The 57,671-nt window shown below is 52.4% G+C and carries 22 protein-coding genes, 1 tRNA gene and 1 pseudogene (2 of these 24 running past the window's edge); 13 read left to right on the top strand and 11 right to left on the bottom strand.

Annotation, left to right across the window (positions count from 1 at the left end; genetic code table 11):
• Both AC51G0_RS26755 and AC51G0_RS26760 read left to right on the top strand, forming a co-directional pair.
• Window positions 1-834 carry the 3' portion of an aspartoacylase gene (locus tag AC51G0_RS26755; protein WP_496302606.1) on the top strand. The gene continues 63 nt to the left of window position 1, outside the view, so only the last 834 of its 897 coding nucleotides appear in the window; its start codon lies beyond the left edge, outside the window; it ends in the stop codon at window positions 832-834.
• A gap of 116 nt (window positions 835-950) precedes the next feature.
• Entirely contained in the window at window positions 951-1,805 is an 855-nt protein-coding gene (locus AC51G0_RS26760) for a DMT family transporter (protein WP_496302607.1), read from the top strand.
• Between the two features lie 69 nt (window positions 1,806-1,874).
• Here the strand turns inward: AC51G0_RS26760 and AC51G0_RS26765 are convergent, their stop codons facing one another.
• Window positions 1,875-3,026 (bottom strand): iron-containing alcohol dehydrogenase, encoded by a 1,152-nt coding sequence (locus tag AC51G0_RS26765; RefSeq protein ID WP_496304217.1) that lies wholly within the window; start codon window positions 3,024-3,026, stop codon window positions 1,875-1,877.
• 235 nt (window positions 3,027-3,261) lie between these two features.
• Between AC51G0_RS26765 and AC51G0_RS26770 the strand changes: the two genes are divergently transcribed.
• Window positions 3,262-4,161: an AraC family transcriptional regulator gene (locus tag AC51G0_RS26770; protein ID WP_496302608.1), complete on the top strand. Its 900-nt coding sequence runs from the start codon at window positions 3,262-3,264 to the stop codon at window positions 4,159-4,161.
• Window positions 4,162-4,566: 405 nt separating this feature from the next.
• A complete protein-coding gene (locus AC51G0_RS26775; RefSeq protein ID WP_496302609.1) occupies window positions 4,567-5,241 on the top strand; it encodes a hypothetical protein in 675 nt (224 codons plus the stop codon).
• Window positions 5,242-5,289: 48 nt separating this feature from the next.
• Here AC51G0_RS26775 and AC51G0_RS26780 read toward each other — a convergent pair whose 3' ends face one another.
• Together AC51G0_RS26780 and AC51G0_RS26785 are read right to left on the bottom strand one after the other, a co-directional pair.
• Window positions 5,290-6,873, bottom strand: coding sequence for a 2Fe-2S iron-sulfur cluster-binding protein (locus tag AC51G0_RS26780; protein WP_496302610.1), 1,584 nt, complete (start codon window positions 6,871-6,873; stop codon window positions 5,290-5,292).
• 82 nt (window positions 6,874-6,955) lie between these two features.
• Window positions 6,956-7,501 carry a carboxymuconolactone decarboxylase family protein gene (locus AC51G0_RS26785; RefSeq protein ID WP_496302611.1) on the bottom strand — a complete coding sequence of 182 codons (546 nt, stop codon included), beginning with the start codon at window positions 7,499-7,501 and terminating at the stop codon, window positions 6,956-6,958.
• Window positions 7,502-7,628: 127 nt separating this feature from the next.
• Between AC51G0_RS26785 and AC51G0_RS26790 the strand changes: the two genes are divergently transcribed.
• From AC51G0_RS26790 to AC51G0_RS26805, 4 genes are all read left to right on the top strand, one after another.
• Complete coding sequence (locus tag AC51G0_RS26790) at window positions 7,629-8,531, top strand: LysR family transcriptional regulator (protein ID WP_496302612.1); 903 nt, start codon at window positions 7,629-7,631, stop codon at window positions 8,529-8,531.
• A gap of 100 nt (window positions 8,532-8,631) precedes the next feature.
• Window positions 8,632-9,414: a ribonuclease H family protein gene (locus AC51G0_RS26795; RefSeq protein WP_496302613.1), complete on the top strand. Its 783-nt coding sequence runs from the start codon at window positions 8,632-8,634 to the stop codon at window positions 9,412-9,414.
• A 268-nt stretch (window positions 9,415-9,682) separates the two neighbouring features.
• Window positions 9,683-10,930 carry an esterase/lipase family protein gene (locus AC51G0_RS26800; RefSeq protein WP_496302614.1) on the top strand — a complete coding sequence of 416 codons (1,248 nt, stop codon included), beginning with the start codon at window positions 9,683-9,685 and terminating at the stop codon, window positions 10,928-10,930.
• Between the two features lie 105 nt (window positions 10,931-11,035).
• On the top strand, window positions 11,036-11,407 hold the full coding sequence (locus tag AC51G0_RS26805) for a hypothetical protein (protein WP_496302615.1): 372 nt from the start codon (window positions 11,036-11,038) through the stop codon (window positions 11,405-11,407).
• 147 nt (window positions 11,408-11,554) lie between these two features.
• Here the strand turns inward: AC51G0_RS26805 and AC51G0_RS26810 are convergent, their stop codons facing one another.
• A complete protein-coding gene (locus AC51G0_RS26810) occupies window positions 11,555-13,186 on the bottom strand; it encodes a CHRD domain-containing protein (protein ID WP_496302616.1) in 1,632 nt (543 codons plus the stop codon).
• 962 nt (window positions 13,187-14,148) lie between these two features.
• Between AC51G0_RS26810 and AC51G0_RS26815 the strand changes: the two are divergent.
• Window positions 14,149-14,409 (top strand): annotated as a pseudogene (locus AC51G0_RS26815) (methyl-accepting chemotaxis protein); the annotation flags it as partial.
• A 36-nt stretch (window positions 14,410-14,445) separates the two neighbouring features.
• Window positions 14,446-14,823, top strand: a complete 378-nt coding sequence (locus AC51G0_RS26820) for a CZB domain-containing protein (RefSeq protein WP_496304218.1) — start codon at window positions 14,446-14,448, stop codon at window positions 14,821-14,823.
• Between the two features lie 117 nt (window positions 14,824-14,940).
• Here AC51G0_RS26820 and AC51G0_RS26825 read toward each other — a convergent pair whose 3' ends face one another.
• Window positions 14,941-15,861, bottom strand: coding sequence for a DMT family transporter (locus tag AC51G0_RS26825; RefSeq protein WP_496302617.1), 921 nt, complete (start codon window positions 15,859-15,861; stop codon window positions 14,941-14,943).
• Between the two features lie 128 nt (window positions 15,862-15,989).
• Here AC51G0_RS26825 and AC51G0_RS26830 point away from each other — a divergent pair, with 128 nt between their 5' ends.
• Both AC51G0_RS26830 and AC51G0_RS26835 read left to right on the top strand, forming a co-directional pair.
• Complete coding sequence (locus tag AC51G0_RS26830) at window positions 15,990-16,889, top strand: LysR substrate-binding domain-containing protein (RefSeq protein WP_496302618.1); 900 nt, start codon at window positions 15,990-15,992, stop codon at window positions 16,887-16,889.
• Window positions 16,890-17,558: 669 nt separating this feature from the next.
• Window positions 17,559-17,649: transfer RNA gene (locus AC51G0_RS26835), tRNA-Ser, on the top strand.
• 181 nt (window positions 17,650-17,830) lie between these two features.
• Here AC51G0_RS26835 and AC51G0_RS26840 read toward each other — a convergent pair.
• The 6 genes from AC51G0_RS26840 to AC51G0_RS26865 are packed head-to-tail and all read right to left on the bottom strand — an operon-like array spanning window position 17,831 to window position 25,945.
• Window positions 17,831-19,945, bottom strand: a complete 2,115-nt coding sequence (locus AC51G0_RS26840) for a type I secretion system permease/ATPase (protein ID WP_496304219.1) — start codon at window positions 19,943-19,945, stop codon at window positions 17,831-17,833.
• A gap of 2 nt (window positions 19,946-19,947) precedes the next feature.
• On the bottom strand, window positions 19,948-21,876 hold the full coding sequence (locus AC51G0_RS26845) for a bifunctional diguanylate cyclase/phosphodiesterase (RefSeq protein WP_496302619.1): 1,929 nt from the start codon (window positions 21,874-21,876) through the stop codon (window positions 19,948-19,950).
• Window positions 21,877-21,881: 5 nt separating this feature from the next.
• On the bottom strand, window positions 21,882-22,532 hold the full coding sequence (locus tag AC51G0_RS26850; RefSeq protein WP_496304220.1) for a transglutaminase-like cysteine peptidase: 651 nt from the start codon (window positions 22,530-22,532) through the stop codon (window positions 21,882-21,884).
• A 34-nt stretch (window positions 22,533-22,566) separates the two neighbouring features.
• Window positions 22,567-23,175: an OmpA family protein gene (locus tag AC51G0_RS26855; protein ID WP_496302620.1), complete on the bottom strand. Its 609-nt coding sequence runs from the start codon at window positions 23,173-23,175 to the stop codon at window positions 22,567-22,569.
• 14 nt (window positions 23,176-23,189) lie between these two features.
• Window positions 23,190-24,512 carry a TolC family outer membrane protein gene (locus AC51G0_RS26860; protein ID WP_496302621.1) on the bottom strand — a complete coding sequence of 441 codons (1,323 nt, stop codon included), beginning with the start codon at window positions 24,510-24,512 and terminating at the stop codon, window positions 23,190-23,192.
• 17 nt (window positions 24,513-24,529) lie between these two features.
• Window positions 24,530-25,945, bottom strand: coding sequence for an HlyD family type I secretion periplasmic adaptor subunit (locus AC51G0_RS26865; RefSeq protein WP_496302622.1), 1,416 nt, complete (start codon window positions 25,943-25,945; stop codon window positions 24,530-24,532).
• Window positions 25,946-26,632: 687 nt separating this feature from the next.
• Between AC51G0_RS26865 and AC51G0_RS26870 the strand changes: the two genes are divergently transcribed.
• Window positions 26,633-57,671, top strand: partial view of an Ig-like domain-containing protein gene (locus AC51G0_RS26870; protein ID WP_496302623.1) — the 5' portion only. Its footprint extends 4,334 nt past the window's final position; 31,039 of the gene's 35,373 nt are visible here — the first part of the coding sequence; its start codon is at window positions 26,633-26,635; its stop codon lies beyond the right edge, outside the window.

A 57,671-nucleotide genomic window follows, 5' to 3' on the forward strand; every position in this document is an offset into this window, starting at 1 on the left:
TTCAGTGGGATCTACCTGCTTCGTAAATGGCAACAGAATCCACAGCTGATTTCCCGGGATACCTTTTCGACCCAAACTGTTTTTGCCAACCCGAAAGCCTTTGAGGAAAACAAGCGCTACCTTGACTGTGATTTAAACCGTCAGTTTAGCCTCGGTGAACTGAATAACCCTGAACTGGCGAACTACGAGCAGAGTAGGGCGAAAGCGATTAATCTCCAGATTGGCCCGAAAGGTAATGCCAAGACGGACTTCATTATCGATCTGCATAATACCACCAGTAATATGGGGCCATCGCTGATAATGCTCCAGTCTGACGCGTTTAACCGCAAAATGGGGGCGTATGTAAAGTCTAAAATGCCCGATGCAGTGATCGTGTTGGAAGATCAGGCTTCTGTCGAGGAGCATTACTTTCTGAGTTCGATTACCAAGCAAGGGGTGATTGTTGAGGTTGGCCCGCAGTCACAGTCGGTGATCCGCCAGGATGTACTGGACTGGATGGAAGAGATGACTCAGCATATCTTGGACTATGTCGAGTTGCATAACACCGATTCTCTTCCAGAGCTTCCTACAAGTTATGAAGCTTTTAAATATGAAGAAACCCTGAAGCTACCAGAAGATGAGAATGGTGAGCGTATTGGGATGGTGCATCGAAACGTCCAGGATGCAGATTTCAAACCTCTGCGATCGGGTGATCCGGTTTTCACCTTGTTTGATGGCAAAGAAATTTGCTGGATAGGGGATTATGAAGCCTATCCACACTTCATCAATGAAGCGGCGTATTACGATAATAACCTTGCGATGTCGCTGGCAAAGAAAGTGGTTGTCGAGGTATAACGCGGTAGGTTGATATTCCAGCCATAATATAGGGCAGTTACCCAGTACGGGAGCTGCTCTTTTTTGTGTCGATCGTTATAGCAAAACACTCACAATGAGGTGAATGGATTAGGTCTATGCAGCAAAGTCGAAAAATACCTGCCAAAGTCATTATCGTCACAGTGCTTGCCATGCTGGCGTTTGCCGGGAACTCCTTGCTCAATCGGGTTGCCCTTCTAAGTACTGATATTGATGCAGCAAGTTTTACCTCTGTTCGTTTGATTTCTGGGGCCGTTATATTGTGGTTGATCACACACCTAAAACCCAGCCAGGAACGATCAGAAGGAAGTTGGCTGTCTGCGCTTGCCCTGTTTGTGTATGCTGCGGGGTTTTCCTTTGCCTATATAAGCCTGCCTGCTGCCACTGGGGCGCTGCTACTTTTTGCTGCCGTCCAAACAACTATGCTGGGTTATGGGCTCTGGCAGGGTGAGCGCCTGTCTGCTATTCAATGGTTGGGCTTTATTCTCGCAATATGCGGGCTTGTTGGTTTATTGTTACCAGGCTTGTCGGCACCCCCATTGATTGGTTCAATATTAATGTTGTCGGCAGGTATTGCATGGGGGATCTACTCGTTGCGAGGTAAAGGTGTTGTGGATCCAGTTCTGGCAACGACGGGTAATTTTCTTCGCGCTGTACCATTTACCTTGGTATTGAGTATTGTGATGTTCGGCAGTCTGACCCTTGATGCTACTGGTATGGGGTATGCGATCCTCTCGGGTGCCTTAGCCTCGGGAATTGGCTATGTGATGTGGTATAGCGTACTTCCCGCTCTGCAGGCGACGACGGCTGCTACCGTACAGTTAAGCGTTCCTGTGATTGCTGCAATTGGCGGGGTGCTTTTTCTTGGAGAGGCGATTTCGCTGCGCCTCGTCTTGGCTTCAGCTGCGATTCTTGGTGGCATTGCACTGGTGCTACGTCAAAAAGGGCAGTGAGATCGTAATGATAAAAAGCAGCTCATAACAAGCTGCTTTTTAATAGGTAATATTGATTGGCTTACTCGATTAAAGCGCTGTTTCCAAAATCGCTCGGCTGTCAGCAATAGTAATAGTGCCGTGCTCGCCCAGTGTTTTCATACCGTGTTTTTCCAGGCTGGTGATTAGGGTATCAATCGATGACGCATCAAGATTGATATCAGTCAGGCTGGTTGGTACTTCCATTTGCTTGAAGAAAGCAATGGTTTGGGTAATAGCCGCATCGATACGTTCTTCAACGGAGCCTTCGGTTATACCAAAAATACGCTCGCCGTATTGAAGCAGTTTGGCTTCTTTGTCTGTACGTCGTTCCTGCATAACAGCCGGTAGAACGATACTCAAGGTACGGGCATGGTCGATACCGAAGTTACCGGTCAGCTCATGGCCAATCATGTGGGAGGCCCAGTCTTGTGGGACTCCAACACCAATAAGACCATTGAGCGCTTGCGTGGCCGACCACATGATGTTGGAACGTACATCGATATCATCTGGTGTTGCCAGCGCTTTAGGGCCTTCTTCAACCAGAGTCAGCAGCAGCCCTTCAGCGAAGCGGTCTTGTACCTTGGCGTTTGTCGGGTAAGTTAGGTATTGCTCCATAACGTGAACGAAAGCATCAACGACACCATTTGCTACCTGGCGCGGTGATAGGCTTAGGGTTGTTTTTGGATCGAGTACTGCAAACGAAGGACGAACCAGAGGTGACATGAAAGCCAACTTGTCTTTGCCGCGAGAGACAACAGCGCCCATATTGTTTTCAGAACCCGTTGCCGGTAACGTCAATACACATGCAAGTGGCAGGGCTGCTGATACTGTCTCATTGTTGGCGAGAATGTTCCATGGGTCTTCACCTTGGTAGCTTGCAGCTGCTGCGATGAATTTCGTACCGTCGATAACTGAACCGCCGCCAACAGCTAGTAGGTAGTCAAAGCCTTCTGATTTGATCTTCTCTACTGCTTTCATCAGTGTGTCGTACTGTGGGTTTGGTTCAACGCCTGCGAACTCGCCCCACTGGTGATCAGCTAGCGCAGTCGCTACCTGCTCGTAGACACCATTGCTTTTAATCGATCCGCCACCATAGATAACCAGAACCTTTTTTTCTTTCGGAATATCGTTGGCGATGGCTGCGATCTGGCCTTCACCAAAATGAATACAGGTAGGATTTTGATAAGTGAACTTATTCATCATTGTGCTCCGGTGAGAGTATTGCGTAGCAATCCGGCTGGGAGACTTCTGATCCCAGTCAGTCTAAATTGAAATTAGGCGCCGTACTGCTGATGTTTGATACCGGCTAGTCTATGTGACATCAGACCTCTGGTTAATACACGATCCTATTTAAAGCTTGCCTAATTCTACTTTTAAAGTTGAAATGCTTGTATTCACGACCTCGATGGGGATGATGTTACTATCGGGAGGAAGCATGAAAGATACAGTGAATTTGGCCACTTCGGTATGTGAGAAGTACGGCCTGGATAAACAATCGGGGCTGGTGGAGACTCATATTCCTGGGGTGAGGCTGTTTAGGATCACTAAATATCATAGAGTTACCCCTCAGATGTATCAGCAGGGTGTGGTTGTGATTTTTCAGGGAAATAAAGTGGGGCATCTGAATGACTATCGCTTCGAATACGATACCAACCATTGTCTGATTGTGGCAACACCATATCCGATTGCCTGTGAGACCTTTGCTTCTGAGGACTCGCCGTTGATCGGCATTGATATTGAGTTTGATCTTACCGTGATCCAGCAGCTTGTTGAGATGTTGGAGCAATATGGTGGAATAGATGTATTTAAGGCGGATCCGAATGGCCGTGGAGTGGCAGCCGCACGGATCACGCCTGCCATAACAAGCTGCATGTCGCGCTTGCTACAGGTACTGCATAACCCTCTTGATTCAACCGTGTTGGGCCCGCAGATATTGCGTGAGTTTTTCTACCTGTTATTACAGGGCCAGCAAGGGTATTTACTTGCCCAATACTGTAAGCAAGACAGTGCATTGTCACGAGTGTCTAAAGTTATCACCCATGTGCAGGCTCATTATGAGCAGAAGCTAGCTATCGATGATCTTGCCGATATGGCAGGAATGAGCGTTTCAGCTTTTCACCGTGCCTTTAAACAAGTCGTGACCGATCCGCCCCTGCAATACATTAAGAAAATCCGCCTGAATAAAGCGAAAACCCTGATGGTGCAAGACGGCATGCCAGCAAATGTTGCTGCCATAAAAGTCGGCTATGAAAGTGCTACGCAATTTAGCCGTGAATTTAAGCGGTATTTTGGGCTGCCGCCGAGCAAAGCCGCTGAAATCGGCTTTTTTCAGTAAAGGCTATTATATTTTATGTTGTATTAGGTTGGTGTGTATTGGTTTGATTTTTTCCTACAATGGTGCAGTGGATGCACCATTGTAGGGTGTATTAATAGTGTCGATAATCATAATTTTTTAAAATTCTGTTGTTAGCTTGAAAGCCAGTAAATATTCTGATTACCCCCTTTATTTCTAATCATAAACACTATAGTCCGCTGTCATTATTTGATGATTTTTGGCGTGATACTTGCCTTGTATTAATAACATACTTTGCACGTAACATCTTTGGCGCCCCTCCTGGCGCCATTTTTTTATTTGTCATAAGAAGGATGAATAGGGTAAAACGATGCATCTTGAGGCCCCTTGGGTATTAAGCTATGAGCCGAGTGGAATTTGCGCCCCTTAGGGGTCGGGCTCTTAACCGTGCAGCCTGCCTCTTTTTCGCTCACGTTTTTTGCTGTATTGATGCTGGCCACCGTCACATTTGATGGTTTTATGGCGACGCCTCTCTGGGCAGATATCGTGCAGTGGGTTTTATACTCCCAGCCGTTGCGATCACTGCTGGTCGCTTTGCAGCCCCTGTTCGGTGATGCCCCTACTGTTATAACCTCCCTCGGAATGGTACTTTTTTCGCTGTTGTTTGTTGGGGTCTACTTACTCTTTTGTGCCTTGATGAAATGGGCGGTGGGGAGTGTCATCATTAATCCCAGCATTGGCGATGTAGCGGGTAATTTTGTACTGACCCTGATCCCCATCGCGCTGGCCTACCACTTGGCACACTATCTGTCGTACCTACTGATTGTCGGGCAGTACATGATCCCATTGATCTCCGACCCTTTTGGCTATGGCTGGGATCTATTCGGCACCAAGCTTTATTTTATCGATATTGGCATCATCAACGCACGCCTAGTGTGGATCATCTCAGTGGTTGCGATTGTTGTTGGCCATATCTTTGCAGTCTTTCTCGCTCATGTGATGGCACAGCGGATGTTCCGCGAGCCTAGTTTGGTGTTGCGTAGCCAGATCCCCCTGTTGGTATTGATGGTGAGTTATACCATGGTCAGCTTATGGATATTGGCCCAGCCTATCGTCGAATGATCATTTTTCCTGTGCAATTTTCTGAACATTTACTTATCCAGATTGGTATTAGATATCCAGTGCTAGCTTCTTCGTTTTCGCGCGAGAGACACATGGGCACATTAATTGTTGCTCGTCACGTTCATGGCTAGAGAGAGCAGAATCACGGTGTTCAACTTCCCCTGCTGTAACTTTTATCGCACAGGATTTACAGTTTCCGGCCTTGCAGCTGTATGGCGCATCAATGCCTTCCTCTATCATTGCATCTAGGATGCTCTGGTCAGGGGCGACTTGGATTATCACCCCGGAACGAGCCAGTTCGACTTGAACCGGTTTTGCATTTTCAGATATCCCAGCTTCAAAGCGTTCAAAACGCACGCGGTCTGCATCAATACCTGTGGTTTTGGCTGCGGTAATTACGTTATCGATAAGGCGTGACGGGCCACAGACGTAGATCACGGCATCTGCCGGAGCTGAATTCAGGAGGCCTTCAACGTTAAGGCGCTTGTCATCAGCTGAGCTGTACACTGTAATACGTTCGCCAAATTCTCGCTGTAGTCGATCGCGGTAGGGCATGTCGTTTAGACTTCGGCCTGCATAATGTAGCTGCAAAGCCGTGCCTCGTGACGCGAGTGTCTGAGCCATTGCTTTGATCGGGGTGATCCCAATGCCGCCAGCGATCAGCACTGCTGGGCGGTTGTCGCTGTGCAGGACAAAATGATTGGCTGGCAGCGGAGTGCGAATGGTTGTACCCAGCTGGTAGCTATTATGCACGGCCTGGGAGCCGCCGCTACCTTCTTCTTCCTTAAGGACGGCAATCTCGTAGGCATCCCGGCGAGCAGGATTGGAGGCTATGGAGTAATAGCGTGTAGTGATCTCGCCATTTTTAAGTTGGACTGGCACTTGCAGGTGAGAGCCGGCTTCAAACGGTGGCAGATCACCGCCATCTGGATCGCGTAGCTCATAAGCTCGTACTCGTGGGGCCAGCTGTCGAATACCACTGATCACCAGTTCGAGTTCGCCCTCACCAAGAACGTCCGGTTGGCTATTATTGCTGATGTTAGAACTTGCCGCTTTTAGCCGCTGGTTTTCTTCGACCAGGGGGACAATTAACGCGTCTACCTCGGCTTCGGTGAAACGTGGAGTAATATGTTGCGGACAGTTCCAGTCGAAGGCTTCGATGTTGATAATAAAGCCACGCTCAATACGAGCACGATAATGATCATCTTCTAGCAGGGCGAGTGTCTCGGGATCATCTTGCCCAATAATACGAACCCGGCCGAGCATTTTTAGGCGGGTACGGTTTGGGTAATCCATAAAAAATAGCGAGACCCGGTCATCGTTCAGGAAGTTGCCTGTACTTACGTACTGTCGGTTGCCGGAATAATCAGCAAAGCCGATGGTGCGAGCATCTAGTACTTTCATAAATCCTGCAGGACCGCCTCGGTGCTGTACGTAAGGCCAGCCAGTTTCACTAACACTGGCCATGTAGAAGCTATCGCGGGCATTAATAAACGCAGCTTCACGTTCGCTGAGCAGGTTGTTGTAATCAGGCCCTTCGTCCATCTGCGTGTAACCTTCACGGCTGCCATTAGCAGCCTGGATTTCACGAACTGTCTGAGTAAATGCGATTTCAGCAAATTTGTGTCCCATGGTTCAGTCCTCGCAGGAGTTGTCATTAATGCTGGAAAAGAGGGCGCCGCGTGAGGTAAGCCTGTTGCGGCGCAATTGTTATTTAGGATGCCTGGCGGAGCTCCACTTTCGGAAAGTCGATATCAATACGGCTTGCCTTGCCTAGGATATTGGTCAGAACATTCATGCCGACATGAGTGATGATTTCAACGATGTCAGACTCGCTGTATCCGGCGTTGCGAACAGCCTGAAGCTCTGCTGAGGTGACTTCACCGTTATGCTCAGCCAGGGCACGAGCAAATTTCACAGCGGCAGCGGCTTTTGCATCCTGACTGGTGCCTGCTCGGTTGGCTTCAATTTCGGCGCTATTGAGACCGGCCTTGAGGCCAATGGCAGAATGGGCCGAGACGCAGTACTGACATTCGTTTTGCTGTGCTACTGCCAGGGCAATCCGCTCGCGAGTTTGTGCATCTAGGCTGCCTTCGCCAGCAATACCATGGAGACCAAGGAATGCACGTAGGGCTGCTGGTGAGTTAGCAAATACTTTGAGAAAGTTGGGCACCATGCCTAGTTGCGCTTGAATGGCATCCAGAAGCTCAAGTTGTTCGTTGTTTGCGTTGTTGCGCTCGATTACGTTAATGCGGCTCATGTCAGTTTCCTCACGTTTGTTTGGGGCTTGATGCGTCTTGCATCGTGTGAGTTAACTATGGGTGATTCCGTTAAATTAAAGAATAATCTAAAATTACAATTCATTATTTCGTTTAGTGGAATTATATATGGATCGCTTTCACCAGATGCAGGTGTTTCAGGCTGTGGCTGAGGAAGAAGGTTTTGCTTCGGCAGCCCGGCGCCTGAAGATGTCCCCGCCCGCTGTTACCCGCGCCGTGGCAGCGCTTGAAGATCGCCTTGGGGTTAAGTTGCTGAGCCGTACAACGCGTTATGTACGTGCCACCGAGGCGGGTCAACGTTATCTGGAAGATGCCCGCCGTTTATTGGCTGAGGTTGAAGCGGCCGATGAAGCAGCAGCCGGTATTAATGCTGAACCTAGAGGGCATCTTGCCGTTACAGCCCCTGTGCTGTTTGGTCGGATGTTTGTGATGCCGGGAATCGTTGAGTATTTGAAATGTTATCCAGAAATGGAAGTGGATGCTTTGTTCCTTGACCGGGTTGTGAGTTTGGTAGAAGAAGGCTTGGATGTGGGCGTGCGTATCGGTGATCTGCCGGATTCAAGCATGCGTGCCCTGAAAGTGGGGGAGGTACGTATGGTACTGGTTGCGTCGCCTGAATATCTAGAGCGTCATGGGGTACCTACCGAACCCCATGAGCTACAACAGTGCTCTGTTATCGCCTCAAGTGCCGGTAACTTTGCGGTGGGGTGGCGTTTTAAATATCCCGTTGGTGAGCAGTCGGTGCGGATAAAACCGCGTTTAACGGTAACAACTAATGATGCTGCTATAGAAGCTTCGCTAGAAGGGCTGGGGATCACCCGGGTGCTTTCGTACCAGGTTGCAGACCAGTTGGCTGATGGCCGTTTACAAGTGCTGCTACCTGAGTTTGAACTGCCTCCTCGGCCAGTACATATTGTCCACAGGGAAGGGCGTTATGCATCCGCTAAGGTGCGGGCTTTTATCGATTTGCTCGCACAGCGGTTGCGGAATGAACCGGCACTTATTTGTTGATTTTGTTACAAAGGCTTGGTCTGGATCGGGTCGTCTAGTATCCTACGTCGCCGCACTAGCGGCCGAATTGTTTCACACTCACCTAGTAAAGGAAAAAGTAATGGCACAGAAATTTTATGTTGTATGGGTTGGGCGTGAAACAGGCGTATTCACAAACTGGGACCAGACTAAACAGTTAGTCGATAAGTACCCAAAGGCAAGGTATAAGTCTTTCAAAACGAGAGAAGAAGCTGAGAAAGCATACAGTTCTGGTTTTAAGTCCACGAAATCAAACAATTCTGGTCAAGCGGCAAAGAAGAGAGTGGGAGCAACGTCTGCGAAGAAATCGGAGGCGCCAGCGGTTATCAAACCAGAGCCGTCAGACTTTGATGTGAATATTTATTGCGATGGAGCCTGTGATCCTAACCCGGGCAAAGCGGGCTCTGGCATTGCTGTATACAGTGATGATCGCCTGACCGAACTTTGGTACGGCTTGTATAATCCCAACGGTACAAATAATACCGCGGAGTTGAATGCCCTTTATCAGGCACTGCTTATCGCCAAGGAGAATCTAGACAAAGGCAAAACGGTCCAGGTATTGAGTGATTCTAAATATTCTATTAACTGCATTTCTGTGTGGGCATTTAACTGGAAGAAAAAAGGTTGGATGCGCAAAGAAAAGGGAGATATCAAAAACCTGGAAGTGATTCAGGCATCGCACGAGCTATACCTCTCCCTTAAAGACACAATGACGTTATCTCATGTCAAAGGTCATGCCGGAATCGAAGGAAATGAGCTAGCCGACCGGATGTCTGTACTGGCTGTTGACCGGCAAGATAGGGATTTTTGTCGCTATACTGAGGCTTTGGATATTGATGCAATACTTGCTTTAAGGGCAGGTTAACCTTTCCATTTCTGATAATGGTGTATGGAGCTGACTTACAACTTAATTAATTGTTAATCGGCGCCAGTGGAAAGTCATCTCGACAGCTTGTTCTGTTCACACAGTCTGTTGTTTGGGATTCTATTTATTGATCTGCTGTCTGTTTTTTCAAATAAGTGATTCACAACCGCGTCGCTGTTATTCATTATGGGTTTAGTTGCTTATTGCTATTCCAGTAAGTAAAAGCGACTTATTTTCTCATTAGAAAGCAGAGGCGGAGCTCATAACCATGGTTATACAGGTATTCAAAAAGCGACTGCAGCACCTGCATGCTTCAGACATTCGAGGTGTTGGTCAATTAGCGACTCAAGCCACTATGAGTGTGACCCGTATTGCCGAGGGTGTGCACCAGTCGGTTTGGAGTACGTTGGGGATGCCTGGCGGTAACGAGCCGGGCCGAACAAGAGGCATTACCGGGCTGGTTTACAAGAGTATCTACACGGTTACGCAGATGGTGGGTAACGGTGTCGATATGGTACTTGAAAAACAGCACCCTTTGCTGGAATCCCTGGATAAAGAAAAGCCTGAAACACCAGAGCGTGTAGCCGTGCTGTCGGCACTGAATGGTGTGATGGGCGATCGCCTGGTGATGAATAATAACCAATTTGCGACTCCGATGACGTTTTACTATCAGCGGGAAGCATTGAATTGGCAGGCTTTCCCTCCAATGCCTGAAGCAACGAGCAAGGTGCTGTTGATGATCCATGGTTTGTGTATGAATGACATGCAATGGAGTACCGAGCATGACGGTAACGAGGTTGATCATGGTCAGGCACTGTCTTCTGCACTCGGTTATACACCCATCTATTTACGTTATAACTCCGGATTGCATATTTCTACCAATGGACGAGAGTTAGCTGACCAACTAGAGCGGTTAGTTGACAGTTGGCCGACTCCGATTGAAGAGCTGACAGTTGTTGCCCATAGCATGGGGGGCTTACTAACACGTAGTGCTGTGATTTATGGCAAGCAGCAGACTTTGCAGTGGCCAGCATTGTTGAAAAATATTGTGTTCCTGGGGACACCGCACCACGGGGCTCCATTAGAGCGTGCTGGCAATAAACTCGATGTGATATTGGGCTGTACCCCTTACACGGCTCCTTTCTCGCTACTTAGCAAGCTTCGTAGCTCGGGTATTACTGATTTGCGTTATGGCCACGTGGTTGATGAAGACTGGCAAGGTACTGACCGCTTCGAAAGTAAAGCCGATGAGCGGCAATTGAGCCCTTTACCTGAAGATATAGCGTGTTACACAGTGGCGGCGACGATGGCCACTAAGCGTAGTCTCTTAGCTGAGCGTTTAATTGGTGATGGTCTGGTTCCCTTGCGCAGTGCTCTTGGGCTGCATGATGAGGATGATCGCGGCTTGGTGTTTGCAGACACATCACAGCAGGTTTTTTATCAAATGAATCATATGGAACTGCTCAGTAGTCCTGAGGTTACTCGCCAGTTGGTGGAGTGGCTGGGGGAAGGTTAATCGCTCTGATAGCATCCGACAGAAATCAGTATGAACGGAATATTGTATGGGTCTACACTCAAGAGAACATCACTGCGATCGAGCTTAACGTCGTGGAGGTAACGCATGAGTGCGGGTTATTGGGCAGGTTGGAAGTGGTATCTGAAAATGACCATATTTGCCTTGCTGTGTTGGGCTTATATACCGTTGGTCTTCGCTGACTCTGCTGATGCACGTTGTGATATTTACCCGTCTGGTTCGGACAAGCCTTCTGCCCAGTATTTTTGCGTTTTTTCTCAGCGTCAGGGTTATATTACTATCGATCGTGCTGACGGTGTCTACTATGACTTCACCCCGATTGGAGATGATCCCGGCAATTATAGAGATAGCCAGGGGCAGCCCGTATATCGACAATCAGGTCTAGGTCAGAAAGGACTTATTTTCCAGCTTAAAGAAGAGTCTGTGTATGTGTATTGGGATACCTCGGGACTAGAGTAAAGCCGCAAGTCCTTTGATAAAAAGCGAGATAATAGCTATTTCGCTTTTTTTGGGGCTAGAAAATACTCACGCTGGCTGTTTTTTAGAAAAATACCGCCGATTTAGATAGAGTGTATCGGCGGCATTTGGCGTTATGATAATTTCCTGTTACTCAATTTGCCCTCGTATTTCTCCTGGTGGGTTGGCTGGGGTGTGAACATTAATATAATGTCCACCGCTCAGCAGTTGGGTGGCAGTGTCATCATCAATTTCGGTGTCATCTGGCGTCATCCAAGCGGCAACATCGTCCATGTCTTGAACTAGGCCAACCACCACATCGCCGTTCTCGCCTGCAGCCCCTTCGTGGACATGGGCAGCTACGGCATCATCAACCCCAGAAGTTACAACTCTAGCCTGGAGTATATTGGTCTTCTCATTGAAGGTGGCGTAACCACTACCGAAGGCTTCTGTCTCTACAGGTGGAACCTCCTGCGTACTATCTAGTGGAAAGGTAAATAAAGTGAAGTCCGAGGTTAGTACTTGCCCTCGAATTTCGCCCGGTGGGTTGGCCGGAGTATGGACATTGACATAGTGACCGCCGCTGAGAAGCAGTTCGACGACATCGCTACCCAAAGTGGTCCCTTCCGGGCTGGTCCATTTTGTTGCGTCTTCTTGGTCTTGCTCAAGAGTGACCACGACATCTCCATTCTGTCCGATAAAACCTTCGTGAAGATGGGCTGCAACGGCGTCATCAGCGCCTGTTGTCAGTACTTTGAGATCCACTTCTTCGGTTGAGCTGTTATAGGTCAAATAGCCATAGCCACTGGCTTGAGTATTGACGGCAGGTACTTCTTGCTCACCATCTAATGAGAAGGTAATTATTGTGAAGTCATTACTCAGGATCTGGCCGCGTATCTCCCCGGGAGGGTTAGCAGGGGTATGGACGTTAACATAGTGTCCACCACTAATCAGGCGTAGAGCGGTTGCTTCATCCAAAATAGTTTCTTCTGGGGTCATCCATACTGAAGGGGAGTCTCCCTGAACCAGAGCAACGACGACATCACCGTTCTCACCAATAAAGCCTTCGTGGATATGTGCAGCTGAAGCATCCTCCGCATTTTCTGTGTTGACGGTCAACTCAACGGCGAAGGTTTCGGTATTGACGGCAGCATAACCGTGGCCTGAGGCGTCAGAGTCAACAGGTGGCACTTCCTGTGAACCATCGAGGCTGAAGGTGACGACTACGATATTGCTGTCGACAATCTGCCCCCTGACTTCGCCCGAAGGATTATCAAGAGTATGTACATTGATATACCACTGGCCAGCGAAGAGTTCATCAGCTTGTTCTTGGGTGATTTCCGTCGCAGCGACCGACATCGTGCCATCACCATTATCGACAAACTCAAAAGCGACAGGGCCATTGGCACCAATACCACCTTGGTGGATGTGCGCAGCCTGTACATCGGGTACCATACTGATATCTAGCTCGGCACTGAGTGTAAATGTAGTTTCATCCTCCATATCTGGAGGTGTATTTCCGTCTTTGTCCTTATCTCTATATTGGCTTTTCTTTTTAGAGTCCAAGTCTAAATCTAGATCCAAATCTAAATCTTGATCATGGTTTTTATCATCACCACTGCCTACCAATAGCGTTACTATGGCTGTCGCCTGTGACTCTGTGACAACTGGCGGGACTTCCTGATTACCAGAGAGGCTAACGTCGAAAGTTAGTTCCTCCTCCTGGCAGCCAAGCAGAGGAAACAAGGCTACTATGGCAATAAAACAGAAGTTTTTACTCATTATTAACTCCTAATGGCGGTATTAATACCAAAAGGAGTGTAGTCAGAGTGGGGGTTCTCAGTATTGATTCTAAGTCTTACTACTGAGCTTAGTATCTTGGTTGTGAGTGGTTAGCCAAAACATGAGAGTAAAGACAAATGTTTATCATTCTGACTGTTGAGTATCTTTTTTCGTACTGGTGATAAAGTAATTGGTAGAGGGTGTTGGCTTCGAATTATTAGCTGAATGTTTGTTCATAACCGATAGTAACATTTCATTTTGAACCTTTATCGAGGTCGAACGTGAGCTTGTCAACGAAGCCTTGTCGGTGGCTGGAAGAATATGTGTCAATTTTTTGTTGGGTAGGGAGTAAGCAGAAGTGTGAGGTACAATAAACACTGTCTTTATGGTATTGCGGATGTGATATACGCCACGTTTCCTATAGAAATGTTATATCATTGTTGGTATAAGTATTCTTTCTCTTTATTCGTACGTTTCTCTCGGGTATGTTCTGCCTTGCACTGGCGTGTCAATTATTTGGCTTCATATACAATTAGAGATAACTTATGTTTGTTTCAAAAAAACGACATCAAGAAGAGCTTCAAACTTTAAAAAACGAACATTTGATGCAAGTTGAAGAACTCAATTTTCAGTTAAAATCCATACAACAAGAACTCATTATTGCGAAAAAAGAGCAAACCGAACAGGCATCACATATAGCATTATCATCAGAGTTATCTGAGCATCAGCACCAAGGCAATGAGTTACTTGATGATATACGGGGAAGCTTAATTGCAAGTGCTGAACAGCTTCAATCTGAAGAACAGGAGTTGTCAGCCTTAACTGAGATATTTAGCCAGACACGAGATGCGGTCGAGCGCCTAAATAGTCGAACAAGTATGATTGTTCAGCAAGCTGAGCATAGCCGGGAACTGGTTACTCAGTTGGATGATTCTACTGCTGGTATTAATAAATTCCTTGAAGTTATCAGGAGCATATCCGATCAGACTAATCTATTGGCGTTGAATGCAGCGATAGAGGCAGCCCGAGCGGGTGAGTCGGGAAGAGGGTTTGCTGTCGTCGCTGATGAAGTGCGAAGCTTAGCGGCGACGAGTACAGAAGCTAGCAGTAATATTGATACTTTGGTAACTCAGGTTAAATCTCTAACGGAAGGCCTTAAGCGAGCGAACGAAGAGAACCTGACAAGTGTTGATGAAGTATCATGCAGTAACCTTCAAATTAGCACGGTGATCGAACAGGTGCTCTCAAGCAGTACCAATATGCGTAAAGTCATTGAGTCGACGTCGGTGCGAGCTTTTCTTGAAACAGTTAAACTAGATCATACTGTTTGGAAGAACAATATCTATGCTCGAATTGCATCGGGTAATTTCGGCAAGGTGAACTGTCATACTGAATGCCGTTTGGGTAAGTGGTATTTCGAAGGCGCAGGTTATGAGCATTACCGGCATCTTGATGTTTTTGCTGCTATCGATCAGCCGCATAAAGAGGTTCATGATATGGGACAGCAAGCCTTGAATGCCAAAGAGGTTGGTGATCTCGACTTATTGCTAACATCAACGGCGAAAATGGAAAGAGCCAGTAAAAAGGTCGTTGAGTTCATTGATGAACTTATTTGCCAGACGACAGCCATTAATTGAGATGATTTCTAGCCTTATTGTTTTCGTTGTGTGTGAGCTTTGTTAGCAGGCCGGAAATATAATAATTTCCTGCTGTCTTTCCATATCGGAAAGACAGCAGGCGCTAAGCTCGTTAATTTAGCCTTGATGATATTTTGTGATTGGCCTTTCTGATGAGTTTGTAAGCTCTTCATCGGGCCAAGGCAGAGAACGTTGCTTATTTTTTTCTATTTTAGCTAGCCAAATTAGTGGAACCACAATCAAAGCTGTTCCTATAAGCATGGCCATATCCGGTACTTCATCGAACCACAGCAAGCCCACTCCAACCGCACCAAGTAGGCCACTGTATTCTGCGCTGGCGATTTTATTACTTTCTGCCGAGCGGTAGGCAACGACGCAGATCCCCGCATAGATGAGAATCAAAGTACTAGATCCTGCTGCTGTAAGTAGAGGTTTCCAGTCCCAGGCTCGGCCTTCCCATAATGCCAACCCGAGTGATGCGGGGATGCCTGCAAGGTTTGTCAGCAATAATGTCTGTGCAACAGTCTGATGCTTGGGAAGTTTTCGGATTAGTAAGTTATTGCCCGCAATGGTAAATGCCACAATGAGTGCCGCTAGCGCTGCCCAGTCGATTTCTGTCGGCCTGATGATGATCAGAACACCCAAAAAACCGAATATTCCGGCAGCGATGGAGTGCCGGGTCAGCTTTTCTTGAAATAGTAACATTGCTAATGGCAGCATCATTAAAGGTGCTGCGTAGAAGATTGCATTCGCTGTTGCCAGTGGCATAGTGCTGATCGCGAATACCATGAATACTGCACCTACCAGCCAAATATGCGCACGCAGGGCATGCCATTTTAGTCCGTCCCTAAAACTTTCCTTACTTGCACCAAGACAAAATGGCATCAGAATAGCGACAGCAGTTAGCTGACGAAAAAAGACAAATTGAAAAACAGCGACATCATTATCCAGTGTTTTGATAAGAGCATCGGAAAAAACGGCAACCAAGTTACCGACAATGAGAAGGCTCATTGCCAACCCAACAGACATTTTAGGCATTATGCTGCTCCTGTCGAAGACTGAAGCTTGTTCAGTAGTGAGAGTGTTAGTGTGATTGACAAAGCATAAAGCATGATTTGAGATGATGTATAATGATATATATTTTCTTAGTATGAGTTTAACTAGTAATGAAGCTACCCCCGCTTCGGGCTGTGCAATGCTTTGAGGCGGTAGCCCGGCTAAATAGCTTTTCAAATGCGGCAGAGACCCTCAATGTGACTCAAAGTGCGGTGAGTCATCAGGTGCGATTGCTTGAAGACTACCTTGGTGAATCGCTGTTTGTCCGCCAGGGACGGTTATTATCGTTGACCCCATTAGGTGAGCAATATTTTGAGGCGGTGAGCCAATCGTTGCAAAATATCTCACATGCTAGCCAGCATATTCGAGAAGGTGAAAGCGGGAAGATCCGTTTGGCTCTATATAGCTCATTAGCCGTGAAATGGTTGATCCCCAGGCTTGAAAGCTTGAGGCAGCTACACCCGGAAATAGCATTGACCTTGAATATGGTCGCTGATGAACCAGAGATGAGTGATCAGGTTGCAGATTGCTTTATTACCGTTGTTCAGCCTAAACATAATTATGTCGGGGATTTTTTGTATACCGAAAAGCTGTATCCGGTCTGTAGCGGTAAGTTATGGCAGCAAATCCAAGATCAGCCCTTGCCAGAAGCATTATGGCAGCACCCGTTGCTGTCGGTTGAAGCAATCTTCAGGGAGAGAGGAAAGGATTGGCAGGTATGGTGCCAACGTGGTGGTTTCGAGTTGCCAGAGACGGCTAATATGAGTTATTTCAGCCATATGTTATTAGCAGTAGAAGCAGCCCGTTATGATCAAGGTATTACCTTCCTCAATAATTACCTGATGACAGAGCAGGATAGGCAGCAGGATTTAGTACGTATTCCGATGCATGACCTACCAACGGGTGATAGTTTTTATTTCGTTTATAAAAAAACACGGGCCAACCAGCCAGAAATTGTAAAGCTGGGACGATGGCTGAAGCAGCAATGTTATGAGCAGGATATTGATTAGCTTAAGTTGAAGTGAACGGCAGATCCTTGAAATGGGATATGGTAATAAAAAGCCTCCGCCTGGAGGCTTTCAATCATTATTTTTTAGATTTTGCATTGTTCAAAATTTCTTTGATACGTTTGTTCGATACACGTTTAGCCATAAATAAACTCCTTTTCAAAGATTACATACACCACAGGACTTAATAAGGGCCTTAAGCTGGGAATTGCTAGTGACACTGTCACTTTTCGAGCTCTAGCTTTTTAAGTGGTTCATTCCCTTGGTTCAATAGAGCTCATGGCCTGAAATTTAATATACTGAATTGACAGTCTTTGTGAACCTTGGAGGAGGGGATTTCAGGTATAATGACATTGTCAAAAAGTGGTACAAATTAGTGATTTGTATGCGCTAATGTGCACATTTGTTGTGGTTGATTTTGTAAAACAAGTGATTGGTGGATTTTTCACTAGCATTGTTTCATATCATTGTTGTTTCATCCTTATTCTTGAAATGTGAAGTTGCCCGTATTTTCAGCTCTGCGTCAAAAGGAGAAAGTCTATTTATTCAAAGCAAACTGTCAGCTCTGATGTTTTTAAACTCTCTGTGATTATTGTCTGTTCAAACAGGTACTTGTTGTGAAAATCACTCTTTACAGGATCTATTTCGAACCGTATTATTCGCCGCACTTACGGAGAGATGGCTGAGTGGTTGAAAGCACCGGTCTTGAAAACCGGCATACGTTTGTAGCGTATCTAGGGTTCAAATCCCTATCTCTCCGCCAATACATGAAAGCCTCGTCGAATGACGAGGCTTTTTTCGTTTATAACGCTCCCGAGAGTCCTTCGGCCTCTTGGTCTCGGAGCTAGGCGCCCCCGTTCGAGTCCCGTTGGAATGCCAGTCTAGCCGTTCCGTTAATATAAGAAAGCCTGTCAGCTGACAGGCTCTCTTACTGACGTTAGCCGTTAACTTGCTTTACTGACTTGTCCCTCACGTAACTGCTGCAGGACCTTGGCTTTTGGGCCATCGGCAATGATGCTGCCTTGCTCTAACACAATCAAACGGTCGACAATATCCAGCATGCTACTCTTATGAGTGATCAAGATTAAGGTCTCATCCTTGCTCATGTTACTCAGTTGCTGTTTGATATACATCTCTGAGCGATTATCCATACTGCTAGTTGGTTCATCCATTAACAGAACTGGAGGGCGCCCGACTAAAGCCCTGGCGATGGCAACCGCCTGGCGTTGCCCGCCGGAAAGGGTACTGCCACCTTCGCCGACTTGGCGCTCTAGCCCGGCAGCATCATGCTGAGTAAAGCTAGTTACACCAGCCCGGTTTGCTGCATCGAGAATTTCACGGTCATCAGTCAGCGGTCGACCAAGGGTAATATTGTCACGAATAGAACCGTAGAACAGCATAATGTCTTGCGGTACACAGCCAATATTGCGTCTGACGTCAATATGGTGCAACTGTGAAATGTCGGTATCATCAATACGCACAGAGCCAGCCGTTGGTTGATAAAGCCCCATAATCAGCCGCTCAATGGTGGTTTTTCCTGAGCCGATACGACCAATGATCGCGACTTTTTCACCTGGATTGATGGTAAGGCTGACGTTGCGTAATGCTGCAACCTCAGTGTCAGGATATTTGAAATCTACCTTGTCTAGCTCAATTTTGCCTTTGATCAGAGGTCGGTGAATATAGCGTTTACCTTCTTCTTGCTCGGAAGGCATAGCCATTAATTGCTCAATGATCCCCATCGCTGATTTAGCCTGGTTATAGCGGGTTGAAAGCAATGACAGTTGTACCAGGGGGCCGACAGCACGGCCGCTGAGCATGGTAGCGGCGATCAGTCCACCCATAGTCAGTTCCCCATCGGCGATGAGATAAACGCCGAAGACAATCATCGAAACAGAGACCAATTGCTGCATAAAACCGGCGGCGTTCTGTACTGAGTCGGTTAGGCGACGCGATTTAATTCCCCAATTAGCCATATGGGCTACGGCTTCTTCCCAACGATGCTGGAATTGGCTTTGGGCACCAAAGAGCTTGACGGTTTCCAGCCCGTTCAGGCTTTCAATCAAGTTGGCATGCTTCTGCGATGATAAGCGAGAGCCTTCTTCAATTGTTCGACGCAGCGGACGTTGGACCAAGAAGCTGTGTATGATCAGAATAAACACCGCAAATAGGGGAACCAGAGCAAGCGGTCCGGCAACCAGCCAAATGATCGCTAAAAATAAGATAGCAAATGGTAAGTCAATCAACGCAGAGACGGTGGCAGAAGTAAAAAACTCCCGGATAGACTCAAATTCCTGCATATGCCGGGCAAAGGCACCGACCGAAGGCGGGCGCGCCTCCATTCTGATACCCATAACTTTGGCAAAAATTTTGGATGAAATAAGCAGATCTGATTTCTTCCCAGCTAGGTCAATAAAAAAGCTGCGCAGTAGCTTGAGCAACAGGTCGAAAACAAAGACTACCGTAATACCGGTTGCGAGTACCCAGAGTGAGTTGAAGGCTAGGTTGGGGACAATTTTGTCATACACCAAGCGGGTAAATAATGGACTGGCAATAGCGAAGATATTGATCAGGATTGAGGCGATCAGTACATCACGGTAAATAGCTCGAGATTCCCACAAAGTGCTCCAGAACCAGTGCCCCTCTCGGGTTTTAAGAATTTCAGGCGAGCGCTCATCGTAGCGAAACTGTTTCTTGAATAGAAAAACCTGCCCGGTGAATTGGGTCTCTAACTCTTTTAGTGGTACCCGTTGCTGCATGAGATCAGCTTGGGGTAATACGATTTCTGCTTCTTGGCTCTCTTCATCAATGCTGAGCAATACACAAGCATCACCGCCTTTGAGAATTAATATAGCAGGAAGCAACAGCGGAGAGATCGCCGTTAATTCCAGCTTGCTGTTTTTGGTGTTCAGCCCGGCTCTTTCTGCAGCACGAGGTAATAATAACGGGGAGAGTTTCCCGTCAGACAGGGGCAAACCGGCTAATAGGGCATCGGGTGAATTAGCCAGGCCGTAATAACGGCTGATATATACCAAAGCGTGCAATAACGGATCTTTCATCATTATTTTTCGTCGCTACCCTTATTATCAAAAATAAACCCTTGGAAGCCGCTTACAAAGCTTTCGGCCAAGGTTTTCAACTGGCTTTCGGTTTCTACTCGGGTTGCAATAGTGGTGATGTTTAAGTTATGTGCCGTACGCGAAATTGAGGTCAACACGCCGGTTTTGGTTTCATCATCTAACTCGTTGGTGTAGGCAAAATCGATCTTAACGTAGTCCGGCCTGAACTCATTGAGGTAGTCTAGTGAACGGAAATGGCGGCCATAGTTATCAACGCCGAACTGAAATTTGTTCTGGTGGATGGTCTCACATAGCAGGCCAATATGGTCCGGATTACGTACAAAGGCGGCTTCTGGTAGCTCAAACATGATACGAGATGACAGTTCGCTATTATTTTGCATCATATTGCCAAGCCAACGTATAAAGGAAGCATTGGTAATACTGCTCTGGGTCAGGTTTATTGTCAGCGGGCCAAGAGTAGGCTCCTGTTTTAACCTGTTTACCATTTGGTTGATCACATGGCGATCTAACGTGTCACCAATATCAAGCTGCTCGATTGCCCCTAGGAATTGCCCCGCACTGTAATAATGGCCATCCTTTTCAATAGCGGCAAAGACTTCATGGTGAAGGATGGTTCCGTCCTGTTTTGCAGCCTTCTGGAACTTAAAGCTGAATAGCTCGTTGGCAATAGCTTCGAGCAGCAGGGATTTCCATTGCTGTTTGCCTAAGCTGACACCGAAGTTTTTCTGTTCTATCAGAGCAATGGGCTGTGCTGGGTTTTGTGCGGCTTGGGTAAGGGCATTGTCAGCCTGCGCTAGCATAGTGCCTACGTTCAAGCCATGATGGTTCATGACAAGACCAACGTTTGCCTGAAGGGTGGCTTCGCCCATTGGATCGGCCTGTAATTCGCTAATGATATGCAACATACTTAGCCCAATTACTTGCAGCTCGTCTGCACTGACATTGGGAGCGAGCAGGGCAAACTCGGCTTGTGAAAGGCGGGCGAGGGTAACTTCTGTACTGTTCACTGTTGCCAACAAACCCTGGGCCAGGGCTGATACCATTTTGTCGCCGGCTTCATAGCCCTGGTTGTCATAACACTCGGTGATTAAATCTACTTTTAGCAGAGCCATCCCGCCAGTCGAGGATTCAGCCAGCCAGGATTCGAGCTGATTAATATAGTAGCTACGGTTACCCAGGCCTGATACTGGATCTTGATAGGCACGCTCTCTCAGCTTGTCAGCTTCCTGTGCCTGCTCTTTAAAGTAAACTTCCAGTTGAGAACTCATGTGGTTAATGGCCAGCACCACGGTTTTAAGATCCCTGGTTGTAGGGACTGGCAGGGGCTTACCAAATTGGTTTTTGGCAACTTCTTCGGCTCGACGAGTAATAAATGTCAATGGCTTAAGTGAGTAGTTCAACAGCAGAGACATAATGACAGCAGTGATGAAGAACATTGCTGCGAAGCCGCTTACTAGCTGTACTGTCGCTTTCCAGAGCTGCTGGTAAGCAAAACCTGGGTGGCCGGTTATTTTAACTTCTGCAAGTTGTAGCCAGCCACTGGTCAGCATTCGTTCGTCAGTGATACTGCTGAAAAAATTGAGCGAGACAAACCAATCGGGTACACCATCAATTTGAGTAGGGTACTGGCGAAGGATGACTGCATTATCACTTAGCATAGTCAGCTTCACTTCGCTATAAAACCCGCCGTCAAACAGCGCGTTAATCACCGACTCGGCAGCCACTTTGTCATCAGCTTCCAGGTAAGGGGATAGCGCCAGCCCCATAGAGTTGATCGTGTTGTTGATCTCTGTGGCCTGCTGGTTTTTTAAAAAGTTGCGCGTAGTACTAAATTCAACAAAGAATACTGATGTGATCAGTATAAAAAAAACTGCCAACATCCATGTGAGTAGTCGTTTATATAGCGTCATAGTGGTTACCCATCATAATTTTTGATCGGTTTATTAAGTTTGTTAGTGTTGGAGCGTTGTCTTAGATCATTCCATAAGCTGAGTCGGGAAGACTTGCCAGCTAGGGTGCCTTGTCCACGCCCTTTCATTAGCCAAAGCCGGTTACCGTTAAAACTGTATATCGGCAAAAGATCCGTTCTCTTCGAGGCTTTTTTGATTTCGCCATCAAGGTTATCCAGTAGTAAAGGCTCTGAGGTGGGGGTTGGGTAATAGGCTACAACCATGTGAAATTGGTTGAGCTCTATGGCCTTGACATAGACCAGTCGAAGTTTGCTGTCTTCAATTCCCAGCTCCCTGAGTGAGAAATACTTCGCAATGCTGAAGTCTTCACAATCACCCGCATTGCTACCCAGAAACTCCAGAGGAGTTGCCCAGTAGTCTTTTTGTCCCCACAGTTCACTGTCATCGACAAAATAAAGCTGGTTAAAAAAACGGTTTACTTGCTCGAGCTTATCGACTTCATTGTGACGGGCCGTATCAACGATAAGGTTGCGCCATGCTGACACACGCAGTCCGGCTCTAGGGCCATATACCTGGGTCACCTGTTCAATCTGTTTGCTTTCACTTTCTGTCAGTGCAAGTACACTGACAGAAAGAAGAAGGCATGAGCAGAGCATCCACCAAGTTTTCACTTAATGTCAGCCTGGTGGCTCAGTTGTTGCGGTGAGTAAAAATAGTCCATTCTCTCTCAACATCTCCCTTAAATCCGACGACCGTTCCGACAACACGGCGGCTCAGTGAGAAAGCTCTTTCAGTGCTGGCGCTGTTAACTGGGTCACTGTCACCGTGGCCAACAATAGTCAATCTGCTTGCTGCAACACCTAAGTTGATCAAGGATTGTCTGATTGCTTCGGCTCGCAGCTGGGATAGTTCAATATTTCGTGCCGCATTGCCCACCTTACTAGCATGCCCTTGTAACTCAAGCCCGGTTTCTTGGTATTGTTTCAGAAAATCAGCCATAAGAACAATATCAGGTCGGTATTGTGGCTGGATTTCTGCTGAGTTATTAGCAAATAAGACCCGCAGCGAGTGCGTTTCAGTACTACTGATGTGTCTTGGGCAGCCGTCATTATCCACGACAGCCAATGAGGCGGTCGCTTCACATTTGTCCCTAGCGTTTATTACGCCATCACTGTCATCATCGCGTAAGTCAGCCTGTTGCTCTGCAAGGGGGGGGAGTTCTACCTCAGTAGAGAATCCTACCTGGTTCGAGCAGCCTGAGATCAATAGGCTTAGGAGCAAGCTATGCCAGAGTTTCATTGTTAACCTCATCCTTATTTATCAAACACAGACTGTTGCCACTCTTGCGGCATATCGACCCGAAGAGCTGCCAATAGTCGGCCGGTAGAGTTCAGGATCCGGTACTGTGCTTGAACCTCGGAAAAATAGGCTTCAACATAGGATTTACGGGCCTCAAACAGCTCATTCTCGGTATTGAGCAAATCTAGCAAGGTGCGCTTGCCAATTCTAAATTGTTTCTCGTAGACAATGACAGTTTCTGCCGCTGCGTCGACATGGGCTTGGAGAAATTCTTTTTGCTCTAAGGTGAGGTTCAGGGCGCTCCATGATAGGCGGGTCCCTTCTTCAAGCATCCGCAGGGCGCGATCACGAATATCTCGGGATTTATTAATCTGATAAGCGGCTTGGCGACTTTCAGCCGTGTCGGCTCCCCCGTTGAACAGGTTATACCTCATGCGCAGCATTGCGCTAAGCTCGTCTGTTGAACCTTCAGAACCGTCAGCATCTTCGGTCCAGGTTTGTGTCGCTTCGAAAGTAAAGGTGGGATAAAAATTCCCTTTACGTTGCGCATATTGGGCTTGGGCGGCCTCAATATCGAGAGAGGAAACCAAAACAACCGGGTTTTCTTTCAATGCAACCTTCAGCGCGTTTTCCAGGGAGTTTGGTAGAAAGAGTTGGTCAACCTCCGGTTTGACTAAATCTCGGGGTAGCTCGCCTACCACTCGTAGAAACTCTGTTTGTGAATCGAGCAAGTTATTCTGCGCTGCCCGCAAGTTACTTTGCGAACGGGCAACACGGGCTTTTACTTGGGCCAGATCGGCAGTTGAGCCTATGCCTGAACTTGTGCGCTTTTGAATATCTTGATAAATGCGCATATGGACATTGAGGTTGCTTTCTGTCAGCGCCATCACCTCTTCGGCCTGCAACGATTTGAGGTAGACTTCGATGACTCGGAGAGTTTTGTCCTGGGCATCGGCAATGAGCTGGTAGCGCTGGGCCTCAGCCTCAGCTTGTGAGCGCTCGATGTTATACAGGCTCGCAGAGCCATCCCAGATCAACTGCTTGAAGCTTAGTGTGGCATCTTTACGAGTAAAGCTGTCACCACTGGTGTTTTTGGGATCGTTATCGAAGCTTTCATGACCGACCCCTGCTTCAAGGTCAAGCGAAGGGTAATAGCCGCCCTTTGCTGCATTGATACTTTGCTGCCGACTTCTGAACTCATTGAATGAGCTCCTAATATCAGGGTTAGAACTTAGCGTTATGGCAACGGCTTGTTCCAGTGACTGGGCATAAGTCATTGGTATAGCTGTTATACCGGCAAGCAAGGTGAAAAGTGTCCAGTTAAAGCGAGTTTTCATATTCTTTTCATCTCTCACTATTCTCTAAGCGCTGAATGCCGGGCTTGCAAAACTGGTTTGAGCAAGTAATCAAGCACAGTACGTTTGCCGGTTATGATATCAGCAGAAGCTGTCATTCCTGGAATAATCGGTAGCGCATTTGCGCCTTCTCCTAAGTTATTTTGCTCGGTGCGTACTCTAACCAGATAGAAACTGTTGCCCTCTTCATCTTGGATGGTGTCTGCACTGATGTGCTCTAGTGTGCCGTGTAAACCGCCATAGACAGTAAAGTCATAAGCTGTGAATTTGATTACCGCTTGCAACCCCGGACGTAAAAAAGCGATATCTTGCGGGGCAATCTTGGCCTCAATTAATAGGTTATCTTCACTGGGTACAATTTCGATGAGATCCATACCCGGCTGGATAACACCGCCTACTGTATTAACGTGGATCTTTTTGATGGTGCCTGTTACTGGTGAGACAACCACTGTGCGGTTGACTCGGTCTTTAAGCCCAACCTGGCTTTCTTGGATTGCAGAAAGTCGATCGCCATTTTCATTAAGTTGTGCCTGTTGTTCAGAACGAAATTTCAGTGCTATATCAATCCGTTTAAAAATACTTTCCTGGATTGCAGCAGTGAGTACTGGCGTTTTCAATTCGGTAGAGGTGAGCTCACGCTTGGTATCATTGACCTGGCGCTGTATTTTGAGTAGTTCGATCCGCGGCACTACGCCTTCATCCGCCAATGGCTCAGTGATCGTTAATTCTTTTTGAGCAATTTCGTAACTGCGGCGTAGGTTTTTGATCCTGGCATTGGCTTCAATCAATTCTCGTTCTTTTTGGTTGATCTGTTGTCCGGTTAGTGACAGCTGGTTTTTCAGATTGCTTAAGGCATCGGCATATTCTGCATGCTGTCGCCTTACCAGGTTGGAGTACCGCTCGGCAAATTCCGGAGTAAAAGTGAGTTGATCGGTTAGAGCTGTAATACTGTTGCGCCAATCTTGCTCTGTCCCTTTATTATTGTCATTGACCCGAATACTGGCCAAAAGGGCATTAAGACGCGTTGAATCAGCCAGCAGGCTGGCTAACTCTTGCTCTTTCTCCCTGAAATCGGAGCGGAAGCGGGTGTCGTCAATAAGCAGTAATTGTTGCCCTTTACTTACTAGGCTACCTTCCTTGACCAATACTTCTTTGACTAGGCCGCCCTCAAGATTTTGCACAACCTGCAGTTGTGAAGATGGGATGACCTTGCCGATACCGACCGTCACTTTATCTATTTCTGCCCAAGAAGCCCAAACCATCGCACATACAAAGAAAAGAGCCATAACCCAAAGCATGATGCTGGCACTTTTCGGCGCCCTGAGTAATAAGGCTGCCGTTTTGTCATCAATGTAGTCGAGATGCTGAGTGCCCGGTGAAGGCGTCTGCGTGTTCTCTTTCGGAGCCTGATTCATTTTTGTATCTTATTTTCTAATGGCCATATTAGCGATGCGCTAGGATAGAGGATTGTACTGTTAAATTGAAATTATTTCCCTGTAACGGCGTCAATTATTTGACTTGATCCCCTCTTTTTACCTGCGCATATAAAACTTACAAAGTACTCAATAAGTTAGAAAAACGGTAATTGCATTGAAACAGGGAGTCAGTTCCTCTTATTCATTACAATATCTATTGATGATTGTGTTATATCATCCCTGCAGATAGGTATCTACACAAATTTAACAGAAAGTCCTTTAAAATCCTGAGCTTCTAGTAACTTACCTGAGTGAAAATGTAATGCCGTCTCGCTGGTTCTTTACATCCATTCTCTGTGGTTAAGCTCAGAGTAAACTATCAGATGTTGCTTGAATTAGCTGTGACCACTGGCAGCGTTAAGGGTATTGACGATAGGTTGGTTTTGGGGATGGATTTGTACTGAAACGGCTGGACTAATCTGTTATGTAAACCGGAGCCAAACGGCTGGTTTATGGCTTATTTTTAATTTTTTGTGACCTGTATATTGTTTGGGTGTATTTTCTTGTCAATTCATTGGCGAGACTAATAATTTTTTGACTATTTTGATAATAGAAATGGTAATATATACGATCATTTATGTTATAGATTAAGCAGTTTCGCTAGGCTAAATCAGAAAAGGGTGCATCATGGCTGAAGTAGCTAACAACAAAAATATTACAAATAACTTATCAGGCCAGCAAGTAATCATCGATATGGATGGAAAGCTTAATGCTTTTCAGGCTGATGTACCGCTTAAGCCTGGTGAAATTGCCTTTGATGTGGTTGACGGTAAACCTAGTGTTAAGGTTAAGCAGGCCGCAACCGATAATAACGATGACTTGCTAGATATTAGCGATGATATTGCCCAGATTTTTGAAGCCTTAGAGCAAGGCGAGGATCCCACCTTACTAAGCGAAGAGTTTGCTACCGCCGCAGGTGAAATCCAAGGCTCCAGCCTAATCACATCGGGAGAGATCTCTCGCGATGGTGAATCAACCCTAGCGGAAGCCGGTTTCGACACCCAACCCCTCGAAGAACTTGGCCTGACCGAAGCCCAAAGTTTAGCTATCGTGCGGCAGTATAGTGCGGTGGTTAGTACAGCAGATGACACTAATACAAATAGCACCAGTGTAGATACCTCAGCGGATGCGGACAGTAATTTTACTGTGACTGTGGCTCAAAGTGATGAAGTCACAAATGCTGGTGAAGCTGCCGACGTAAGCGTGACGCTAAGTGGCGTTGATACGGATGCTGCGAGCGTTAGAGTGACATTTACTGATGGTAACTCTGCAAATGATGTGGTTGTTGATGCGATAAAAGATGCAAATGGCAGTTGGGTGGTTGTGGATGCAAATCTAAGTGGCCTGACTGACGGAAACATCACCGTGACTGCGTTGGTGACCGACAACACGGGCAACACCAAAGAAGTGACCGATACGCTGGTTCTTGATACGTCCGCTGACGCAGGTACTGTGACCGTTGAGAGTATTACAGCAGATGATGTGATCAACGCAGCCGAAAGCGGACAGACTATTGCAGTAAGTGGCAGCGCGACAGGTGGCGACATCAGCGAAGGCGATGTGGTGAGCCTGACGGTTAACGGTACCGACTACACCACTACAGTCGGCGCTGATGGCAGTTGGAGCGTGGATGTAGCGGGCAGCGACCTGGCCGCGGATACCGAGTTTGATGTGACCGTGGCCTCAAGCGATGCGGCGGGCAACACCGTTGAAAGCAAAGCAGCCTCAACCCATACCGTCGACACAACGGCGGATGCGGGTACCGTAACTGTTTCAAGCATCACCGCCGATGATGTGATCAACGCAGCTGAAAGCGGACAAACCATTGCAGTAACTGGCACGGCGACAGGCGGCGACATCAGCGAAGGCGATGTGGTGAGCCTGACTGTTAACGGCACCGACTACACCACCACTGTGGGCGCTGACGGCAGCTGGACCGTAGATGTAGCGGGCAGCGACCTGGCCAACGATACCGAGTTTGATGTGACCGTGGCATCGACAGATGCGGCGGGCAACACTGTTGAAAGCAAAGCGACGTCAACCCATACCGTCGACACAACGGCCGATGCAGGCACCGTAACTGTTTCAAATATCACCACCGATGACGTGATCAACGCGACAGAAAGCGCACAAACCATTGCTGTAAGTGGCAGCGCGACAGGCGGCGATATTAGTGAAGGCGATGTGGTGAGCCTGACCGTTAACGGTACTGGCTACACCACTACAGTCGGTGCTGACGGCAGTTGGACCGTGGATGTGGCAGGCAGCGACCTTGCAGCGGACACTGAGTTTGATGTGACCGTGGCCTCTAGCGATGCGGCGGGCAACAGCGTTGAAAGCAAAGCAACCTCAACCCATGCCGTAGACACAACGGCGGATGCAGGCACCGTAACTGTTTCAAATATCACCACCGATGACGTGATCAACGCGACAGAAAGCGGACAAGCCATTGCTGTAAGTGGCAGCGCGACAGGTGGCGACATCAGCGAAGGCGATGTGGTGAGCCTGACGGTTAATGGTACCGACTACACCACTACAGTCGGCGCTGACGGCAGCTGGACCGTAGATGTCGCGGGCAGTGACCTGGCAGCCGACACCGAGTTTGATGTGACCGTGGCATCGACAGATGCGGCGGGCAATACGGTTGAGAGCAAAGCGACGTCAACCCATACCGTAGACACAACGGCAGATGCGGGCACCGTGACGGTAGCGAGCATCACCGCCGATGATGTGATCAACGCAGCTGAAAGCGGACAAACCATTGCAGTAACTGGCACGGCGACAGGCGGCGACATCAGCGAAGGCGATGTGGTGAGCCTGACTGTTAACGGCACCGACTACACCACCACTGTGGGCGCTGACGGCAGCTGGACCGTAGATGTAGCGGGCAGCGACCTGGCCAACGATACCGAGTTTGATGTGACCGTGGCATCGACAGATGCGGCGGGCAACAGCGTTGAAAGCAAAGCGACCTCAACCCATACGGTAGATAGCTCTGCAGATGCAGGTACTGTGACAGTCGCGAACATCACTGCGGATGACGTGATCAACGCAGCCGAAAGCGGACAGACTATTGCAGTAAGCGGCAGCGCGACAGGCGGCGACATCAGCGAAGGCGATGTGGTGAGCCTGACCGTTAACGGCACTGACTACAGCACCACAGTCGGCGCTGATGGTAGTTGGTCTGTGAATGTAGCGGGCAGCGACCTGGCTGCTGATACCGAGTTCGATGTGGTCGTGGCCTCAAGCGATGCGGCGGGCAACAGCGTTGAAAGCAAAGCAACCTCAACCCATACCGTCGATACAACAGCGGATGCAGGCACTGTGACAGTCGCGAACATCACGGCGGATGACGTGATCAACGCGACAGAAAGCGCACAAACTATTGCAGTGGCCGGTACGGCAACAGGCGGTGACATCAGTGAAGGCGATGTGGTCACCATGACTGTTAACGGTACCGACTACACCACCACGGTAAATGCCGATGGCAGCTGGACTGTGGATGTAGCGGGTAGCGATCTGGTCGCTGATACCGAATTTGATGTGACCGTGGCCTCAAGCGATGCGGCGGGCAACACCGTTGAAAGCAAAGCAGCCTCAACCCATACCGTCGACACAACGGCGGATGCGGGTACCGTAACTGTTTCAAGTATCACCGCCGATGACGTGATCAACGCAGCCGAAAGCGGACAGACTATTGCAGTAAGTGGCAGCGCGACAGGTGGCGACATCAGCGAAGGCGATATAGTGAGCCTGACGGTTAACGGTACCGACTACACCACTACAGTCGGCGCTGATGGCAGTTGGAGCGTGGATGTAGCGGGCAGCGACCTGGCCGCGGATACCGAGTTTGATGTGACCGTGGCCTCTAGCGATGCGGCGGGCAATACCGTTGAAAGCAAAGCAACCTCAACCCATACCGTAGATAGCTCTGCCGATGCAGGCACCGTGACGGTGGCGAACATCACAGCGGATGACGTGATCAACGCGACAGAAAGTGGACAAACCATTGCTGTAAGTGGCAGCGCGACAGGCGGCGACATCAGCCAAGGCGATGTGGTGAGCCTGACTGTCAATGGTACGGACTACACCACCACCGTCGGCGCTGATGGTAGCTGGACCGTGGATGTGGCAGGCAGTGACCTGGCCACAGATACCGAGTTTGATGTGACCGTGGCATCGACCGATGCGGCGGGCAACACCGTAACCAGCAAAGCAACCTCAACCCATACGGTCGACACAACGGCCGATGCGGGCACTGTGACGGTGGCGAATATTACTGCCGATGACGTGGTCAACGCGACAGAAAGTGGACAAACCATTGCTGTAAGTGGCAGCGCGACAGGCGGCGATATCAGCGAAGGCGATGTGGTGAACCTGACCGTCAATGGTACCGACTACACCACCACCGTCAGTGCTGACGGCAGCTGGACCGTAGATGTAGCAGGCAGCGACCTGGCCAACGATACCGAGTTTGATGTGACCGTGGCCTCTAGCGATGCGGCGGGTAACAGCGTTGAAAGCAAAGCGACGTCAACCCATACCGTCGACACAACAGCGGATGCGGGTACCGTAACTGTTTCAAGTATCACCGCCGATGACGTGATCAACGCGACAGAAAGCGGACAGACGATTGCAGTAAGTGGCAGTGCGACAGGTGGCGACATCAGCGAAGGCGATGTGGTGAGCCTGACCGTTAATGGTACAGACTACACCACCACTGTCGGCGCTGACGGCAGCTGGACCGTGGATGTGGCGGGCAGCGATCTGGCCGCAGATACCGAGTTTGATGTGACCGTGGCCTCAAGCGATGCGGCGGGCAACACTGTTGAAAGCAAAGCAACCTCAACCCATACGGTAGATACATCGGCCGATGCGGGCACCGTGACGGTGGCGAGTATCACCGCCGATGATGTGATCAACGCGACAGAAAGCGGACAAACCATCGCGGTGACAGGTACGGCGACAGGCGGCGACATCAGCGAAGGCGATGTGGTGAGCCTGACGGTTAATGGTACCGACTACACCACCACGGTAAATGCCGACGGCAGCTGGGCCGTGGATGTGACGGGCAGCGACCTGGCCGCTGATACTGAGTTTGATGTGACCGTGGCCTCAAGCGATGCGGCGGGCAACAGCGTTGAAAGCAAAGCAACCTCAACCCATACCGTAGACACAACGGCCGATGCAGGCACCGTAACAGTCGCTAACATCACCACCGATGACGTGATCAATGCATCCGAAAGCGGACAAACCATTGCAGTAACCGGCACAGCGACAGGCGGCGACATCAGCGAAGGCGATGTGGTGAGCCTGACTGTCAATGGTACTGACTACACCACCACTGTCGGCGCTGACGGCAGCTGGACCGTGGATGTGACGGGCAGCGACCTGGCCGCAGATACCGAGTTTGACGTGACCGTGGCCTCAAGCGATGCGGCGGGCAACACTGTTGAAAGCAAAGCAACCTCAACCCATACGGTAGACACAACGGCGGATGCAGGCACCGTAACGGTAGCGAACATCACCACCGATGACGTGATCAACGCGACAGAAAGCGGACAAACTATCGCAGTAAGCGGCAGCGCAACAGGCGGCGACATCAGCGAAGGTGATGTGGTGAGCCTGACGGTTAATGGTACCGACTACACCACTACAGTCAGCGCTGACGGCAGCTGGACCGTAGATGTAGCGGGCAGCGACCTGGCGGCCGATACCGAGTTTGATGTGACCGTGGCCTCGAGCGATGCGGCAGGTAATACCGTTGAAAGCAAAGCAACCTCAACCCACACGGTAGATACGAATGCGGACGCGGGTACTGTGACGGTAGCGAGCATCACCACCGATGACGTGATCAATGCAGCCGAAAGCGGACAAACCATTGCAGTAACTGGCACGGCGACAGGTGGCGACATCAGCGAAGGCGATGTGGTGAGCCTGACGGTTAACGGTACCGACTACACCACTACAGTCGGCGCTGACGGCAGCTGGAGCGTGGATGTAGCGGGTAGCGATCTGGCGGCTGATACCGAGTTTGATGTGACCGTGGCATCGACCGATGCGGCAGGTAATACCGTTGAAAGCAAAGCAACCTCAACCCACACGGTAGATACGAATGCGGACGCGGGTACTGTGACGGTAGCGAGCATCACCACCGATGACGTGATCAATGCAGCCGAAAGCGGACAAACCATTGCAGTAACTGGCACGGCGACAGGTGGCGACATCAGCGAAGGCGATGTGGTGAGCCTGACCGTTAACGGCACCGACTACACCACCATTGTGGGCGCTGACGGCAGCTGGACCGTAGATGTCGCGGGCAGTGACCTGGCCAACGATACCGAGTTTAATGTGACCGTGGCATCGACAGATGCGGTGGGCAACACCGTTGAAAGCAAAGCAGCCTCAACCCATACCGTAGACACAACGGCGGATGCAGGCACCGTGACGGTGGCGAACATCACTGCGGATGACGTGATCAACGCAGCCGAAAGCGGACAGACTATTGCAGTAAGTGGCAGCGCGACAGGCGGCGACATCAGCGAAGGCGATGTGGTGAGCCTGACTGTCAATGGCACTGACTACACCACCACGGTAAATGCCGACGGCAGCTGGACCGTGGATGTAGCAGGCTCCGACCTGGCCGCTGATACCGAGTTTGATGTGACCGTGGCATCGACAGATGCGGCGGGCAACACTGTTGAAAGCAAAGCAACGTCAACCCATACGGTAGATAGCTCTGCGGATGCAGGCACCGTGACGGTGGCGAACATCACTGCGGATGACGTGATCAACGCAGCCGAAAGCGGACAGACTATTGCAGTAAGTGGCAGCGCGACAGGCGGCGACATCAGCGAAGGCGATGTGGTGAGCCTGACTGTCAATGGCACTGACTACACCACCACGGTAAATGCCGACGGCAGCTGGACCGTGGATGTAGCAGGCTCCGACCTGGCCGCTGATACCGAGTTTGATGTGACCGTGGCATCGACAGATGCGGCGGGCAACACTGTTGAAAGCAAAGCAACGTCAACCCATACGGTAGATAGCTCTGCGGATGCAGGCACCGTGACGGTGGCGAACATCACTGCGGATGACGTGATCAACGCAGCCGAAAGCGGACAGACTATTGCAGTAAGTGGCAGCGCGACAGGCGGCGACATCAGCGAAGGCGATGTGGTGAGCCTGACTGTCAATGGCACTGACTACACCACCACGGTAAATGCCGACGGCAGCTGGACCGTGGATGTAGCAGGCTCCGACCTGGCCAACGATACCGAGTTTGATGTGACCGTGGCCTCTAGCGATGCGGCGGGCAACAGTGTTGAAAGCAAAGCAACCTCAACCCATACCGTCGACACAACAGCGGATGTAGGCACCGTAACAGTCGCGAATATCACCGCCGATGATGTGATCAACGCGACAGAAAGCGGACAAACTATCGCAGTAAGCGGCAGCGCGACAGGCGGCGACATCAGCGAAGGCGATGTGGTCACCATGACTGTTAACGGTACCGACTACACCACCACTGTGGGTGCTGACGGCAGCTGGACTGTGGATGTAGCGGGTAGCGACCTGGCCGCAGATACCGAATTTGATGTGACCGTGGCCTCAAGCGATGCGGCGGGCAACACTGTTGAAAGCAAAGCAACCTCAACCCATACGGTTGATACACAAGTCGGCAAGCCAAGCATCACGCTAGAAAGCACAGGTGATGATGAGATCTACAACGCGGCCGAGTTGGGCGAAGATGGCACAGTGACCGCGACGGTGAGCTTGCCAGACGACTTCAACGCCGAGACAGACACGTTGACCATCAATGGTGTTGAGCACGTACTGACCGAAACCGAAATCGCAAACAAAGCGGTCGAAGTCGAAGTGGCGCCAGAAGGCACAGTGACAGCACAGATCACCGATGGCGCGGGTAACACCTCAACTGAAGCGAGCGCGACAGCGGCGAGTGCGGACACCGAAGTGAACGCACCAAGCATCACGCTAGAAAGCACAGGTGATGATGAGATCTACAACGCGGCCGAGTTGGGCGAAGATGGCACAGTGACCGCGACGGTGAGCTTGCCAGACGACTTCAACGCCGAGACAGACACGTTGACCATCAATGGTGTTGAGCACGTACTGACCGAAACCGAAATCGCAAACAAAGCGGTCGAAGTCGAAGTGGCGCCAGAAGGCACAGTGACAGCACAGATCACCGATGGCGCGGGTAACACCTCAACTGAAGCGAGCGCGACAGCGGCGAGTGCGGACACCGAAGTGAACGCACCAAGCATCACGCTAGAAAGCACAGGTGATGATGAGATCTACAACGCGGCCGAGTTGGGCGAAGATGGCACAGTGACCGCGACGGTGAGCTTGCCAGACGACTTCAACGCCGAGACAGACACGTTGACCATCAATGGTGTTGAGCACGTACTGACCGAAACCGAAATCGCAAACAAAGCGGTCGAAGTCGAAGTGGCGCCAGAAGGCACAGTGACAGCACAGATCACCGATGGCGCGGGTAACACCTCAACTGAAGCGAGCGCGACAGCGGCGAGTGCGGACACCGAAGTGAACGCACCAAGCATCACGCTAGAAAGCACAGGTGATGATGAGATCTACAACGCGGCCGAGTTGGGCGAAGATGGCACAGTGACCGCGACGGTGAGCTTGCCAGACGACTTCAACGCCGAGACAGACACGTTGACCATCAATGGTGTTGAGCACGTACTGACCGAAACCGAAATCGCAAACAAAGCGGTCGAAGTCGAAGTGGCGCCAGAAGGCACAGTGACAGCACAGATCACCGATGGCGCGGGTAACACCTCAACTGAAGCGAGCGCGACAGCGGCGAGTGCGGACACCGAAGTGAACGCACCAAGCATCACGCTAGAAAGCACAGGTGATGATGAGATCTACAACGCGGCCGAGTTGGGCGAAGATGGCACAGTGACCGCGACGGTGAGCTTGCCAGACGACTTCAACGCCGAGACAGACACGTTGACCATCAATGGTGTTGAGCACGTACTGACCGAAACCGAAATCGCAAACAAAGCGGTCGAAGTCGAAGTGGCGCCAGAAGGCACAGTGACAGCACAGATCACCGATGGCGCGGGTAACACCTCAACTGAAGCGAGCGCGACAGCGGCGAGTGCGGACACCGAAGTGAACGCACCAAGCATCACGCTAGAAAGCACAGGTGATGATGAGATCTACAACGCGGCCGAGTTGGGCGAAGATGGCACAGTGACCGCGACGGTGAGCTTGCCAGACGACTTCAACGCCGAGACAGACACGTTGACCATCAATGGTGTTGAGCACGTACTGACCGAAACCGAAATCGCAAACAAAGCGGTCGAAGTCGAAGTGGCGCCAGAAGGCACAGTGACAGCACAGATCACCGATGGCGCGGGTAACACCTCAACTGAAGCGAGCGCGACAGCGGCGAGTGCGGACACCGAAGTGAACGCACCAAGCATCACGCTAGAAAGCACAGGTGATGATGAGATCTACAACGCGGCCGAGTTGGGCGAAGATGGCACAGTGACCGCGACGGTGAGCTTGCCAGACGACTTCAACGCCGAGACAGACACGTTGACCATCAATGGTGTTGAGCACGTACTGACCGAAACCGAAATCGCAAACAAAGCGGTCGAAGTCGAAGTGGCGCCAGAAGGCACAGTGACAGCACAGATCACCGATGGCGCGGGTAACACCTCAACTGAAGCGAGCGCGACAGCGGCGAGTGCGGACACCGAAGTGAACGCACCAAGCATCACGCTAGAAAGCACAGGTGATGATGAGATCTACAACGCGGCCGAGTTGGGCGAAGATGGCACAGTGACCGCGACGGTGAGCTTGCCAGACGACTTCAACGCCGAGACAGACACGTTGACCATCAATGGTGTTGAGCACGTACTGACCGAAACCGAAATCGCAAACAAAGCGGTCGAAGTCGAAGTGGCGCCAGAAGGCACAGTGACAGCACAGATCACCGATGGCGCGGGTAACACCTCAACTGAAGCGAGCGCGACAGCGGCGAGTGCGGACACCGAAGTGAACGCACCAAGCATCACGCTAGAAAGCACAGGTGATGATGAGATCTACAACGCGGCCGAGTTGGGCGAAGATGGCACAGTGACCGCGACGGTGAGCTTGCCAGACGACTTCAACGCCGAGACAGACACGTTGACCATCAATGGTGTTGAGCACGTACTGACCGAAACCGAAATCGCAAACAAAGCGGTCGAAGTCGAAGTGGCGCCAGAAGGCACAGTGACAGCACAGATCACCGATGGCGCGGGTAACACCTCAACTGAAGCGAGCGCGACAGCGGCGAGTGCGGACACCGAAGTGAACGCACCAAGCATCACGCTAGAAAGCACAGGTGATGATGAGATCTACAACGCGGCCGAGTTGGGCGAAGATGGCACAGTGACCGCGACGGTGAGCTTGCCAGACGACTTCAACGCCGAGACAGACACGTTGACCATCAATGGTGTTGAGCACGTACTGACCGAAACCGAAATCGCAAACAAAGCGGTCGAAGTCGAAGTGGCGCCAGAAGGCACAGTGACAGCACAGATCACCGATGGCGCGGGTAACACCTCAACTGAAGCGAGCGCGACAGCGGCGAGTGCGGACACCGAAGTGAACGCACCAAGCATCACGCTAGAAAGCACAGGTGATGATGAGATCTACAACGCGGCCGAGTTGGGCGAAGATGGCACAGTGACCGCGACGGTGAGCTTGCCAGACGACTTCAACGCCGAGACAGACACGTTGACCATCAATGGTGTTGAGCACGTACTGACCGAAACCGAAATCGCAAACAAAGCGGTCGAAGTCGAAGTGGCGCCAGAAGGCACAGTGACAGCACAGATCACCGATGGCGCGGGTAACACCTCAACTGAAGCGAGCGCGACAGCGGCGAGTGCGGACACCGAAGTGAACGCACCAAGCATCACGCTAGAAAGCACAGGTGATGATGAGATCTACAACGCGGCCGAGTTGGGCGAAGATGGCACAGTGACCGCGACGGTGAGCTTGCCAGACGACTTCAACGCCGAGACAGACACGTTGACCATCAATGGTGTTGAGCACGTACTGACCGAAACCGAAATCGCAAACAAAGCGGTCGAAGTCGAAGTGGCGCCAGAAGGCACAGTGACAGCACAGATCACCGATGGCGCGGGTAACACCTCAACTGAAGCGAGCGCGACAGCGGCGAGTGCGGACACCGAAGTGAACGCACCAAGCATCACGCTAGAAAGCACAGGTGATGATGAGATCTACAACGCGGCCGAGTTGGGCGAAGATGGCACAGTGACCGCGACGGTGAGCTTGCCAGACGACTTCAACGCCGAGACAGACACGTTGACCATCAATGGTGTTGAGCACGTACTGACCGAAACCGAAATCGCAAACAAAGCGGTCGAAGTCGAAGTGGCGCCAGAAGGCACAGTGACAGCACAGATCACCGATGGCGCGGGTAACACCTCAACTGAAGCGAGCGCGACAGCGGCGAGTGCGGACACCGAAGTGAACGCACCAAGCATCACGCTAGAAAGCACAGGTGATGATGAGATCTACAACGCGGCCGAGTTGGGCGAAGATGGCACAGTGACCGCGACGGTGAGCTTGCCAGACGACTTCAACGCCGAGACAGACACGTTGACCATCAATGGTGTTGAGCACGTACTGACCGAAACCGAAATCGCAAACAAAGCGGTCGAAGTCGAAGTGGCGCCAGAAGGCACAGTGACAGCACAGATCACCGATGGCGCGGGTAACACCTCAACTGAAGCGAGCGCGACAGCGGCGAGTGCGGACACCGAAGTGAACGCACCAAGCATCACGCTAGAAAGCACAGGTGATGATGAGATCTACAACGCGGCCGAGTTGGGCGAAGATGGCACAGTGACCGCGACGGTGAGCTTGCCAGACGACTTCAACGCCGAGACAGACACGTTGACCATCAATGGTGTTGAGCACGTACTGACCGAAACCGAAATCGCAAACAAAGCGGTCGAAGTCGAAGTGGCGCCAGAAGGCACAGTGACAGCACAGATCACCGATGGCGCGGGTAACACCTCAACTGAAGCGAGCGCGACAGCGGCGAGTGCGGACACCGAAGTGAACGCACCAAGCATCACGCTAGAAAGCACAGGTGATGATGAGATCTACAACGCGGCCGAGTTGGGCGAAGATGGCACAGTGACCGCGACGGTGAGCTTGCCAGACGACTTCAACGCCGAGACAGACACGTTGACCATCAATGGTGTTGAGCACGTACTGACCGAAACCGAAATCGCAAACAAAGCGGTCGAAGTCGAAGTGGCGCCAGAAGGCACAGTGACAGCACAGATCACCGATGGCGCGGGTAACACCTCAACTGAAGCGAGCGCGACAGCGGCGAGTGCGGACACCGAAGTGAACGCACCAAGCATCACGCTAGAAAGCACAGGTGATGATGAGATCTACAACGCGGCCGAGTTGGGCGAAGATGGCACAGTGACCGCGACGGTGAGCTTGCCAGACGACTTCAACGCCGAGACAGACACGTTGACCATCAATGGTGTTGAGCACGTACTGACCGAAACCGAAATCGCAAACAAAGCGGTCGAAGTCGAAGTGGCGCCAGAAGGCACAGTGACAGCACAGATCACCGATGGCGCGGGTAACACCTCAACTGAAGCGAGCGCGACAGCGGCGAGTGCGGACACCGAAGTGAACGCACCAAGCATCACGCTAGAAAGCACAGGTGATGATGAGATCTACAACGCGGCCGAGTTGGGCGAAGATGGCACAGTGACCGCGACGGTGAGCTTGCCAGACGACTTCAACGCCGAGACAGACACGTTGACCATCAATGGTGTTGAGCACGTACTGACCGAAACCGAAATCGCAAACAAAGCGGTCGAAGTCGAAGTGGCGCCAGAAGGCACAGTGACAGCACAGATCACCGATGGCGCGGGTAACACCTCAACTGAAGCGAGCGCGACAGCGGCGAGTGCGGACACCGAAGTGAACGCACCAAGCATCACGCTAGAAAGCACAGGTGATGATGAGATCTACAACGCGGCCGAGTTGGGCGAAGATGGCACAGTGACCGCGACGGTGAGCTTGCCAGACGACTTCAACGCCGAGACAGACACGTTGACCATCAATGGTGTTGAGCACGTACTGACCGAAACCGAAATCGCAAACAAAGCGGTCGAAGTCGAAGTGGCGCCAGAAGGCACAGTGACAGCACAGATCACCGATGGCGCGGGTAACACCTCAACTGAAGCGAGCGCGACAGCGGCGAGTGCGGACACCGAAGTGAACGCACCAAGCATCACGCTAGAAAGCACAGGTGATGATGAGATCTACAACGCGGCCGAGTTGGGCGAAGATGGCACAGTGACCGCGACGGTGAGCTTGCCAGACGACTTCAACGCCGAGACAGACACGTTGACCATCAATGGTGTTGAGCACGTACTGACCGAAACCGAAATCGCAAACAAAGCGGTCGAAGTCGAAGTGGCGCCAGAAGGCACAGTGACAGCACAGATCACCGATGGCGCGGGTAACACCTCAACTGAAGCGAGCGCGACAGCGGCGAGTGCGGACACCGAAGTGAACGCACCAAGCATCACGCTAGAAAGCACAGGTGATGATGAGATCTACAACGCGGCCGAGTTGGGCGAAGATGGCACAGTGACCGCGACGGTGAGCTTGCCAGACGACTTCAACGCCGAGACAGACACGTTGACCATCAATGGTGTTGAGCACGTACTGACCGAAACCGAAATCGCAAACAAAGCGGTCGAAGTCGAAGTGGCGCCAGAAGGCACAGTGACAGCACAGATCACCGATGGCGCGGGTAACACCTCAACTGAAGCGAGCGCGACAGCGGCGAGTGCGGACACCGAAGTGAACGCACCAAGCATCACGCTAGAAAGCACAGGTGATGATGAGATCTACAACGCGGCCGAGTTGGGCGAAGATGGCACAGTGACCGCGACGGTGAGCTTGCCAGACGACTTCAACGCCGAGACAGACACGTTGACCATCAATGGTGTTGAGCACGTACTGACCGAAACCGAAATCGCAAACAAAGCGGTCGAAGTCGAAGTGGCGCCAGAAGGCACAGTGACAGCACAGATCACCGATGGCGCGGGTAACACCTCAACTGAAGCGAGCGCGACAGCGGCGAGTGCGGACACCGAAGTGAACGCACCAAGCATCACGCTAGAAAGCACAGGTGATGATGAGATCTACAACGCGGCCGAGTTGGGCGAAGATGGCACAGTGACCGCGACGGTGAGCTTGCCAGACGACTTCAACGCCGAGACAGACACGTTGACCATCAATGGTGTTGAGCACGTACTGACCGAAACCGAAATCGCAAACAAAGCGGTCGAAGTCGAAGTGGCGCCAGAAGGCACAGTGACAGCACAGATCACCGATGGCGCGGGTAACACCTCAACTGAAGCGAGCGCGACAGCGGCGAGTGCGGACACCGAAGTGAACGCACCAAGCATCACGCTAGAAAGCACAGGTGATGATGAGATCTACAACGCGGCCGAGTTGGGCGAAGATGGCACAGTGACCGCGACGGTGAGCTTGCCAGACGACTTCAACGCCGAGACAGACACGTTGACCATCAATGGTGTTGAGCACGTACTGACCGAAACCGAAATCGCAAACAAAGCGGTCGAAGTCGAAGTGGCGCCAGAAGGCACAGTGACAGCACAGATCACCGATGGCGCGGGTAACACCTCAACTGAAGCGAGCGCGACAGCGGCGAGTGCGGACACCGAAGTGAACGCACCAAGCATCACGCTAGAAAGCACAGGTGATGATGAGATCTACAACGCGGCCGAGTTGGGCGAAGATGGCACAGTGACCGCGACGGTGAGCTTGCCAGACGACTTCAACGCCGAGACAGACACGTTGACCATCAATGGTGTTGAGCACGTACTGACCGAAACCGAAATCGCAAACAAAGCGGTCGAAGTCGAAGTGGCGCCAGAAGGCACAGTGACAGCACAGATCACCGATGGCGCGGGTAACACCTCAACTGAAGCGAGCGCGACAGCGGCGAGTGCGGACACCGAAGTGAACGCACCAAGCATCACGCTAGAAAGCACAGGTGATGATGAGATCTACAACGCGGCCGAGTTGGGCGAAGATGGCACAGTGACCGCGACGGTGAGCTTGCCAGACGACTTCAACGCCGAGACAGACACGTTGACCATCAATGGTGTTGAGCACGTACTGACCGAAACCGAAATCGCAAACAAAGCGGTCGAAGTCGAAGTGGCGCCAGAAGGCACAGTGACAGCACAGATCACCGATGGCGCGGGTAACACCTCAACTGAAGCGAGCGCGACAGCGGCGAGTGCGGACACCGAAGTGAACGCACCAAGCATCACGCTAGAAAGCACAGGTGATGATGAGATCTACAACGCGGCCGAGTTGGGCGAAGATGGCACAGTGACCGCGACGGTGAGCTTGCCAGACGACTTCAACGCCGAGACAGACACGTTGACCATCAATGGTGTTGAGCACGTACTGACCGAAACCGAAATCGCAAACAAAGCGGTCGAAGTCGAAGTGGCGCCAGAAGGCACAGTGACAGCACAGATCACCGATGGCGCGGGTAACACCTCAACTGAAGCGAGCGCGACAGCGGCGAGTGCGGACACCGAAGTGAACGCACCAAGCATCACGCTAGAAAGCACAGGTGATGATGAGATCTACAACGCGGCCGAGTTGGGCGAAGATGGCACAGTGACCGCGACGGTGAGCTTGCCAGACGACTTCAACGCCGAGACAGACACGTTGACCATCAATGGTGTTGAGCACGTACTGACCGAAACCGAAATCGCAAACAAAGCGGTCGAAGTCGAAGTGGCGCCAGAAGGCACAGTGACAGCACAGATCACCGATGGCGCGGGTAACACCTCAACTGAAGCGAGCGCGACAGCGGCGAGTGCGGACACCGAAGTGAACGCACCAAGCATCACGCTAGAAAGCACAGGTGATGATGAGATCTACAACGCGGCCGAGTTGGGCGAAGATGGCACAGTGACCGCGACGGTGAGCTTGCCAGACGACTTCAACGCCGAGACAGACACGTTGACCATCAATGGTGTTGAGCACGTACTGACCGAAACCGAAATCGCAAACAAAGCGGTCGAAGTCGAAGTGGCGCCAGAAGGCACAGTGACAGCACAGATCACCGATGGCGCGGGTAACACCTCAACTGAAGCGAGCGCGACAGCGGCGAGTGCGGACACCGAAGTGAACGCACCAAGCATCACGCTAGAAAGCACAGGTGATGATGAGATCTACAACGCGGCCGAGTTGGGCGAAGATGGCACAGTGACCGCGACGGTGAGCTTGCCAGACGACTTCAACGCCGAGACAGACACGTTGACCATCAATGGTGTTGAGCACGTACTGACCGAAACCGAAATCGCAAACAAAGCGGTCGAAGTCGAAGTGGCGCCAGAAGGCACAGTGACAGCACAGATCACCGATGGCGCGGGTAACACCTCAACTGAAGCGAGCGCGACAGCGGCGAGTGCGGACACCGAAGTGAACGCACCAAGCATCACGCTAGAAAGCACAGGTGATGATGAGATCTACAACGCGGCCGAGTTGGGCGAAGATGGCACAGTGACCGCGACGGTGAGCTTGCCAGACGACTTCAACGCCGAGACAGACACGTTGACCATCAATGGTGTTGAGCACGTACTGACCGAAACCGAAATCGCAAACAAAGCGGTCGAAGTCGAAGTGGCGCCAGAAGGCACAGTGACAGCACAGATCACCGATGGCGCGGGTAACACCTCAACTGAAGCGAGCGCGACAGCGGCGAGTGCGGACACCGAAGTGAACGCACCAAGCATCACGCTAGAAAGCACAGGTGATGATGAGATCTACAACGCGGCCGAGTTGGGCGAAGATGGCACAGTGACCGCGACGGTGAGCTTGCCAGACGACTTCAACGCCGAGACAGACACGTTGACCATCAATGGTGTTGAGCACGTACTGACCGAAACCGAAATCGCAAACAAAGCGGTCGAAGTCGAAGTGGCGCCAGAAGGCACAGTGACAGCACAGATCACCGATGGCGCGGGTAACACCTCAACTGAAGCGAGCGCGACAGCGGCGAGTGCGGACACCGAAGTGAACGCACCAAGCATCACGCTAGAAAGCACAGGTGATGATGAGATCTACAACGCGGCCGAGTTGGGCGAAGATGGCACAGTGACCGCGACGGTGAGCTTGCCAGACGACTTCAACGCCGAGACAGACACGTTGACCATCAATGGTGTTGAGCACGTACTGACCGAAACCGAAATCGCAAACAAAGCGGTCGAAGTCGAAGTGGCGCCAGAAGGCACAGTGACAGCACAGATCACCGATGGCGCGGGTAACACCTCAACTGAAGCGAGCGCGACAGCGGCGAGTGCGGACACCGAAGTGAACGCACCAAGCATCACGCTAGAAAGCACAGGTGATGATGAGATCTACAACGCGGCCGAGTTGGGCGAAGATGGCACAGTGACCGCGACGGTGAGCTTGCCAGACGACTTCAACGCCGAGACAGACACGTTGACCATCAATGGTGTTGAGCACGTACTGACCGAAACCGAAATCGCAAACAAAGCGGTCGAAGTCGAAGTGGCGCCAGAAGGCACAGTGACAGCACAGATCACCGATGGCGCGGGTAACACCTCAACTGAAGCGAGCGCGACAGCGGCGAGTGCGGACACCGAAGTGAACGCACCAAGCATCACGCTAGAAAGCACAGGTGATGATGAGATCTACAACGCGGCCGAGTTGGGCGAAGATGGCACAGTGACCGCGACGGTGAGCTTGCCAGACGACTTCAACGCCGAGACAGACACGTTGACCATCAATGGTGTTGAGCACGTACTGACCGAAACCGAAATCGCAAACAAAGCGGTCGAAGTCGAAGTGGCGCCAGAAGGCACAGTGACAGCACAGATCACCGATGGCGCGGGTAACACCTCAACTGAAGCGAGCGCGACAGCGGCGAGTGCGGACACCGAAGTGAACGCACCAAGCATCACGCTAGAAAGCACAGGTGATGATGAGATCTACAACGCGGCCGAGTTGGGCGAAGATGGCACAGTGACCGCGACGGTGAGCTTGCCAGACGACTTCAACGCCGAGACAGACACGTTGACCATCAATGGTGTTGAGCACGTACTGACCGAAACCGAAATCGCAAACAAAGCGGTCGAAGTCGAAGTGGCGCCAGAAGGCACAGTGACAGCACAGATCACCGATGGCGCGGGTAACACCTCAACTGAAGCGAGCGCGACAGCGGCGAGTGCGGACACCGAAGTGAACGCACCAAGCATCACGCTAGAAAGCACAGGTGATGATGAGATCTACAACGCGGCCGAGTTGGGCGAAGATGGCACAGTGACCGCGACGGTGAGCTTGCCAGACGACTTCAACGCCGAGACAGACACGTTGACCATCAATGGTGTTGAGCACGTACTGACCGAAACCGAAATCGCAAACAAAGCGGTCGAAGTCGAAGTGGCGCCAGAAGGCACAGTGACAGCACAGATCACCGATGGCGCGGGTAACACCTCAACTGAAGCGAGCGCGACAGCGGCGAGTGCGGACACCGAAGTGAACGCACCAAGCATCACGCTAGAAAGCACAGGTGATGATGAGATCTACAACGCGGCCGAGTTGGGCGAAGATGGCACAGTGACCGCGACGGTGAGCTTGCCAGACGACTTCAACGCCGAGACAGACACGTTGACCATCAATGGTGTTGAGCACGTACTGACCGAAACCGAAATCGCAAACAAAGCGGTCGAAGTCGAAGTGGCGCCAGAAGGCACAGTGACAGCACAGATCACCGATGGCGCGGGTAACACCTCAACTGAAGCGAGCGCGACAGCGGCGAGTGCGGACACCGAAGTGAACGCACCAAGCATCACGCTAGAAAGCACAGGTGATGATGAGATCTACAACGCGGCCGAGTTGGGCGAAGATGGCACAGTGACCGCGACGGTGAGCTTGCCAGACGACTTCAACGCCGAGACAGACACGTTGACCATCAATGGTGTTGAGCACGTACTGACCGAAACCGAAATCGCAAACAAAGCGGTCGAAGTCGAAGTGGCGCCAGAAGGCACAGTGACAGCACAGATCACCGATGGCGCGGGTAACACCTCAACTGAAGCGAGCGCGACAGCGGCGAGTGCGGACACCGAAGTGAACGCACCAAGCATCACGCTAGAAAGCACAGGTGATGATGAGATCTACAACGCGGCCGAGTTGGGCGAAGATGGCACAGTGACCGCGACGGTGAGCTTGCCAGACGACTTCAACGCCGAGACAGACACGTTGACCATCAATGGTGTTGAGCACGTACTGACCGAAACCGAAATCGCAAACAAAGCGGTCGAAGTCGAAGTGGCGCCAGAAGGCACAGTGACAGCACAGATCACCGATGGCGCGGGTAACACCTCAACTGAAGCGAGCGCGACAGCGGCGAGTGCGGACACCGAAGTGAACGCACCAAGCATCACGCTAGAAAGCACAGGTGATGATGAGATCTACAACGCGGCCGAGTTGGGCGAAGATGGCACAGTGACCGCGACGGTGAGCTTGCCAGACGACTTCAACGCCGAGACAGACACGTTGACCATCAATGGTGTTGAGCACGTACTGACCGAAACCGAAATCGCAAACAAAGCGGTCGAAGTCGAAGTGGCGCCAGAAGGCACAGTGACAGCACAGATCACCGATGGCGCGGGTAACACCTCAACTGAAGCGAGCGCGACAGCGGCGAGTGCGGACACCGAAGTGAACGCACCAAGCATCACGCTAGAAAGCACAGGTGATGATGAGATCTACAACGCGGCCGAGTTGGGCGAAGATGGCACAGTGACCGCGACGGTGAGCTTGCCAGACGACTTCAACGCCGAGACAGACACGTTGACCATCAATGGTGTTGAGCACGTACTGACCGAAACCGAAATCGCAAACAAAGCGGTCGAAGTCGAAGTGGCGCCAGAAGGCACAGTGACAGCACAGATCACCGATGGCGCGGGTAACACCTCAACTGAAGCGAGCGCGACAGCGGCGAGTGCGGACACCGAAGTGAACGCACCAAGCATCACGCTAGAAAGCACAGGTGATGATGAGATCTACAACGCGGCCGAGTTGGGCGAAGATGGCACAGTGACCGCGACGGTGAGCTTGCCAGACGACTTCAACGCCGAGACAGACACGTTGACCATCAATGGTGTTGAGCACGTACTGACCGAAACCGAAATCGCAAACAAAGCGGTCGAAGTCGAAGTGGCGCCAGAAGGCACAGTGACAGCACAGATCACCGATGGCGCGGGTAACACCTCAACTGAAGCGAGCGCGACAGCGGCGAGTGCGGACACCGAAGTGAACGCACCAAGCATCACGCTAGAAAGCACAGGTGATGATGAGATCTACAACGCGGCCGAGTTGGGCGAAGATGGCACAGTGACCGCGACGGTGAGCTTGCCAGACGACTTCAACGCCGAGACAGACACGTTGACCATCAATGGTGTTGAGCACGTACTGACCGAAACCGAAATCGCAAACAAAGCGGTCGAAGTCGAAGTGGCGCCAGAAGGCACAGTGACAGCACAGATCACCGATGGCGCGGGTAACACCTCAACTGAAGCGAGCGCGACAGCGGCGAGTGCGGACACCGAAGTGAACGCACCAAGCATCACGCTAGAAAGCACAGGTGATGATGAGATCTACAACGCGGCCGAGTTGGGCGAAGATGGCACAGTGACCGCGACGGTGAGCTTGCCAGACGACTTCAACGCCGAGACAGACACGTTGACCATCAATGGTGTTGAGCACGTACTGACCGAAACCGAAATCGCAAACAAAGCGGTCGAAGTCGAAGTGGCGCCAGAAGGCACAGTGACAGCACAGATCACCGATGGCGCGGGTAACACCTCAACTGAAGCGAGCGCGACAGCGGCGAGTGCGGACACCGAAGTGAACGCACCAAGCATCACGCTAGAAAGCACAGGTGATGATGAGATCTACAACGCGGCCGAGTTGGGCGAAGATGGCACAGTGACCGCGACGGTGAGCTTGCCAGACGACTTCAACGCCGAGACAGACACGTTGACCATCAATGGTGTTGAGCACGTACTGACCGAAACCGAAATCGCAAACAAAGCGGTCGAAGTCGAAGTGGCGCCAGAAGGCACAGTGACAGCACAGATCACCGATGGCGCGGGTAACACCTCAACTGAAGCGAGCGCGACAGCGGCGAGTGCGGACACCGAAGTGAACGCACCAAGCATCACGCTAGAAAGCACAGGTGATGATGAGATCTACAACGCGGCCGAGTTGGGCGAAGATGGCACAGTGACCGCGACGGTGAGCTTGCCAGACGACTTCAACGCCGAGACAGACACGTTGACCATCAATGGTGTTGAGCACGTACTGACCGAAACCGAAATCGCAAACAAAGCGGTCGAAGTCGAAGTGGCGCCAGAAGGCACAGTGACAGCACAGATCACCGATGGCGCGGGTAACACCTCAACTGAAGCGAGCGCGACAGCGGCGAGTGCGGACACCGAAGTGAACGCACCAAGCATCACGCTAGAAAGCACAGGTGATGATGAGATCTACAACGCGGCCGAGTTGGGCGAAGATGGCACAGTGACCGCGACGGTGAGCTTGCCAGACGACTTCAACGCCGAGACAGACACGTTGACCATCAATGGTGTTGAGCACGTACTGACCGAAACCGAAATCGCAAACAAAGCGGTCGAAGTCGAAGTGGCGCCAGAAGGCACAGTGACAGCACAGATCACCGATGGCGCGGGTAACACCTCAACTGAAGCGAGCGCGACAGCGGCGAGTGCGGACACCGAAGTGAACGCACCAAGCATCACGCTAGAAAGCACAGGTGATGATGAGATCTACAACGCGGCCGAGTTGGGCGAAGATGGCACAGTGACCGCGACGGTGAGCTTGCCAGACGACTTCAACGCCGAGACAGACACGTTGACCATCAATGGTGTTGAGCACGTACTGACCGAAACCGAAATCGCAAACAAAGCGGTCGAAGTCGAAGTGGCGCCAGAAGGCACAGTGACAGCACAGATCACCGATGGCGCGGGTAACACCTCAACTGAAGCGAGCGCGACAGCGGCGAGTGCGGACACCGAAGTGAACGCACCAAGCATCACGCTAGAAAGCACAGGTGATGATGAGATCTACAACGCGGCCGAGTTGGGCGAAGATGGCACAGTGACCGCGACGGTGAGCTTGCCAGACGACTTCAACGCCGAGACAGACACGTTGACCATCAATGGTGTTGAGCACGTACTGACCGAAACCGAAATCGCAAACAAAGCGGTCGAAGTCGAAGTGGCGCCAGAAGGCACAGTGACAGCACAGATCACCGATGGCGCGGGTAACACCTCAACTGAAGCGAGCGCGACAGCGGCGAGTGCGGACACCGAAGTGAACGCACCAAGCATCACGCTAGAAAGCACAGGTGATGATGAGATCTACAACGCGGCCGAGTTGGGCGAAGATGGCACAGTGACCGCGACGGTGAGCTTGCCAGACGACTTCAACGCCGAGACAGACACGTTGACCATCAATGGTGTTGAGCACGTACTGACCGAAACCGAAATCGCAAACAAAGCGGTCGAAGTCGAAGTGGCGCCAGAAGGCACAGTGACAGCACAGATCACCGATGGCGCGGGTAACACCTCAACTGAAGCGAGCGCGACAGCGGCGAGTGCGGACACCGAAGTGAACGCACCAAGCATCACGCTAGAAAGCACAGGTGATGATGAGATCTACAACGCGGCCGAGTTGGGCGAAGATGGCACAGTGACCGCGACGGTGAGCTTGCCAGACGACTTCAACGCCGAGACAGACACGTTGACCATCAATGGTGTTGAGCACGTACTGACCGAAACCGAAATCGCAAACAAAGCGGTCGAAGTCGAAGTGGCGCCAGAAGGCACAGTGACAGCACAGATCACCGATGGCGCGGGTAACACCTCAACTGAAGCGAGCGCGACAGCGGCGAGTGCGGACACCGAAGTGAACGCACCAAGCATCACGCTAGAAAGCACAGGTGATGATGAGATCTACAACGCGGCCGAGTTGGGCGAAGATGGCACAGTGACCGCGACGGTGAGCTTGCCAGACGACTTCAACGCCGAGACAGACACGTTGACCATCAATGGTGTTGAGCACGTACTGACCGAAACCGAAATCGCAAACAAAGCGGTCGAAGTCGAAGTGGCGCCAGAAGGCACAGTGACAGCACAGATCACCGATGGCGCGGGTAACACCTCAACTGAAGCGAGCGCGACAGCGGCGAGTGCGGACACCGAAGTGAACGCACCAAGCATCACGCTAGAAAGCACAGGTGATGATGAGATCTACAACGCGGCCGAGTTGGGCGAAGATGGCACAGTGACCGCGACGGTGAGCTTGCCAGACGACTTCAACGCCGAGACAGACACGTTGACCATCAATGGTGTTGAGCACGTACTGACCGAAACCGAAATCGCAAACAAAGCGGTCGAAGTCGAAGTGGCGCCAGAAGGCACAGTGACAGCACAGATCACCGATGGCGCGGGTAACACCTCAACTGAAGCGAGCGCGACAGCGGCGAGTGCGGACACCGAAGTGAACGCACCAAGCATCACGCTAGAAAGCACAGGTGATGATGAGATCTACAACGCGGCCGAGTTGGGCGAAGATGGCACAGTGACCGCGACGGTGAGCTTGCCAGACGACTTCAACGCCGAGACAGACACGTTGACCATCAATGGTGTTGAGCACGTACTGACCGAAACCGAAATCGCAAACAAAGCGGTCGAAGTCGAAGTGGCGCCAGAAGGCACAGTGACAGCACAGATCACCGATGGCGCGGGTAACACCTCAACTGAAGCGAGCGCGACAGCGGCGAGTGCGGACACCGAAGTGAACGCACCAAGCATCACGCTAGAAAGCACAGGTGATGATGAGATCTACAACGCGGCCGAGTTGGGCGAAGATGGCACAGTGACCGCGACGGTGAGCTTGCCAGACGACTTCAACGCCGAGACAGACACGTTGACCATCAATGGTGTTGAGCACGTACTGACCGAAACCGAAATCGCAAACAAAGCGGTCGAAGTCGAAGTGGCGCCAGAAGGCACAGTGACAGCACAGATCACCGATGGCGCGGGTAACACCTCAACTGAAGCGAGCGCGACAGCGGCGAGTGCGGACACCGAAGTGAACGCACCAAGCATCACGCTAGAAAGCACAGGTGATGATGAGATCTACAACGCGGCCGAGTTGGGCGAAGATGGCACAGTGACCGCGACGGTGAGCTTGCCAGACGACTTCAACGCCGAGACAGACACGTTGACCATCAATGGTGTTGAGCACGTACTGACCGAAACCGAAATCGCAAACAAAGCGGTCGAAGTCGAAGTGGCGCCAGAAGGCACAGTGACAGCACAGATCACCGATGGCGCGGGTAACACCTCAACTGAAGCGAGCGCGACAGCGGCGAGTGCGGACACCGAAGTGAACGCACCAAGCATCACGCTAGAAAGCACAGGTGATGATGAGATCTACAACGCGGCCGAGTTGGGCGAAGATGGCACAGTGACCGCGACGGTGAGCTTGCCAGACGACTTCAACGCCGAGACAGACACGTTGACCATCAATGGTGTTGAGCACGTACTGACCGAAACCGAAATCGCAAACAAAGCGGTCGAAGTCGAAGTGGCGCCAGAAGGCACAGTGACAGCACAGATCACCGATGGCGCGGGTAACACCTCAACTGAAGCGAGCGCGACAGCGGCGAGTGCGGACACCGAAGTGAACGCACCAAGCATCACGCTAGAAAGCACAGGTGATGATGAGATCTACAACGCGGCCGAGTTGGGCGAAGATGGCACAGTGACCGCGACGGTGAGCTTGCCAGACGACTTCAACGCCGAGACAGACACGTTGACCATCAATGGTGTTGAGCACGTACTGACCGAAACCGAAATCGCAAACAAAGCGGTCGAAGTCGAAGTGGCGCCAGAAGGCACAGTGACAGCACAGATCACCGATGGCGCGGGTAACACCTCAACTGAAGCGAGCGCGACAGCGGCGAGTGCGGACACCGAAGTGAACGCACCAAGCATCACGCTAGAAAGCACAGGTGATGATGAGATCTACAACGCGGCCGAGTTGGGCGAAGATGGCACAGTGACCGCGACGGTGAGCTTGCCAGACGACTTCAACGCCGAGACAGACACGTTGACCATCAATGGTGTTGAGCACGTACTGACCGAAACCGAAATCGCAAACAAAGCGGTCGAAGTCGAAGTGGCGCCAGAAGGCACAGTGACAGCACAGATCACCGATGGCGCGGGTAACACCTCAACTGAAGCGAGCGCGACAGCGGCGAGTGCGGACACCGAAGTGAACGCACCAAGCATCACGCTAGAAAGCACAGGTGATGATGAGATCTACAACGCGGCCGAGTTGGGCGAAGATGGCACAGTGACCGCGACGGTGAGCTTGCCAGACGACTTCAACGCCGAGACAGACACGTTGACCATCAATGGTGTTGAGCACGTACTGACCGAAACCGAAATCGCAAACAAAGCGGTCGAAGTCGAAGTGGCGCCAGAAGGCACAGTGACAGCACAGATCACCGATGGCGCGGGTAACACCTCAACTGAAGCGAGCGCGACAGCGGCGAGTGCGGACACCGAAGTGAACGCACCAAGCATCACGCTAGAAAGCACAGGTGATGATGAGATCTACAACGCGGCCGAGTTGGGCGAAGATGGCACAGTGACCGCGACGGTGAGCTTGCCAGACGACTTCAACGCCGAGACAGACACGTTGACCATCAATGGTGTTGAGCACGTACTGACCGAAACCGAAATCGCAAACAAAGCGGTCGAAGTCGAAGTGGCGCCAGAAGGCACAGTGACAGCACAGATCACCGATGGCGCGGGTAACACCTCAACTGAAGCGAGCGCGACAGCGGCGAGTGCGGACACCGAAGTGAACGCACCAAGCATCACGCTAGAAAGCACAGGTGATGATGAGATCTACAACGCGGCCGAGTTGGGCGAAGATGGCACAGTGACCGCGACGGTGAGCTTGCCAGACGACTTCAACGCCGAGACAGACACGTTGACCATCAATGGTGTTGAGCACGTACTGACCGAAACCGAAATCGCAAACAAAGCGGTCGAAGTCGAAGTGGCGCCAGAAGGCACAGTGACAGCACAGATCACCGATGGCGCGGGTAACACCTCAACTGAAGCGAGCGCGACAGCGGCGAGTGCGGACACCGAAGTGAACGCACCAAGCATCACGCTAGAAAGCACAGGTGATGATGAGATCTACAACGCGGCCGAGTTGGGCGAAGATGGCACAGTGACCGCGACGGTGAGCTTGCCAGACGACTTCAACGCCGAGACAGACACGTTGACCATCAATGGTGTTGAGCACGTACTGACCGAAACCGAAATCGCAAACAAAGCGGTCGAAGTCGAAGTGGCGCCAGAAGGCACAGTGACAGCACAGATCACCGATGGCGCGGGTAACACCTCAACTGAAGCGAGCGCGACAGCGGCGAGTGCGGACACCGAAGTGAACGCACCAAGCATCACGCTAGAAAGCACAGGTGATGATGAGATCTACAACGCGGCCGAGTTGGGCGAAGATGGCACAGTGACCGCGACGGTGAGCTTGCCAGACGACTTCAACGCCGAGACAGACACGTTGACCATCAATGGTGTTGAGCACGTACTGACCGAAACCGAAATCGCAAACAAAGCGGTCGAAGTCGAAGTGGCGCCAGAAGGCACAGTGACAGCACAGATCACCGATGGCGCGGGTAACACCTCAACTGAAGCGAGCGCGACAGCGGCGAGTGCGGACACCGAAGTGAACGCACCAAGCATCACGCTAGAAAGCACAGGTGATGATGAGATCTACAACGCGGCCGAGTTGGGCGAAGATGGCACAGTGACCGCGACGGTGAGCTTGCCAGACGACTTCAACGCCGAGACAGACACGTTGACCATCAATGGTGTTGAGCACGTACTGACCGAAACCGAAATCGCAAACAAAGCGGTCGAAGTCGAAGTGGCGCCAGAAGGCACAGTGACAGCACAGATCACCGATGGCGCGGGTAACACCTCAACTGAAGCGAGCGCGACAGCGGCGAGTGCGGACACCGAAGTGAACGCACCAAGCATCACGCTAGAAAGCACAGGTGATGATGAGATCTACAACGCGGCCGAGTTGGGCGAAGATGGCACAGTGACCGCGACGGTGAGCTTGCCAGACGACTTCAACGCCGAGACAGACACGTTGACCATCAATGGTGTTGAGCACGTACTGACCGAAACCGAAATCGCAAACAAAGCGGTCGAAGTCGAAGTGGCGCCAGAAGGCACAGTGACAGCACAGATCACCGATGGCGCGGGTAACACCTCAACTGAAGCGAGCGCGACAGCGGCGAGTGCGGACACCGAAGTGAACGCACCAAGCATCACGCTAGAAAGCACAGGTGATGATGAGATCTACAACGCGGCCGAGTTGGGCGAAGATGGCACAGTGACCGCGACGGTGAGCTTGCCAGACGACTTCAACGCCGAGACAGACACGTTGACCATCAATGGTGTTGAGCACGTACTGACCGAAACCGAAATCGCAAACAAAGCGGTCGAAGTCGAAGTGGCGCCAGAAGGCACAGTGACAGCACAGATCACCGATGGCGCGGGTAACACCTCAACTGAAGCGAGCGCGACAGCGGCGAGTGCGGACACCGAAGTGAACGCACCAAGCATCACGCTAGAAAGCACAGGTGATGATGAGATCTACAACGCGGCCGAGTTGGGCGAAGATGGCACAGTGACCGCGACGGTGAGCTTGCCAGACGACTTCAACGCCGAGACAGACACGTTGACCATCAATGGTGTTGAGCACGTACTGACCGAAACCGAAATCGCAAACAAAGCGGTCGAAGTCGAAGTGGCGCCAGAAGGCACAGTGACAGCACAGATCACCGATGGCGCGGGTAACACCTCAACTGAAGCGAGCGCGACAGCGGCGAGTGCGGACACCGAAGTGAACGCACCAAGCATCACGCTAGAAAGCACAGGTGATGATGAGATCTACAACGCGGCCGAGTTGGGCGAAGATGGCACAGTGACCGCGACGGTGAGCTTGCCAGACGACTTCAACGCCGAGACAGACACGTTGACCATCAATGGTGTTGAGCACGTACTGACCGAAACCGAAATCGCAAACAAAGCGGTCGAAGTCGAAGTGGCGCCAGAAGGCACAGTGACAGCACAGATCACCGATGGCGCGGGTAACACCTCAACTGAAGCGAGCGCGACAGCGGCGAGTGCGGACACCGAAGTGAACGCACCAAGCATCACGCTAGAAAGCACAGGTGATGATGAGATCTACAACGCGGCCGAGTTGGGCGAAGATGGCACAGTGACCGCGACGGTGAGCTTGCCAGACGACTTCAACGCCGAGACAGACACGTTGACCATCAATGGTGTTGAGCACGTACTGACCGAAACCGAAATCGCAAACAAAGCGGTCGAAGTCGAAGTGGCGCCAGAAGGCACAGTGACAGCACAGATCACCGATGGCGCGGGTAACACCTCAACTGAAGCGAGCGCGACAGCGGCGAGTGCGGACACCGAAGTGAACGCACCAAGCATCACGCTAGAAAGCACAGGTGATGATGAGATCTACAACGCGGCCGAGTTGGGCGAAGATGGCACAGTGACCGCGACGGTGAGCTTGCCAGACGACTTCAACGCCGAGACAGACACGTTGACCATCAATGGTGTTGAGCACGTACTGACCGAAACCGAAATCGCAAACAAAGCGGTCGAAGTCGAAGTGGCGCCAGAAGGCACAGTGACAGCACAGATCACCGATGGCGCGGGTAACACCTCAACTGAAGCGAGCGCGACAGCGGCGAGTGCGGACACCGAAGTGAACGCACCAAGCATCACGCTAGAAAGCACAGGTGATGATGAGATCTACAACGCGGCCGAGTTGGGCGAAGATGGCACAGTGACCGCGACGGTGAGCTTGCCAGACGACTTCAACGCCGAGACAGACACGTTGACCATCAATGGTGTTGAGCACGTACTGACCGAAACCGAAATCGCAAACAAAGCGGTCGAAGTCGAAGTGGCGCCAGAAGGCACAGTGACAGCACAGATCACCGATGGCGCGGGTAACACCTCAACTGAAGCGAGCGCGACAGCGGCGAGTGCGGACACCGAAGTGAACGCACCAAGCATCACGCTAGAAAGCACAGGTGATGATGAGATCTACAACGCGGCCGAGTTGGGCGAAGATGGCACAGTGACCGCGACGGTGAGCTTGCCAGACGACTTCAACGCCGAGACAGACACGTTGACCATCAATGGTGTTGAGCACGTACTGACCGAAACCGAAATCGCAAACAAAGCGGTCGAAGTCGAAGTGGCGCCAGAAGGCACAGTGACAGCACAGATCACCGATGGCGCGGGTAACACCTCAACTGAAGCGAGCGCGACAGCGGCGAGTGCGGACACCGAAGTGAACGCACCAAGCATCACGCTAGAAAGCACAGGTGATGATGAGATCTACAACGCGGCCGAGTTGGGCGAAGATGGCACAGTGACCGCGACGGTGAGCTTGCCAGACGACTTCAACGCCGAGACAGACACGTTGACCATCAATGGTGTTGAGCACGTACTGACCGAAACCGAAATCGCAAACAAAGCGGTCGAAGTCGAAGTGGCGCCAGAAGGCACAGTGACAGCACAGATCACCGATGGCGCGGGTAACACCTCAACTGAAGCGAGCGCGACAGCGGCGAGTGCGGACACCGAAGTGAACGCACCAAGCATCACGCTAGAAAGCACAGGTGATGATGAGATCTACAACGCGGCCGAGTTGGGCGAAGATGGCACAGTGACCGCGACGGTGAGCTTGCCAGACGACTTCAACGCCGAGACAGACACGTTGACCATCAATGGTGTTGAGCACGTACTGACCGAAACCGAAATCGCAAACAAAGCGGTCGAAGTCGAAGTGGCGCCAGAAGGCACAGTGACAGCACAGATCACCGATGGCGCGGGTAACACCTCAACTGAAGCGAGCGCGACAGCGGCGAGTGCGGACACCGAAGTGAACGCACCAAGCATCACGCTAGAAAGCACAGGTGATGATGAGATCTACAACGCGGCCGAGTTGGGCGAAGATGGCACAGTGACCGCGACGGTGAGCTTGCCAGACGACTTCAACGCCGAGACAGACACGTTGACCATCAATGGTGTTGAGCACGTACTGACCGAAACCGAAATCGCAAACAAAGCGGTCGAAGTCGAAGTGGCGCCAGAAGGCACAGTGACAGCACAGATCACCGATGGCGCGGGTAACACCTCAACTGAAGCGAGCGCGACAGCGGCGAGTGCGGACACCGAAGTGAACGCACCAAGCATCACGCTAGAAAGCACAGGTGATGATGAGATCTACAACGCGGCCGAGTTGGGCGAAGATGGCACAGTGACCGCGACGGTGAGCTTGCCAGACGACTTCAACGCCGAGACAGACACGTTGACCATCAATGGTGTTGAGCACGTACTGACCGAAACCGAAATCGCAAACAAAGCGGTCGAAGTCGAAGTGGCGCCAGAAGGCACAGTGACAGCACAGATCACCGATGGCGCGGGTAACACCTCAACTGAAGCGAGCGCGACAGCGGCGAGTGCGGACACCGAAGTGAACGCACCAAGCATCACGCTAGAAAGCACAGGTGATGATGAGATCTACAACGCGGCCGAGTTGGGCGAAGATGGCACAGTGACCGCGACGGTGAGCTTGCCAGACGACTTCAACGCCGAGACAGACACGTTGACCATCAATGGTGTTGAGCACGTACTGACCGAAACCGAAATCGCAAACAAAGCGGTCGAAGTCGAAGTGGCGCCAGAAGGCACAGTGACAGCACAGATCACCGATGGCGCGGGTAACACCTCAACTGAAGCGAGCGCGACAGCGGCGAGTGCGGACACCGAAGTGAACGCACCAAGCATCACGCTAGAAAGCACAGGTGATGATGAGATCTACAACGCGGCCGAGTTGGGCGAAGATGGCACAGTGACCGCGACGGTGAGCTTGCCAGACGACTTCAACGCCGAGACAGACACGTTGACCATCAATGGTGTTGAGCACGTACTGACCGAAACCGAAATCGCAAACAAAGCGGTCGAAGTCGAAGTGGCGCCAGAAGGCACAGTGACAGCACAGATCACCGATGGCGCGGGTAACACCTCAACTGAAGCGAGCGCGACAGCGGCGAGTGCGGACACCGAAGCCCCAACCGCATCAAACGATCCCGGCCAACCAGCCAGCGGTCTATCAGGTGAGTACTATGGCTATGATGACAATGGTACGAACAACTTATCCTCAATAGAGCAAGTCAAAAATTATGTAAATGCTAATGAGGCAGAAATTACATTTACCTCATCACAAGTTAATTACGGCTATACGGATTCAAATGGTAACGGCCGTCATGACTTTGGAAACGAAGAAACTACAATGG

The sequence above is a fragment of the Photobacterium sp. HL06 genome (assembly GCF_059552575.1).

What these genes read in the sequence shown, in the direction of transcription:
- AC51G0_RS26810 (WP_496302616.1), bottom strand. Translation starts at nt 13,186, where the DNA reads ATGAGTAAAAACTTCTGTTTTATTGCCATAGTAGCCTTGTTTCCTCTG.
- AC51G0_RS26805 (WP_496302615.1), top strand. Translation starts at nt 11,036, where the DNA reads ATGAGTGCGGGTTATTGGGCAGGTTGGAAGTGGTATCTGAAAATGACC.
- AC51G0_RS26785 (WP_496302611.1), bottom strand. Translation starts at nt 7,501, where the DNA reads ATGAGCCGCATTAACGTAATCGAGCGCAACAACGCAAACAACGAACAA.
- AC51G0_RS26800 (WP_496302614.1), top strand. Translation starts at nt 9,683, where the DNA reads ATGGTTATACAGGTATTCAAAAAGCGACTGCAGCACCTGCATGCTTCA.
- AC51G0_RS26855 (WP_496302620.1), bottom strand. Translation starts at nt 23,175, where the DNA reads ATGAAACTCTGGCATAGCTTGCTCCTAAGCCTATTGATCTCAGGCTGC.
- AC51G0_RS26770 (WP_496302608.1), top strand. Translation starts at nt 3,262, where the DNA reads ATGAAAGATACAGTGAATTTGGCCACTTCGGTATGTGAGAAGTACGGC.
- AC51G0_RS26845 (WP_496302619.1), bottom strand. Translation starts at nt 21,876, where the DNA reads ATGACGCTATATAAACGACTACTCACATGGATGTTGGCAGTTTTTTTT.
- AC51G0_RS26780 (WP_496302610.1), bottom strand. Translation starts at nt 6,873, where the DNA reads ATGGGACACAAATTTGCTGAAATCGCATTTACTCAGACAGTTCGTGAA.
- AC51G0_RS26860 (WP_496302621.1), bottom strand. Translation starts at nt 24,512, where the DNA reads ATGAAAACTCGCTTTAACTGGACACTTTTCACCTTGCTTGCCGGTATA.
- AC51G0_RS26765 (WP_496304217.1), bottom strand. Translation starts at nt 3,026, where the DNA reads ATGAATAAGTTCACTTATCAAAATCCTACCTGTATTCATTTTGGTGAA.
- AC51G0_RS26790 (WP_496302612.1), top strand. Translation starts at nt 7,629, where the DNA reads ATGGATCGCTTTCACCAGATGCAGGTGTTTCAGGCTGTGGCTGAGGAA.
- AC51G0_RS26840 (WP_496304219.1), bottom strand. Translation starts at nt 19,945, where the DNA reads ATGAAAGATCCGTTATTGCACGCTTTGGTATATATCAGCCGTTATTAC.
- AC51G0_RS26865 (WP_496302622.1), bottom strand. Translation starts at nt 25,945, where the DNA reads ATGAATCAGGCTCCGAAAGAGAACACGCAGACGCCTTCACCGGGCACT.
- AC51G0_RS26795 (WP_496302613.1), top strand. Translation starts at nt 8,632, where the DNA reads ATGGCACAGAAATTTTATGTTGTATGGGTTGGGCGTGAAACAGGCGTA.
- AC51G0_RS26830 (WP_496302618.1), top strand. Translation starts at nt 15,990, where the DNA reads ATGAAGCTACCCCCGCTTCGGGCTGTGCAATGCTTTGAGGCGGTAGCC.
- AC51G0_RS26820 (WP_496304218.1), top strand. Translation starts at nt 14,446, where the DNA reads ATGCGTAAAGTCATTGAGTCGACGTCGGTGCGAGCTTTTCTTGAAACA.
- AC51G0_RS26850 (WP_496304220.1), bottom strand. Translation starts at nt 22,532, where the DNA reads ATGCTCTGCTCATGCCTTCTTCTTTCTGTCAGTGTACTTGCACTGACA.
- AC51G0_RS26760 (WP_496302607.1), top strand. Translation starts at nt 951, where the DNA reads ATGCAGCAAAGTCGAAAAATACCTGCCAAAGTCATTATCGTCACAGTG.
- AC51G0_RS26825 (WP_496302617.1), bottom strand. Translation starts at nt 15,861, where the DNA reads ATGCCTAAAATGTCTGTTGGGTTGGCAATGAGCCTTCTCATTGTCGGT.